The organism is Mesorhizobium sp. WSM4844 (genome assembly GCF_055811775.1).
This window is the reverse complement of the sequence record NZ_JBVVQB010000018.1, coordinates 57672-113708: the sequence shown is the minus strand read 5'-3', so window position 1 is coordinate 113708 and position 56037 is coordinate 57672. Positions and strand designations below refer to the sequence as shown.

The window sequence follows — 56037 nt, the reverse complement described above, 5'->3', positions numbered from 1 at the left end:
GCGCGACCTTTTCGTCAAGCAGCCCGTCAAGATCCTGTGCCGGCGCCTCACTGCCGCTTGACGCTGCAGCGACACGTGCGCTCGGCACCAACTCGCCGACATTCTGGAACGACCACCGGCTGAACGGACTTTCGCGCCAGTTGCCGAGCAGCACCTTGTTGCGGGCAAAGCCATGTCTGGTCTCGAACGCGGTCTTACCGGTCATAGCTTTTCCTTCCGGTTTTTAGGAACTTAGAGACTGTTTCGAAATCAGATGGCCGCCAGAGTAGAGTTTCCAAACGGTCACTTAGCCAAGCGCGGCGGCGATCGCGTGGACGGCTTTCATCGTCGCCACCGAAAAGGCGATGCTGGTGAAATCCGCGTAGCTCGAAAGCTTCACCACGACCATTCTCGTGTTCCAGTCGATATGGATCAGCTGCCCGAACACCCCCCGGCACATCAGCGCGCGCGAACGCGGGTCCTCGATCCAGAACTGGTTGCGGTAGCTGCCTTGCGGCAGGCTGGGATTGAAGTCCGGTCCATGCCTGCCGGTGCGCGTCGCCTCGATCCAGTCGGCCGGCACGACGCCGCCGCCATTGTCGAGGATCAGCTGGCCGAAACGGCCATAGTCGCGCAGCGTGGCGTTGAAGCCGCCATCGGCGATGGCGTAGCCGGCACTGTCGACGGTGAAGCAGGCGCTTTCATCCGCGCCGAGCTTTTGCCAGAGTTCTTCCGAAACCAGTTGCGCCAGCCGCTTGCCGGTCACCCGTTCCATGATGAAGGCGAGCACGTCGGTCTCTATCGAACGATATTCGAACGCAGCGCCATGCGGCCGGCTTGTCTTCTTGAGCCGCAGGATCAATTCGAACATGTGCGATGGCCACTCGAAGGCCGGGTCGCTGTCCGGCGGCACCGGTTTCCAGCCGCTGGCGACATCGACCTGACCGATATCGGAATAGCGGTCGGTGTATTCCTCGGAAAAACGCACGCCGGACGTCATGTCGAGCACATGCTGCACGCTGGCGCCGGCCCAGCCGGTAGCTTCCAGCTCCGGCAGATAGGTCGTCACCGGCATGGCGGGATCGATCAGGCCGCGCCCGGCGAGTATGCCGAACACCGAGCCCGTGACCGACTTCGCCATCGACTGCGACAAATGCAGCGTGCGCTCGGTCATGCCGTTGCAATAGCGCTCATAGGCGATCTTGCCATCCTTGAGCACGAGGAACCCATCCGTATAGGTTTCGTCCAGCAGCCCGGCCAGCGTCGAAGGCTGCCCCGTGCTGCCGCCCACCGGCAGCACGTCGAGATCGACGTCGGCGCGCTCGAACCGGCGGCGATGGCCATTGCCGCGCCAGACTTCGACGGTCGGCAGGATTTCGCGGATGTGCTGGAACGCCCACCGGTTCCAGGGTCCCCTATCCCAGTCGAGCTTCGGCGGCACCATCTTGGGCGGTGAGCCCTGCATGATCGGCGGCACCGGTTCACTGTTGCGGTAGGAGGTCATGAGATGCGTCCCGGCAATATGAAAACGGACCCGGCGGCGCGCGCCGCCGGGTCCGTCAACGATGCGATCACTTCTGCAGTTCGGTCCAGATCCTGGTGTAGAGTGCCTGCACGTCGGGCGCGCAGGTCAGCATGAACGTGCCCTTGTCGGCGAACTCGGCGGGGATGTTGACCTCCGGCGCCGTTTTCATGTCCTCAGGCATGAAGGCTTCCGATCCCTTGATGCCGTTGGCGTAGCGCGCGAAAGTCGAGATCAGCGCGGCGTTCTTTGGATCCATAACGAAGTTCTGGAACAGCTTGGCGTTCTCGACGTTCTTGGCGTCCTTTAGCACCGCAAGATTGTCCATGAAGATTGGATAGCCCTCCTTCGGATAGCCATAGACGAAGTCTTTGTTCTGCAGGCGGGTGCGAAACGACGCGCCGTTCCAGTCGACGCTGGCGGCGAAGTCGCCCTTGGCGAACTTCTCGACCGTGCCGTAGTCCATGGAGATCCATTTCGGCTTGGCCGCCACCAGCACATCGCGCACCTTCTTCAGCACCTCCTTGTCGCCGGTGCACGGCTCGCCGCCGACATATCTGATGGCGAGATGCATGACGTCGGCCATTTCGGGAACGACGTTGATCTTGCCGACCAGTTCCGGCGGCGGATCCAGGAAGATGGCCGAGGTGTTGGGATCGCCCTTGTAGACTGCGGTGTTGACCGTGACGCCAGTCGTGCCCCACTGCCACGGCACGGTGTATTTGCGGCCCGGATCGAAGGGAACATCGACCCATTTCGGATCCATGTTCTTGAAGTTCTCCATCTTGTTCGGCTCTGTCTCCAGGAGCAGCCCTTCCTGGATCCAGATCGGCACGAAGCTCGCCGAGGGCACCACGACATCGAAGCCGCTGCCGCCCTGCCTGATCTTGGCCAGCGCGGTGTCGTTGGAATCGTAGTCGGTGACTGTCACCTTGACCTTGTATGTCTCCTCGAATTTCTTGACGAGCTCGGGGCTGGTGTAGTTGCCCCAATTGTAGATGTTGAGTTCGCCGTCGGCGCGGGCGAGACCCGCCGAGGCGAACAGCGCGGCGCTGAGCGCCGTCGCAGTCAGTTTCCACTTCATCGTATCTCTCCTGTCACTCGTGATCCTTTTTCCTGCTGATGAAAAAGAAGACGGTGACGATCAAGATCGAGATCAGCAGGAACACCGTCGAAATTGCGTTGATTTCCGGCGTGATAAAGCGCCGGAACTGGCCGAGCATGTAGGTCGGCAACGTGTCCTGGCCGCCGGACTTGACGAACTCGGTGATGACGACGTCGTCCAGCGAGATGACGAAGGCCAGCATCAACCCGGCAAGGATGCCTGGCCACAGCAGCGGAAAGGTGACGCGCCTAAATGCCTTCCAGGGTGTCGCGTAGAGGTCGGCCGCCGCGGTCTCCAGCGACAGGTCCATGCTCTCGAGCCGCGCCCGGATCGGCAGATAGGCAAAGGGAATGCAAAAGGCGGTATGCGCCGCCATCAGGTAGCCCAGCCCCGAATAGCCGGTCCAGATCTTGATGCGCGAGAAGAAGATCAGCAGCGCCACCGCAGTGACGACCTCCGGCACCATCAGCGGCTGGTTGATGAAGGCGTATTTGAAGCCGAGGCCGGGATAGGGTTTGGTTCGGGTCGTGGCGAGTGCCGCCATCGTGGCAACGATGGTGGCAATGGTCGCGGCCACCAAAGCGATTTGCAGCGACCGGATGGCGGCATCGACGACCTGATCGTTGTTCCAAGCCTGGTAGAACCAGCGCAGCGACACGCCTTCCCAGACCGCGATCGAATTGCCTGAATTGAAGGCATAGACGACAAGCGTGACGATCGGCAGGTACAGCGCGAAGAAGCAGATCATTGCGATGGTGGTGAAGCCGGTCTGCCGGCGGACATCGAAGCGGCTAGCCATGCGCGCCACCCCGGCGCCCGACGGAGCGGACATAGAAGAGCAGCGCCACCATCACGATCGCCATCAGCGACAGCGACAGCGCCGAGCCGAGCGGCCAGTTGCGGCCTTGCCCGAACTGCAGCTCGATCAGATTGCCGAGCATCATATTCTTCGACCCGCCGAGCACCCGCGGGGTGACATAGGCGCCCAGCGCCGGGATGAAGACCAGGATCGAGCCAGCGATGATGCCGGGCTTGACCAGCGGGATGATGACCCGCCTCAGCACCTGCAAGCGGTTGGCATAGAGGTCGTAACCAGCCTCGACCAGCCGGAAGTCGATCTTTTCCATGCTGGCATAGAGCGGCAGCACCATCAGCGGCAGATAGACATAGGTCATGCCGACCATCAGCGCGAAATCGGTGAACATCATCTGGATCGGCTGGTTGATGATGCCGAGCTTGATCAGCACCGTGTTGACGAGGCCCTCATTGCGGATCACCTCCTGGATGGCGAAGGTGCGGATCAAGAGATTGGTCCAGAACGGGATGGTGATCAGGAACAGCCAGATGTCGCGCTGGCGCGCCGGCCGGGTAGCGATGAAATAGGCGGTCGGGAAGCCAAACAGCAGCGTCAGGATCGTTGTCATGAACGACAGCTTGGCCGAGCGCCAGAAGATCGACAAATGCGCATCGGCGAAGGCCAGAGTGTCGTCGAAGATGTCGCGCTGCATCAGCACCGACAACCAGCCGTCGGTCGAGAATTTCCACACCACGCCGCCATACGGTCCCGGCGTCAGGAAGGAATAGACCACGACGATCAGCAGCGGTCCGCTCGCGGCGAGAAAGATAATGATCAGCGCCGGCGCCGACAGCAGCCAGCGATCGCGGATCTCTCGGCGCTCGGCCTCCTCAGCAACTTGTTCCGCGCTCGCCATCAGTCCCTCAGCACTTGCGCGGCTTCGTTGCCGATCGAAATGCCGACCTTGTCGCCCCGCTCGAAACCGCAGCCGGCGCTGCGCGTGTTCTGCTGGCGCACGGTGAAGCTCTCGCTGCTGTCCAGGCGAACATGGATGTGCGTGTCGGTGCCGAAATAGACGATGTTTTCCACCGTGCCCGACAGGTCGCCCTTGCCGCTGGTCAGCTTGGCATGTTCGGGCCTGACCACCACGGTGGCATTATCCTTTGGCTGGAAGCCTTCCGCCACAGTCGCGTCTATGGTCGCGCCGGATTTGAGCGTTGCGCGTGCCTTGCCGTTGCCCATGCCTGATATGGCCGCCGTCAGGAAATTGGTTTCGCCGATGAAGTCGGCGACGAAGCGCTCCGCCGGCTTGTCGTAGATGTCCCAGGGCGTGCCGACCTGCAGGATCTTGCCCGACGACATCACCGCGATGCGGTCCGACATGGTCAGCGCTTCTTCCTGGTCGTGGGTGACGAAGATGAAGGTGATGCCGGTCTCGTGCTGCAGCCGCTTCAGCTCGATCTGCATCTCCTTGCGCAGCTTGAAGTCGAGCGCCGACAGCGGCTCGTCGAGCAGCAGCACTTTCGGCTGCGGCGCCAAGGCGCGCGCCAGCGCCACGCGCTGCTGTTGGCCGCCGGAAATCTGGCTGGTGCGGCGGTTGCTGAGCGCTTCCATCTTGACCAGCTTCAGCATCTCGGCGACCCGCGCCTTCACTTCGGCCTTGGGCTTGCCGAGCATTTCGAGGCCGAAGCCGATGTTCTCGGCCACCGTCATATGCGGGAACAGCGCATAGTTCTGGAACACGGTATTGACCGGCCGCTTGAACGGCGGCAGCGGCGCTATGTCCTGGCCGTGCAGCAAGATCTCGCCGGCGCTCGGGAAGTCGAAGCCGGCGATCAGCCTTAGAAGGGTCGTCTTCCCGCAGCCGGACGGACCAAGCAGCGTGAAGAATTCATTTTCGCGGATCGACACCGAAACCGTGTCGAGGGCGGCGACCTGTGACTCTCCGCTACCGAATACCTTGCGGACGCCACGAACTTCAATTGCACTTCTACCCGGTTGTTCCGGCACGATTACCCCATTCTTGTGTCCGCTCTTCTGGCGGATCCAGTTCCCACTCGATTGTCAGCACACGGCGCATGGCTTGGCAAGCACACATCTGAATGTCGATCATACATCTGAACGTCGATTCAGGACGCAATTCCCGTGCCACCGTCAGGCCTGGTAGGTGATCTTGCCGCCGCAGATCGTCGTCACCGGCCGCACCGTATGCAGCGCTTCCGGCGCGGTCGCCTCGATGTCGCCTGAGAGCACCACCAGATCGGCCATAAAGCCTGGCTTCAGGCGGCCCTTGCGGTGCTCCATGAACTCGGCATAGGCGCCTTCCACCGTGTAGCCCGCTAGTGATTCATGCAGCGAAAAGCTCTGGTCGGGATCGCCCTCTGCCCAAGGTTTGCGCAGCACCGCCGCCTGAATGCCCAGGATCGGATCGATCGGCGACACCGGCCAGTCGGAAGCGAAGACGACATGCGCGCCCGCCTGCTTCAGCGTCCGCCAGGCATAGCTCAGCGGCCATCTTTCGCGGCCGATGCGCGAAAGCGTCGGCTCCAGCGGGAAGTCCATGGCGCCGGGCGGGTGCGGCGGCTGCATCGAGGCGATGACGCCAAGCTCTGCGAAGCGCGGTATGTCGGCGGCAGTGACCACCTCGATATGCTCGACCCGGTGCCGGCTGTCGCGCCTGCCGTTCTTCCGCCGCGCCGCCTCATAACCATCGAGGACCGCGCGCACCGCGCCGTCGCCGATCGAATGCACGGCGACCTGCAGCCCGCGCCGGTCGGCCTCCACCGCCACCTCGGCGAGATGCTCCGGCGTAAACAGCGGCTCACCGCGCCAGCCCGGCCGGTCGGCATAGTCGTCGACCATCACCGCGGTCCAACCTTCCAGCACGCCGTCGTAAAACATCTTGACCATGCCGGACGACAGCCATTCCGATTGGTAGGAGTTGGCCATGCTCGATGCCTTTTCCAGCCTGTCGAGCGTCATGAAGTTCTTGAAATGAAAAGGTATCTTGGTGCGGCAGAGCAGTCGCCCTTCCTGTTCCAGCCCGGCTAGCAGCTCGAGCTGGTAAAGATTGCCGTCCATGTTCTGGATCGAGGTGATGCCGTGGCGGGCGCACCATTCCAACCCGCGATGCATCAGGTCACGATCGGCCGCGACTTCGGCGGCGGAAGGGTACGGCTCGGGCTCTCCGCCTGTCGCAATGCCGAGCCGCACTCGGTTCTGCCCCGAAAGCTCGAGGATTGGCCCGAACGCCTCCCCCTCGCGCAATTCGCCCGCCGCCAGGCCATCCGCTCCCATGACGATCTCGTTGCCGGGACCGAGTTGCTTGCCGTGCAGGACGCCAGCCAGCTCCAGCGCCTTGGTGTTGGCCCACATCGTGTGATGATCGGAAGCCGACATGGCGAACGGCCGGTCGGCGATGATGCGGTCGAGATGATGGCGGGTGACCGGCTCTTCCTTGGAAAGGATGGTGTAGTCGACGCCGGCCCCAAGCAGCAATTTGGCGTTAGGCCGTGCCGCCGCATAGGCGCGGATCGCGTCGCTCAGTGCATCGAAGCCATGCACGCCCTGAAGGTGCAGATTGTCGAGTTCGGCCGCGCCGCCGAAAAGATGCATATGCGCTTCGATAAAGCCCGGCACCATCGACCCGCCTTGCGCATCGATAATCTTCGTGGCCGGCCCCTTCAGCGCCTCAATCGTCCAGCGATCCCCAACCGCGAGGATGTTGCCGTCCTTTATCGCCACCGCCTCGGCCGTCGGATGGCCTTCGTCCATGATCAGCACACGAGCATTCATGACGATCAGGTCGGCATTTGAACTCATGATTACCCGCGGTTCGGTTGCGCTACCGACAGGCTAGACGAGTAGCTGCCGTGCCAGCAAGCCATGGCTGGTTGGCCCAGCGCCTTGTGAAAGGCAGTGCAAGACGGCTAGGGTCGCCGCATCTCACCACGGAACAATTTCATGAAGACTGTTTTTTCGCCCCTCCATGCCGGCCATTCCGGCAATGTCGAATTGATCGCCGGCGCCATCGTGCCGGCCTTCGAGAAGCCCTCGCGCGCCGAGTTCATCAAGGCGAGGGTGGAGAGCGAAAAACTCGGCCCCGTGTTGCCGCCCCAGAGTCATGACCTCGCAGCCGCCAAGCAGGTGCATACCAGCGACTACATCGATTTCCTGCCGACCGTATGGCCGCTCTGGGAAGCGTCGGGACGGACTGGCACGGCCCTCCCCTTCACCTGGCCGACGCGCGGCCTGCGCGGCGATGTGCGCCCCCAGACCATCGATGCGCTGCTTGGCTTTTACTCCTTCGACGGCGGCGCCGGCTTCGTCAAAGGCACCTGGGAGGCGATCAAGTCGTCCTACGATGTGGCGCTGACCGCAGCCGCCCTGGTCAAGGGCGGCGAGAGATCAGCCTTCGCGCTCTGCCGCCCGCCCGGCCATCACGCCGGCGCTGCCTTCATGGGCGGCTATTGCTACATCAACAACGCCGCGGTTGCCGCGCAATGGTCCCGCGACCAGGGCGCCAGGCGTGTCTCGATCCTCGATGTCGATTACCATCACGGCAACGGCACGCAGGAGATCTTCTACAGCCGCGGCGACGTGCAGGTGCTGAACCTGCATGGCGACCCGATGACCGAATATCCGTTCTTCCTTGGCCATGCCGACGAGCGCGGCGCCGGCGCCGGCGAAGGCTTCAATGTCAACTACCCCATGCCGTTCGGCACCACATGGGATGCCTGGAATGCTTCGCTGGAGGACGCCTGCGCAAAACTTGCAGCTTACGCCCCCGAGATCGTTGTCGTCTCGCTCGGCGTCGACACGTTCGAGAAGGACCCGATCAGCAGGTTCAAGCTGAAAAGCGCCGACTATCCCAGGATTGGCCGTCGCATCGCCAAGCTCGGCCTGCCGACGCTGTTCGTCATGGAAGGCGGCTACGCCGTCGAGGAAATCGGCATCAATGCGGTCGGCGTGCTGACCGGATTCGAAGATCGGTAATGCATGTCGCCCAAAGGGCTGCCCAGGCGTTAGACCCGAGAGAGCGCAGCGGTGATGGCAGCTACGCCACTTGGCCGCCGATCCTCTGGAACGCGTCGCTTCCCCGGGCCCTCCCAATTCGACAAGTGGTTGACGGGAAACAGCGGATCGATCGTCATTGTCTGCTCTCCGGCGCGTAATGGAGGATGACAACACCTGACTTGAGCGTCCTCGTCTCGAGATGCTTCAGGGGTATCCGGTTCGGGCCGCCCTTGAAGAGCGGCGTGCCTCTCCCGAGAATGACGGGGTTGATGCCGAGGTGATACTCGTCGATCAGGCCGTGCTCCATCAGGGTCGCCGTGAGGTCGGCGCTGCCGAACACGAAGATGTCTCCGCCGTCCCTGGTCTTCAGCTTGGAGACTTCTTCCGCGACATTGCCGCTGAAGAGCTTCGTGTTGTTCCAGTCGGCGCTTTTCAGCGTGCGCGAGAAGACCACCTTCTCGATCTTGTTCATGAAATCCGCGATCCAGCCTTGCTCGGACGGCCAATAGGCTGCCATGAGCTCGTAGGTCACCCGGCCGAAGATCAGCGTGTCGGCCTTTTCCTGGGTCTGACGAATGTAGTCCTCGAGTTCTTCTTCGAAGACGAACCAGCTGATGTCCCTGTCCGGACCTTCGAAGAAGCCGTCGACACTCACCATGTCCCATATGATCAGCTTTCTCATAGAACCCTCCTCTTCGTGTATCCCTTTGTGAATTCTCGGCCTATCCCGTGAAGCGGAAGCGCATGTTGGTGATCTGCCCCGCTTCCGAGAGCTCGGTCTTCTCCAGCCTGACCGCTCCAGCCCGACCGGCTATGCCGTTCTGACTGAAGCGGCGGATGCCGTCGCCATTGAGGACGGGCGACATGGAGGAGGACCTCGCCCACAAGCCCTGATTCGGGCCGACGGGAAATCGCAGCATTTCAGCGGGATGCGACGAAGCGTTCCAGTTTGCCGAGAGTTTGCAGTCCCAGTTCCACGGCACCGAAGCCCTTCGCCTCCTGGAACTCGGCAGCCGTGCTGAATACCATGCCCAGCGTTACCTTGGTTGCCCCGTCCTGATCCTCGAACGAGGCCCAGGCGTCGGCATGTTTCGGCCCGTTCTCGCCCCAATGCAGCGTATAGCCGATCCTCTCCTCGGGCCGGACCTCGTTATAGAGATGGTGGTTCGGGAAAACCGTGCCGTCAGACGCGATCATGTCGAATACCCACTCGCCGCCCGCTCGCAAGTCGATCCTCTTCGTTCGACAGGAGAAGCCTTCCGGCCCCCACCATTGCGGCAGCGTTACAGGGTTCATCCACGCGCCCCAGACGATGGACCGCGGCGCCTGAATCACCCGCTGCAGCACCATGGTTCGTTCGGCCGCGCCCGCGAGGTTGTCCAGGCCGGCACCGAAGCCCGCCCGGTAGCCTGCTTCCATGTCCTGGGCCAGCGAGGAAAGTTGCACGGTCACGACCAGCCGGCTGCGCTCGTGCGTGCCTGACAACTCAGCCGTCACCAGCGCCGCTGATTGCGTCACGCCACCGGAGGAGACCACCTCGTAGTTCACGCTGCGGACACCCGGCTGCAACGCCAGCCAGCCGCACTCGCAGCGGATGTCCGGCTGGCCCTCTACCTTGCAGAGCGAGACCTCGCGACCACCCACCCTGGTGTCGGCCTCCAAAAACTCCACGGTGACCGAGGGGGATGGCGCAGCCCAGATCGCCCGCGCGGCTGGGGCCGTCCAAGCCTCCCACAGCACGGCCAATGGCGCGGCCACGTCCCGTTCGAAGGTCAGCGTCGCAAAACCGCCCTTCCTATCATCGGGCACCGCACGGGTCGCACTGTTTGTAGCGAGGTTCTGTGTCATTCTGCGCGTTCCTTCTTCATCACATTCATCACAAATGCGTCCAACCGGTCGAGCCGAGCTTCCCAGATGGCCCGCTGTTCATCGAGCCATGTCCGCGCTGGATCCAGAGCCTCGGGCACGATGGCGCAGGTGCGTATCCGCCCGTCCTTGGACGTGGTGATCAACCCTGCCTCCTCCAGCACGGAAAGGTGCCGCATCACCGTGGGCAGCCGCAGTCCCGTCGGCCCAGCCAGATCCGTTACCCGCGCAGGTGTTTCGGCGAGCCGGGTCAGGATCGACCGGCGAGTCGGATCAGCGAGCGCGTGGAAGAGCAGCGAGAGATCAGGATCATGCTTAGCCATGTTGCTAACTATCGCCCAATTTGCCGGTGGCGCAAGCAAAAACTTCGTCAAGTCGCTAAGTATTTTTTGCGCAGCGCGCCGAGTTCCTGGAGCAGGCGGCCGAAGCGTTTAACGCGGCCTGCAAGCATGGCCGCTGACCTGTCCCAGCCACCGTTATCTCTTTGTTGGACCATGATCTTCTTTGAAAAGGCGTTCGCCCTTTGCGAAGTCATGCTCTACTTCTAGGGGACGGCATGAGGGCACCGATTCTGGAAGAACGCAGCATTTGAAATCGGGGAAGCATCGATGATCGACGACGAGCCGGACAGCGAACGCGTCTCGGCGCTGGCGCCGTTCCGACACGGCATTTTCCGCGCCGTATGGTCCGCCAGTCTGGTTTCGAATTTCGGTGGCTTGATCCAGGGCGTCGGCGCCGCCTGGATGATGACCACGATCGCCACCTCGTCCTATCAGGTTGCGCTGGTCCAGGCTTCGACCACCTTGCCAATCATGCTGTTTGCGCTCGTTGCCGGGGCCATCGCCGACAGCTTCAACCGCCGCAAGGTCATGCTGATTGCCCAGATCTTCATGCTGGTCGTCTCGGTGCTGCTCACCGTGTTCACCTATCTTGGCTTGATGACGCCGTGGACGCTGCTCGCCTTCGCCTTCCTGATCAACAGCGGCACGGCGCTCTACAACCCGTCATGGCAGGCTTCTGTCGGCGACATGGTGCCGCGCGCCAAGCTGCCGGCTGCCGTCGCGCTCAATTCGTTGGGCTTCAACCTGACGCGCAGCGTCGGCCCGGCGATCGGCGGCATCATCGTTGCCGCCGCAGGTACCGCAGCGGCCTTTGCCGCCAACGCATTGAGCTATGTCGGGCTGATCATCGTGCTGGCCCGCTGGAAGCCCGACCTGCCGGCCTCGACACTGCCGCGCGAGACGCTGGGCGCGGCGATGGGTGCCGGCCTCCGTTATGTCGCCATGTCGCCCAATATCGGCAAGGTGCTGGTCAGGGGTGCGGCCTTCGGCTTCAGCGCCGGCGCGGTTCTGGCGCTGCTGCCGCTGGTGGCGCGCGACGTCGTCAAGGGCGATGCCTTGACCTACGGCATCATGCTCGGTGCTTTCGGCATCGGCGCCGTCGGCGGCGCGCTGATCAGCGTCCGGCTGAGGCAGATCCTGTCGAGCGAGACGATGGTGCGCATGGCATTCGCCGGCTTTGCGCTCTGCGCCTTCAATGCCGCCGTCAGCGATCAGGCCTGGCAAACGTCGCTCGGACTGCTCATCGGCGGCGCCTGCTGGGTGGTCGCGCTGGCGCATTTCAACGTCACCGTGCAGATGTCGACGCCGCGCTGGGTGGTCGGCCGGGTGCTCTCGGTCTATCAGACGGCGACCTTCGGCGGCATCGCGCTCGGCAGCTGGATCTGGGGTGTCGTCGCCGATGCGCAAGGCGCCGAGTTCGCGCTGACCGCGGCCGCCGTCACGATGCTGGCGGGCGGCGCGATCGGCCTGTTGCTGCCTTTGCCGCAGCAGGCGGTGCTCAACCTCGATCCGCTGAACCGTTTCAAGGAGCCGCATCTTGCACTCGACCTGAAACTGCGCAGCGGGCCGATCGCCATCATGATCGAGTACATCATCCGCGAGGAGGACGTGCCGGAATTCCTGGCCACCATGGCCGAACGCGGCCGCATCCGCCGCCGTGACGGCGCCCGCAACTGGACGCTGGCGCGCGATCTCGAAAATCCGGCAATATGGATCGAGCACTATCACACGCCGACATGGCTCGAATACATCCGCCACAACAAGCGGGCCACGCATGCCGACGCCGTTGTCGGCGAGCGCGTGCGGGCGCTGCACAGCGGCGACGAGCCGCCGCGCGTGCGCCGCATGATCGAGCGTCCGACAACCGCCGGCACCGCCATCGTCATGCCGAAAGGACCAATCGAGCATTAATGCATGTCGCGCAAATGACCACAGCCTGAAGTTGCGCCCAGAGGCGGGCGTGGTTGCCTGAAGCATTGCGAAGCTATTTGAGCTTGATGACAACCTTGCCCTTGGCCCGGCCCTGCTCGATATAGGCCAAGGCGTCATTGGTCTGCTCAAACGGAAAGACCCGATCTACGACCGGGCAGATGACGCCCGTTTCGATGAGCGACGTGATTTGTGTCAACTGCCCGCCATTGGCCGCCATGAACAGGAACGAGTACCGGACACCTGCGCGTTTCGCCCGCCTCCTGATCCCTGCGCTCAGAACGCGCATGACCAGGTTCAACACCCAACTCAGCCCTTTCTCCCTGGCAAACCCAGGATCGGGCGGACCGGAGATCGAAACGGCGACGCCACCTGGCTTCAACACACGCAGGGACTTTTCGAGGGTCTTGTTGTCCTGGCTATTCAGGACGACATCGTAGCCCGAAAGGACTTTCTCGAAGTCGTCCTTCTTGTAGTCGACAATGACATCGGCGCCCAGCTTCCTGACCATATCCGTGTTCGAGGAGCTTGTTGTCGTGGCGACCGTCGCGCCGAGGTGCTTTGCCAATTGGATGGCGAATGTTCCCACTCCGCCGGAGCCGGCCTGAATAAAAACCTTCTGTCCTTTCTTCAGGCTCGCTCTTTCGACCAGCGCCTGCCAGGCGGTCAGCCCCACCAGGGGAATCGACGCAGCCTCCTCCATGCTGAGGTTCTTTGGCTTCAGCGCCACGTCCGCATCATCAATCGCGATGTACTCGGCGAAAGCCCCGATCCGACCGTCGCGCGGTCGCGCATAGACCTCGTCGCCCGGTTTGAACTGTCGGACCTTCGAGCCGACGCGAATGACCGTTCCAGCCACGTCATGGCCTGCAACGAAAGGCCGGGGATAGGGCAGGATGAGCTTGAACTCTCCATCCCTGATCTTGGAGTCCAGCAGATTGACGCTGGCAGCATGGATCTGCACCAGCACGTCCTTCTCCCCGACTTCCGGCTCCGGAACGTCTCCGAGCCGCAGGGGAGCGTTCTTTGCGTATCGATCGATGATGAAGGCCTTCATGGCAGCTTTCCCAAATTGAGGGACCCGGTGTGACGCGCCCCTATTGCATTACGCCCATTTACTGATAGTATGCTCATAATGCAATAGCTGATCGAAGGAGAAAGCAACATGCGCTACGAGAAGGGCAGGAAGGACGCATCGCGGCAGCGGATCATGGATGTGGCGACCGAACGGTTTCGCTCCGACGGCATCGCTGCATCAGGTATCGCCGGCATCATGGGCGAGGCGGGACTGACCAACGGCGCGTTCTATCCGCATTTTCCATCCAAGGCGGCGCTCGTGCGTGAGAGCGTGGCGGCGGCCCTGGAGGTTCAGGCGACCCAGATTCAGGAGGCGGTGGCTGCCGGTGGCCTGCCAATGGCCATCGACGCGTATCTGTCGGCGGAACACCGAGACAATCCAGGCCACGGTTGCGCTTCAGCCGCGCTGTTGCCCGAAATTGCGCGTGAGCCGGTCGAGACGCGCCAGGTTTACGCCGAGCACCTGCTCAAGCTCGTACGCCCGGTGGCGGCCGAACTGACACCCGACGCCCGCGACCCCGAAGATGTCGCGTTCGGCGTCTTCGCGACCCTGATCGGCACGCTTGAGCTGTCGCGCGCGGTGAACGGGACCGAACTGTCCGATCGCATCCTTGCGGCTGGCGCGGCAGCGGCGAAGGCGCTGCTCCAGCCCCGCGACAACGACAAGCCGGAAGAAAGGAAACCATCATGAACGTGCATCAGCTGTCGCGACCTGCCGCGATCATCAAGCACGAGGACGTGCCGACAAAAACGGTCGACGTCGGCGGCACGAAATTCGCCTACCGCGAGCTCGGGCCCACAACCGGGGTACCGGTGATCTTCCTTACTCATCTGAGTGCGGTACTCGACAATTGGGATCCCCGGGTCGTCGATGGCATTGCCGCAAAACGGCACGTTATCACCTTCGATAACCGTGGCGTTGGCGCATCAGGCGGGTCCACTCCCAACACGGTGGAGGCGATGGCCCGCGACGCGATCGCCTTCATCCGGGCCCTCGGCTTCGAGCAGGTCGATCTGCTCGGCCTATCTCTTGGCGGCTTCATCGCCCAGGCGATTGTTCAGCTGGAGCCTGATCTGGTTCGCAAGGTCATCCTCGCGGGAACCGGCCCAGCCGGGGGTACCGGCATCGACAGGGTGACATCAGTCACCATCTTCGACATGATCCGCGCCGCGCTGACCATCAGGGACCCAAAGAACTACCTCTTCTTCACCCAAAGCCCCAACGGCAAGAAGGCGGCGCGCGCGTTTCTGCAGCGCTTGAAGGAACGGACCAATGACCGCGACAAGCCCATCGCCCTCGGCGCTTTCAGCCAGCAGCTCAAGGCAGTCCGTGCCTTTGGCCTTGAGCGCCCTGCCGATCTATCGCGTGTCCGGCACCCGGTCCTCGTGGTGAATGGCGATCACGACAGAATGGTGCCCACCAGCAATTCCGTCGACCTGGCACGGCGCTTACCCAATGCCGAGCTGGTCCTGTACGAGGACGGCGGGCATACGGCCATTTTCCAGTATCACGGCGCCTTCGTGGAAAAGGCCCTGGACTTCCTCGAGGGCTAGTCAGGCGGTGCCGGTGTGGCCAGTTGGTGGGCAAATGACGCTTCGATCCATGCGCTAACCTGACGGGCAACACCGTACACTAGATCGGGGAAGCCCTGAGGAAGGAAGCGCACGCAAGCTAATTCGCCGAATCTGCGTTGCTTCGACAACGGACCTTCAGTCTGTTTCTGTAAAGCCAAGTGACACCCGTGCGTCAGGATGCGGCGCGCAGGCTTGTACGGACGCGCCGCCTGCTTGTGGCGCGGGACTTCTCCGCCACGACACCGGTGATCTCGACCACGCCGTTCTCATGCGGTTTGGCGTTTGTGACCTTGTGGAGACGCTCATAGGGCAACAGTTCCTTGACCCGGGCGTCGAGCACCGCGACTTCGGCTCGCAGGTCCTCGCATTCCTGCCTCTGGACATCGAGCTGTATCTGTTCGGATGCCTGCTGCAGGGAAAGCTGCGAAAAATTCGCGCTCACGGTCGAGAGGTGCATCTTGTCGTTTTCGTTCTCCTTTCTGAGAACCGACAACCTTTCCTCCGCAATTTGCTTTTCGGCGACAGCGTCGCTCCATTGAGCCTTGAGATTGGCGATCTCGCTCGCGGCTTGATTGTTCTCGTTCGAGGCGACTTCAAATCGTGATTGGAGGTTGCGAATTTCAGAACGCAGGCCGCCGATCTCAGCGAAACTACGCGCACGCTCGGCTTCCCTGTCACCTTCCATGATACGGGCCGCTTCCGTCATTTCCGACAGCTTCGCTTGCGCGATATCGAGCGATTTCTGCAGCCGCATCTCCTCTTGTTCGCTCTTGCCGAGCGCAGACAGCAGTTCCGAAAGTCGCGCCGCGTCACTGGCATGAATCGTCGAGAGCTCGTCCAGCCGGTGCCGCGCCTCAGCTTCCCGCTTCAGCGCCTTGTCGAAGTCGATCGACAGGCTGACATGCTTTTCCCGCAATATCTCGTTCTCGCGCGCGCATCGGTTGGCCTCGGCCGTTCTGGCCGAAAGCGTTTTGACGAGGTCGCCGAACTCCGCTTCGCGTTCTGCGCTCGCATTGCCTGCCACGACGAGTTCCAGCTTTGCTGCAGCAAGCGCACTGCGAAGTGCCTCCTTGTCCTCGGCCAGGCTTATCTCGCGCTGCTGCAGGGCCTCGACGGCGCTTTCGCGCTCGCGCTGCTTTCTGGTCGCATCGTGGAACTGCTCCGATAGCACTCTTTGCTGCGTGGTCAGGCTGCCATTTGCCAGTTCCAGTTCGTTGGCGCGAAGAATGTCCCCGTGAAGCAGCTTCAGGAATTCGCCTGTCAGGTGATGCGAGGTCGCGATCTCCGACAGTTTCGTGTTGATCTCCTCCAGATACTCGCGCGCATCGTCAAACAGCCCCTCAACGGCATCTAGCGCAGCCAGGCGGGTTTGTGTGTGGGAGGTCAGCCGCCGTGCGATCTCGGGAGCGTCGGCATCGTCCTCGGGCTGAGAGTTGTCATTCCTTGCCGCGAGATTCTCATCCGGAACGCTGTCCAACGGCGATTGGTCGTCCAGGTTGAGACACTCATCGAACGCATCCGCCAAATCGGCTTCGAGTTCCTTGAATGCCCTGTCCACCGTCTCGGCACGCTTGATCAGACTTCTGATTTTCATGACTGAACATCCCCTACTGTAACGCCATCTGGGGTCTCGATCCTCGCCTCCCGGACACGGGTTACCCCTTCCCCCTGATCGCGCGGTGGCGCATGAGGCGAGCCCACGCTAGGGACAGGCTTGGCCACTGTCCTCGTCTGTTTGAATGATGCAAACCTTGTAACTGCCCTGATTGCCGCCGGCTTTCGGGCAAACAACCACCGTCGGAACGTCCGCCGGAGGCCTTGCACCGACAGCAACTGACCGTACGTCAGCGATCATCGTCGTGCCGCTATCGGGAGAGGACGCGAATGCGGCTCTGAAACTCACCCCGATCGACATAGCATCCCCGCAGATGTCTCAGCCCCGTATTTGGGTTGAACGATTGGCGGCCGTGAAGCACCCGGCGATTATCGAAGACCGCCATTTCGCCGGCCTTGAGGCGGTAGGCTATTTGAAAACGCGAGCTGCGGATCATCATCATCAGCTTGCGATAAGCCGCATAGAAGGGGGTGCATATCTCGGAGGGAAGGTCGATGACATCGACAAGATGGGCGTTGAACCGCAACTCTGTCACGTCTCCATTGCGTCGAGTTACGATCACAGGAAACCGACCGCGCAGATCGTAGTTTTCGTCGTGAAAACGATAGGGGATATCGACCTCGCACAAGAGACGGTATGCTTCCGGATCTTCCGCCTGTAATGCGGCCACAACCGCAAACCCGTCGGCAAAGACCGATCCACCGCCCTCAGCTTCATTCGCGATGCAATGCAGGAATTGATAGCCGGGCGGCACCTCTTGGTTCGCGAGATCGGTGTGTAACGGCAAGGCGACAGGGGTGTAGGCCAAGTTGTTCGGGTTCGGCATCGACACGACTTCGAACATAGTGCCGAAATTTGTCTGGCGCAGGAAACCTACCCGCTCGGCCGCACGCCGCCCGGCGTCGGGATCATCGCCAAGCCCCTCGACGATGGAGAGCCCGTATGCAGCCGTCGCCCTCAGCCAGGCAAGCAGATCGGCATCGCTTTGAAAAAGGCCCCCGGCAGAGTAGCGCGGTATGGTTTCAAGATCGATCGAGCCGTCCCAGAGTTTCGGAGCGATCTCGGCCGGATCGTCCCGCTTTCTGCCTGGGCGGTAGGATTCAAAGAAATGGCCCGGGATTTCCTCCTCAGCCAGGCCGTTCGGCCAGACAATGCTCACAGCGCCGCGTCTGTCCTGGACGTTGAGGGGTCTGAGCGAGGCGTCAACGCTGGTCAGGTCGAATATTCGTTCTTGGGTCTGTGGGTGAAACGCCGATGGCGCATTATCCTTTAGCCAAAGCCAAGGATAGCAGACTGTTTCGCCTGACGAGAACGTCACGGCAAGCTCGGTCTCCCGGGCTTCCACGGAAAGCATGGTATTCATGATTGTGTCTCTCTGAACACGAAATTAAATCTTCAGATTGGATCGGGCCCGCAAGCCATCAACCCAGAGGTGGTGGCCACCACAAGCTCGGCTTCCCATAACGATGGGATCCGGGATTTCTGTTCGGTTCTTCGAGCACTCGATCTCCAGGTGAAACCTGGCTCCAGCTGAAATCTGGTGCACACAGCGATGGTAGCGGTCATTTGCCGGCGGTGTCCAGCTAAATGCAATGGGACCGCCATCCCCCTCTGGGCTGCCCTCGCCGACAACCCAGCTTCACTGCGGCGATAAAACCCATCATCATATCGGGAACCGCGTTGACGTAAACGTCAACCCGAAGCTATATGCGCCGGCGACCTTGATCGCGAAATGCGCAAGACGGCGACTTCGGGCCGGATCAAAGTGCCCCAGACCGAAGTGCCCCAGACCGAAGTGCAATGGGGTGCGACAAACGCAACGAGACGAGGAGAACGGCCATGGGCGTTCAGGAAATTGCCGACAAGATCAGCGCGCGCGTGGCGAGTGCCGGGTTCGATCGTTCCGTGAAATTCGATACCGGTGACGACGGTGTCATCGTCATCGACGGCGCTCAAGTCTCGACCACCGACGCGCCGGCCGACTGCACGATAAAGCTTTCGCTCGACGATCTGGAATCGCTGATATCGGGCGATCTCAACCCGACGATGGCGTTCATGTCCGGCAAGATAAAGGTCGAAGGCGACATGAGCGTCGCCATGGCGCTGAGCCAGTTGATCGGCTGACCCATTCCAATCCTGGATGGAAACAAGCCGCCGCCCGATGGCAGCGGCTTGTTTCCGATCCGTCAGGCAGCGAGCGACAGCCGCTGTGCCTTCAGCTTGCGCCCGGCCGCCTTCAGCGTGCCCTGTGCGCCGGCGAGCACGCCTTCCACCAGTTCCAGCGCCAGCAGGCGGTGCCGCTCATAAGGTCCCGGCATGGCCAGCGAGCCGGTTTTATCGGCCGAGAACCCGAAGCGCTCGTAATAGGGCGCATCGCCGACCAGCAGGATCGCCGCATGGCCGAGGCGCGCGGCTTCAGCGATTGCATGGCGCATCAGCGCCGAGCCGATGCCGGCATTCTTGATTGTGGGATCGACGGCGAGCGGGCCAAGCAGAAGGGCGGACCTACCGCCCTCGCCCAGCACGACATCCCACAGCCGCACGGTACCGGTGACAGCGCCCGACGCGTCACGTGCGACAAAGGCAAGGCCTTCCGAAGGCCGGCGGCCGCGCCGCAGCTTTTCCGACGATTTTCTCCGGCGCTTCGGCCCCATGGCGCGGTCGAGCAAGGCTTCGCGCGCCGGGACGTCGGCAGCGGTTTCGGCGGTGATGACGAAAGCGCCAGCAATCTCCCCCCTCGAGGGGGAGATGTCGCCAAAGGCGACAGAGGGGGTCGGCACGTCCTGACGCGACACCCTGTCGTGGGCGAAGGACGTCGGCGCTTCACGCGAGACGACCCCCTCTGGCCACTTCGTGGCCATCTCCCCCTCAAGGGGGGAGATTCCGCGCGCGGCGCCATCAACGATGAAATCCACAATTTCCATTTCCGCGATCCTTCACGAGCGGATTGTTCCACAGGCGAACCGAGGCGGGCGATCTCGTCGCCCGCGCCGGATGATCTGACCGGCTCTTGCGAGCCGTCAGATCACGTAGGATCGGAGAGGCTCGAAGCCGTTGAAGGCGACCGAGGCGTAGGTCGTCGTGTAGGCGCCGGTGCCCTCGATCAGCACCTCGTCGCCGATGGTCAGCGACAGGGGCAGCGGATACGGCGTCTTCTCGTACATCACGTCGGCCGAATCGCAGGTCGGGCCGGCGAGCACGCACGGCGCGGTCTCGGTGCCGTCATGCGCGGTGACGATCGGGTAGCGGATCGCCTCGTCCATCGTCTCGGCGAGCCCGCCGAACTTGCCGATGTCGAGGAAGACCCAACGCACATTGTCGTTGTCGGCCTTCTTCGAGATCAGCACGACTTCCGACTTGATGACGCCGGCATTGCCGACCATGCCGCGGCCCGGTTCGATGATGGTCTCGGGAATCGCGTTGCCGAAATGCTTGCGCAGCGCCGAGAAGATCGCCTGGCCATAGGCCTGTGCCACCGGCACGTCCCTGAGGTAACGGGTCGGGAAACCGCCGCCCATATTGACCATCTTGAGCACAATGCCTTCGTCAGCGAGCGTAGCGAACACCTTTTTGGCGTCGCCGAGCGCGCGGTCCCAGGCGGTCAGGTCGGTCTGCTGCGAGCCGACATGGAACGACACGCCATAGGCGTCCAGCCCGAGCGCCCTCGCATGGCGCAGCACGTCGACCGCCATCGCCGGCACGCAGCCGAACTTGCGCGACAGCGGCCATTCGGCGCCTTCGCCGTCGGTCAGCACGCGGCAGAACACACGGGCGCCGGGTGCAACGCGGGCGATCTTCTCGACCTCCTCGACGCAATCCACCGCGAACAGCCGGATGCCGAGCTGATAGGCGCGCTGGATGTCGCGCTCCTTCTTGATGGTGTTGCCGAAGGAGATGCGGTCCGCCGGCGCGCCGGCGTCCATCGCCATCTCGACTTCGGCAACGGAAGCGGTGTCGAAGGACGAGCCCATCGCAGCAAGCAGGCGCAGGATTTCCGGCGCCGGATTTGCTTTCACCGCATAGTAGATTTTCGAATCGGGAAGCGCCTTCTCGAAGGCGCGGAAATTGTCGCGCACGACATCGAGATCGACGACGAGGCAAGGGCCGTTCGGACGTCGGGTGGCGAGGAAGTCAAGGATGCGCTGGGTAGCCATCGGGGTCTCTCCATAGCGCCTTTCGGCGCGCACAAGGCTGCGGGACGCGGGTCATCGACCTCGCGAACACGCGGTGGACAAAGGCGGGACGTCAATCCATGGAACCAGCCGGTGGAGACCCCGGAACCATGAAGCGCCGTCTCGCGGCGGTGAACCTTGGCCTTGCCCGGCCTCGGTTCGCTTTGTCTGCCTTGGCTTGGATTGGGAGAACCCGTTCCGCACTGCCGGCAATGAAGGTGTGCCTCTTCAGTAACCCCGGTCTTTGGACGACCGGCAGAACACCAGAAAGGCCCGCACCGTCGTTGCTTCAAGGTGTCCTCGGTCTGGCGGTTGGCCGCTAAACCGACTGGAGGGGTTAGCTCCAGTTACCTTACCGATATCCCTCACCATTTTGAGGATCGGCGGACACCCACAGGCACGTGCGACTTTGGGCAAGCGCGATATAAGGTCGATGGATTTCACAATCAATAAAAATCGTACGCCAGGTTGTAAAATTCCTGGCGTCGAACAATGTTGCAACAACTGTATCCGGATATCGAACGCATGGCAGGCACTCGCGGCCCTCTGAACGCTTTTCTCGACCTCGATGGTATACCGGTATCCAATGCGCAGTCCGGCCCGCTTGCCGGCCTGCGACTGGCCGTAAAGGATATTTACGACGTCGCCGGCTACCGCACCGGCTGCGGCAATCCGCAGAAATACCAAGAGGCTTCACCCGCCTCGGCGACGGCGCCGGCCGTCCAGGCGCTGCTTGATTCGGGCGCGTGCTTCGTCGGCAAGACGCAGACCGACGAACTGGCCTTCTCGCTGATGGGGCTGAACGCGCATTTCCCGTCGCCGGTCAATCCGGCAGCACCTGATCGCGTCACCGGCGGCTCGTCCTCCGGTTCCGCCGCCGCGGTCGCCGGCGGGCTGGCCGACATCGCCGCCGGATCCGATACCGGCGGCTCGATTCGCGCCCCGGCAAGCTTTTGTGGGCTGATCGGCCTGAGGACCACGCATGGCCGCATCTCGCTCGAAGGCGCCATGCCGCTGGCCCCTTCACTTGATACGTTCGGCTGGTTCGCCAGGGACACGGCCACCTATGACAAGGTCGGCGCGGTGCTGCTCGGCAACGATCCGCACAACCACGAATTGCAGCGCGCCCTCGCGCTGGATGCGCTGGACGGGCTCGTGCTCGGCCCGCGGGAAGCTAATGAGTATCGCGCCATGGTCCGCGCTGTCGCATCGGTGCTGGGCGCACCGCGTACCGTTGCCCCGCTGTCGCATTCCACCGACGGTCTCTATTGGTGCTTCCGCAAGCTGCAGGGATACGAGGCGTGGCAAAATCATGGTGCCTGGATCGCCGGCGGCGATCGGATGCTCGGCCCCGGCGTCAAGGAGCGCTTCGAGCATGGCGCAACCATCGACGCGGCAACCGCACAATTTGAAACGGAACGTCGCGTTTCGTTTCGTCTCGAGCTTGCCGACATGCTTGGCGAGGACGGCGTTCTTGTGCTGCCGACCGCTCCAGGTGCCGCCCCGCTCAAGACCGCCTCATTCGACGATTTGCAGACCTATCGCGAACGCGCGCTGAGACTGTTGTGTCTTTCCGGTCTGTCCGGCTTTCCGCAGATCACCCTGCCGCTGGGTCTGGGTGACGGCGCCCCGTTCGGCCTCTCGCTGCTCGGACCGAAAAACAGCGACCGGCAGCTGATGGCGCTTGCCGCGCGCATCCTTTCAGCCCAGCAAAGGAGCGCATGACATGGATACGCTGACCCGCATGCGCGCCTTCATCGACGTCGTCGAGGCCGAAGGATTTTCGGCAGCGGCGCGCAAGATCGGCCGCTCCAAGGCGCTGCTGTCGAAATATGTGCGCGAGTTGGAGGACGAGCTCGGCGCGCTGCTGCTCAACCGCACCACCAGGCAGTTCTCGCTGACCGAGGCCGGCCACACCTATTACCGCCGCGCCTCGGAGATCGTCCGCGAGGTCGACAGCCTGGCCGATGCGGTGCGCGAATCCTCCGGCGACGTGCGCGGCAGGATCAAGCTGTCGGCGCCGCGCACCTTTGCCGACGCGCCGATCGGCCTATCGCTGATCGACTTCGCCAAGCAGCATCCCGACATCGTGCTCGACATTCATCTCGATGACCGCTTCGTCGATCTGGTCGAGGAAGGCTTCGATCTCGCCGTGCGCATTTCGCGGCTGGAAAGCTCCTCGCTGATCGCCAGGCGCCTGGCGCCGTTCTCGGTGCGGCTGTGCGCATCGCCCGAGCTGATCGCCAGGCACGGCATGCCGGCGCGGCCGCAGGACCTTGGCCGCATGCCCTGCATCATCGACACCAATGGCCGCTGGCTGACCAACTGGCCGTTCAAGGGCGACAGCGGCGACACGGTGACCGTTTCGGTCTCCGGTCCGATCGAGGTCAACAGTCCGATGGCGGCAAGGGCGGCCGCCGTGGCGGGATTGGGATTTTCCATCCTGCCGGATTTCATCGCAGCGCCCGATATCGAAAGTGGCCGGCTGGTGACCGTGCTGGATGACCGCATCCTGCCGGGTGGCGGCATTTTCGCCGTCTATCCGCACCGGCGCTATTTGCCTGCGAAAGTTCGCGTCTTTGTCGATTTCCTGGTGCAGTGGTTCAAGACGATTGACAATGCATGAGCTTTTGGCCGCCCGGGGTCCCATTTTCGCCCGCTTTCTGGTAACTCTCGACAGTCACCGAAGTCGATGGAATCACCACCCAGAATGAACCTGAAGCGGCAAGCAATCATGATGGCTTCGGCCATGGCGGCGACTTTTGCCACGGTCGGGCCAGCCGACGTGCATCCCCACGTCTTCGCCGAGGCTCGCCTCGAAGTGATCCTCAGCCCGGATCACCAAAGCGTGAAGGCCTTGCGTCATGTCTGGCGCTTCGACGATTTGTTTTCGAGCACGGTGATGATGGAGTTCGACAAGAATTCCGATCTGAAGCTTGACGACAAGGAGCTGAAGGAAGTCGCCGACACCGTCCACGCTTCGCTGGCGGAGTTCAATTACTTCCAGCTCGTCACCGTCGACGGCAAGGATGAGGCGATGAGCCCGCCGCCGCAGCTGATGGCGAATTTCGACAACGACCAGCTCATTATCCTGTTCGAATCCGAACCCAAGGCGCCAACCAGGCTGGCCGGCAAGATCGATATCGGCGTCTATGACCCGACCTTCTACACGGCGATCGATTTCACCGAGGATGCCAATATGCAGGTCGCCGACTTGCCGTCGACATGCACGAGCAAGGTCGTTCGTCCGAACCCCGACGAGGCGATCGCCGCGAACCAGAAGAACCTGACGGACGCCTTCTTCAATGATCCGACAGGCACCGATATGAGCAAGATATTTGCGACCAAGCTTGAACTGAACTGTCAGCCAAAAGGATAATCCGGTGACGAAACCGTCCCTGCGTTTGGCTTTCGGCCTTTTGGCCGCCGCCCTTGTCATGACGCACGTCCTCGGCTCAGCCCACGCCCAGAGCTCGCTCGGCATCGGCACCAATGACGGGATGGCCCCCACCACCGGCCCGTTTGCCCAGATCCTGATGTGGATCAATCTGCGTCAGCAGGAATTCTACCGCGCGCTTGCCGGTGCGATGAAGGCGATGCGTGAGGACGGCAGCAAACTGTGGCTGCTTATCGGCCTGTCCTTCGCCTACGGTATTTTCCATGCCGCCGGCCCCGGTCACGGTAAGGCGGTGATCTCGTCCTACATGGTCGCGAACGAAGTCGCGCTCAGGCGCGGCATCATGCTGTCCTTCGTCTCGGCCCTGTTGCAGGCGCTGACGGCGATCCTGGTGATGATGCTCGCCTACTTCGTCCTGCGCGGCACCACCATATCGATGACCGACGCGGCATGGTTCCTCGAAGTCACGAGTTTTGTCTTTGTCACCCTGTTCGGCGCCTGGCTTTTGTGGCGCAAGGCCGGCCCTGCCATCCTTCGCCTGTTCGGTGCGAACCCTGCCTATAGCCTTTCGGCGGCCCATGCCGGCCATTCGCAAACAGGCCATCCTGCACATGCGCATTCGGTGCATGCGCTTCACGCACATGGCCATGACGGCCACGATAACCAGGATCATGGCGCACACGACCATCACCATGACCATGGCGGACACGATGACCATGGCGGGCACCATCACCATGCGGCGGGCGAAGTCTGCGAGACATGCGGACATTCACACGCGCCCGACCCGGCGCTGCTTTCCGGCGACCGCTTCGACTGGCGCACCGCCTGGTCGGCGGTGGCTGCGGTCGGTATCCGCCCCTGCTCGGGCGCGCTGATCGTGCTGAGCTTTGCCATGCTCAACGGGCTGTGGTTCGGCGGCATCCTGTCGGTGCTGGCGATGGCACTCGGCACCGCGATCACCGTCTCGATCCTGGCGACGCTGGCGGTGACGGCCAAGAACTGGGCGGTGTATTTCGCTGGCGACGGCCGCATGGGCAACCGCATCCATTCAATCGTCGAGATCGGCGGCGCCGAGGTCGACAATTGGCGTAGTACTGGAAAGACCCGAACATCAACGCAAGTTAGATCTTCCCGTCCAACTCGTCCTCGATATGGGCGCGGATGATGTCGTCGAAGCTGGTTTCGGCGGCAAAGCCAAGCTCCCTCGACCGCCGCGCCTCGAACCGTGTCGGCCAGCCCTTGACGATCGCCCAGATCGTATCGTCGGGCTCCTCGCGGATCAGTTTCACCGCCTTGGCGCCGGCAATGCGTTCCAGGGCCTCGATCTGCTCACCGACCGTGACGGCGACACCGGGCATCGTCAGATTGCGGCGCGGCCCGACGGCGCTGCCGTCGATCCCTGCTGCGTGGATCAAAAAATTCACCGCCGAGCGCGGGCTGGCGTGGGTGTGCACGACAGAGCGCGGCACCGGCAATATCGCCTCCTGGCCGTTCAACGGCTCGCGGATGATGCCGGAGAAAAAGCCCGAAGCCGCCTTGTTGGGCTTGCCCGGCCTGACGCAGATGGTCGGCAGCCTGATGCCGATGCCATCGAAGAAGCCGCGCCGCGTATAATCGGCGAGCAGCGCTTCTCCCATCAGCTTCTGCGTGCCGTAGGAGGTCAATGGCGTCGGGTGGAATTCATCTGATATAATGTCCGGAAACGGTGCGCCGAACACGGCGATCGACGACGTGAAGACGACGCGCGGCGCAAACCCCGCCAGTCTTATGGCATCGAACAGCGCCCTTGTGCCGTCGAGATTGACGCGATAGCCGAGGTCGAAATTGGCCTCCGCCTCGCCCGACACGACGCCGGCGAGATGAAAGATCACGTCTGGGCGCGACGCGACCAGCCGTTCCATCGCGCTCGCCGCGGCGAGATCGCCTGTATGGATGGTGACGTCGACGCCATCCAGTGTCGGCGCCTGCGGCGGCACGATGTCGTGAAGGTCGAGCGCGGCGACCTTCCGGCCGCTGAGCGTTCCGTCCTTCGCCAGCCGGGCGATGAGCTTGCGGCCGACCATGCCTGCCGCGCCGGTAATCAAAACACGCATATCAATGATCCTTTTTGCGCTGGCTGCGGCCACGCAGCCAAAACACGACGAAAATGGCCACCATGAAGACAGCGGCAATAATAGCGGCAAGAATGGTCGACACGCGGCCGACCGCCAGCATCACGGTTGGCAAATAGTAGGCGGCGATGCCGAACAGCAGCAGCACCCAGAGTGCGCCGATCGCCGCATTGCGCGTGTCACGATCCATCACGCGGCCCGGACACGGCGGGGATTCGTCAACTTCGTTACCATGCCATGGAACTCCTGGGATCAGTGATAGTGGCGATGATGCGGAGCCGCATCATGCACATGGTCGTGCTCGCCATCATGCTTATCATCGGCGCAATGGCCGAATTCCGGTTCTACGGTGGCGTGGGCAATGCCATGCGCGGCAAGCCGCTTCTTGATGGCGCTGACCGCTTGGTGGGCATCGACGCCATCGTTGAGGCAAGCATGCAAGGTCGCCATGTTGCTTGACCCGTCAAGCGACCAGACATGCATGTGATGCACCTCGCGCACGCCGTTCACCGTCCCTTCTATGTCCCTGGCGATCAGGTCGCGATCGAGGCTCGCCGGCACGCCTTCGAGCAGGACATGGGCTGCTTCGCGCATCAACGACCAGGCGGTGGACAGGATCAGCAGCGAGACAAGGACGGACAGGATCGGATCGATAGGCGTCCAGCCGGTCGCCAGGATGATCAGCGCAGCGATGATCGCCGCCGCCGAGCCAAGCAGATCGCCGAGCACGTGCAGGATGGCACCGCGCATGTTCAGGCTGTCGCGGTCGCCGCCATGCAGCACGAAGAAGCAGCCGATATTGACCAGCAGACCGGCGATCGCGACGACCAGCATCGGCCCGCCGAGCACGGGCGCAGGCGTCAGCATGCGTTCCCAGGCCTCATAGATGATCCACAGCGCAATGGCGAAGATGGCGATGCCGTTGGTATAGGCGACCAGCGTCTTGACCCGGCCGAAACCGTAGGTGAGGCGAACCGTGGCCGGCCGGCCGGCCAGATGAAAAGCATACCAGGCAAGCCCGAGCGCGATACAGTCGGCGAGCATGTGGCCGGCATCCGCCAGAAGCGCCAGCGATCCCGTCAAGAGACCGCCAAGCGCCTCTACGATCATGAAGCCGGCGGTCAGGCAGGCGGCGATCAGCACGCGTTTCTTGTCGGTCGAGCCGTGCACATGACCGGCGCCGTGGCTGTGACCATCCCCTTGCGAACCATGCGCCATCTGCGAACTCCTGTCAGAGCTGATCCATCCCAGCAGAATCGGGAGGGAGGCTCTGTGTTCTTGTTTGACCATGATCTTTGCCCGAAAACTCGGCCTTCACTTTTCGGGATCGTGGTCCCGGATCATGGTCAGGCGCCGAACTCGGCGCGGAAATTCTCGAGCCGTCGCTTCTGCCGGCCGTCGCCATCGAAATTGCCCGGATCGAGCCATGCCTCATAGGCTCTGCGCAGTGCCGGCCACTCCTTGTCGATGATCGAGTACCACGCGGTATCGCGGTTTTCGCCCTTGACCACAAGATGCTGGCGGAAAATGCCCTCGAACTTGAAGCCGAAACGCTCCGCCGCGCGCTTCGACGGCTCGTTGCGGTTGTTGCATTTCCATTCGTAGCGGCGATAGCCAAGCTCGTCGAAGATGTATTTCATGAACAGGAATTGCGCTTCCGTCGCCGCCGGCTTGCGCGAGATCAGCGGACCCCAATAGATGTTGCCGATCTCGATGACGCCATAGGCAGGGTCGATGCGCATCAGCGTCTGGCGTCCGGCGACCTTGCCGCTGGCCTTGTCGATGACGGTGAAGAACAGTGGGTCCTCGCTGGCTTCGGCCTTGTCCAGCCACGGCTGGAAGGCGGCGCGGGTCTGCGGCGGATAATCGGGCAGCCAAGCGAAGCGGCCGTCGACATCAGGCACCGACGACGCGTCAAACAGGCCGTCGCCATGATTTTCGGAACTCAGCGGCTCAAGCCTGACAGTGCGCCCCTCCAGCACCTTGCGCTCCGGCCGCGGGCGCGGTTGCCAATTCTTGAGATTTTCCGACACCCAAAGCTCCAATCCGTTTGACTTTTGCGAAAGGACGCTCACAAAAACGCTCGCTCGGTGAAAGAACCACAGGGACGGGAAAAATGCTCCACACGATTTCGGCCTTCGATCGTCTCGGCGAGGAAAACGCCTTTGCGGTGCTGGCTCGTGCCACCGCGCTCGCCCATCAGGGCCGCGATATCGTCAATCTCGGCATCGGCCAGCCCGACTTCAAGACGCCGCAGCACATCGTCGAGGCCGCGATCAAGGCGCTGCGTGACGGCCATCACGGCTATACGCCGGCCAACGGCCTGCTGGCGACACGCGAGGCGGTGGTGCGCCGCACGCTGACCACAACCGGTGTGGAGGTGTCGCCCGAGGCGGTGATGATCCTGCCCGGCGGCAAGCCGACCATGTTCGCCGCTATCCTGATGTTCGGCGAACCGGGCGCCGAGATCCTCTATCCCGATCCCGGCTTTCCCATCTATCGCTCGATGATCGAGTTCACCGGTGCTGCTCCGATACCGGTGCCGATGCGCGAGGAGAACGGCTTTGCCTTCTCGGCGCAGGAGACGCTGGCGCTCATCACGCCGAAGACCAGGCTGCTCATCCTCAACTCGCCGGCCAACCCGACCGGCGGGGTCACCCCGCGCGCCGAGATCGAGAAGCTGGTCAAGGGGCTGGAAGCGCACCCGGACGTCGCCATCCTCTCCGACGAGATCTACGACGTGATGACCTATGACGGCGAGACGCACTTCTCGCTGCTCAATTTCCCCGAAATCCGCGACCGACTGATCGTGCTCAACGGCTGGTCGAAGACCTGGGCGATGACCGGCTGGCGCATGGGCTGGTCGATCTGGCCGAACGGCGACAAGGGCGCCCACCTCTACGACAAGGTGCGCAAGCTGGCGGTCAATTGCTGGTCCTGCGTCAATGCGCCGAGCCAGTATGCCGGCATCGCGGCCATCGACGGTCCGCAGGACGACGTCGACAAGATGATGCGCGCCTTCGACCGCCGCAGGAATGTCGTGGTCGAAGGGCTGAACGCTTTGCCGGGCGTTTCCTGCATCACGCCGAAAGGCGCGTTCTATGCCTTCCCCAATGTCTCAAAAACCGGCTGGAAGGCCAAGAAGCTCGCCTCGGCTTTGCTTGAGGATGCCGGCGTGGCGCTGATCGGCGGACCTGATTTCGGCGTTCTCGGTGAAGGCTATATCAGGCTGTCCTACGCCAATTCCGAAGAGAACATCCTGCGCGCGCTGGAACGGATCAAGGCGTTTCTGGGCAAGTGAGGGCGGGTACGCGACCGACGAAAGGAGATGTCAGATGTTCTATGCCATCCTTGCCTATCACGTGGAAGAAGTGGTCACGGCGCTGACGCCGGAGGAGGACGCGGCGCTGATGGCCGACCTGCTCAATATCCACGAACGGCTTTACCGGGATGGCAGCCTCGGCCCGGCCGCGCGGCTCGGGGCGACCCAAGACGCGTGCACCTTGCGCGGGCCGGGCGCCGGAATTGTCATTGACGGACCCTTCGCCGAGACCAAGGAGCAATTGTTGGGACTATACGTCGTCGACTGCGCCACGCGCGACGCCGCGATCGCGATTGCGCGCGACTTTCGCCGTGTCAATCCGACCGCCGTCTACGAAATCCGCCCTATTTCGCTATATCTTCCAGGCGTGCCGCTTTCGGTGACGCAGTCCTAAAGCGCATCGCGTTTGAAGGATGCGACGCGCTTTAGTTCTTGTTTTATGCATGTCGTTATCGCAAAACCGCTGCGCCCTTTTGCGCGACATGCATTAGCCAAAATTGAACGCCGTCCGCCCGGGTCCTCCCGGCGTTCGCCGGCCTTTCATCGTGCCAGTGGCACGATGAATTCGCTGACGCGAACCGGCCGCTCACCCTCGCCCGACATACGGCATCTTCGTCGCCATCACGGTCATGAACAGCACGTTGGCGTCGAGCGGCAGGCTGGCCATATGGAGGACGGCATTGGCGACCTGCTGGACATCCATCACCGCTTCGGCGGCGATGGAGCCATTGGCTTGCGGTACTCCGACCGTCATCGCCTGCGCCATGTCGGTCAAGGCGTTGCCGATGTCGATCTGGCCGCAGGCGATGTCATAAGGCCGGCCGTCCAGGGCCAGCGTCTTGGTCAGCCCGGTAATGGCGTGCTTGGTCGCGGTGTAGGGCACTGAACCCGGACGCGGTGCGTAGGCAGACACCGAGCCGTTGTTGATGATGCGGCCGCCCATCGGCTGTTGCCTGCGCATGGCGCCGAAGGCGGCGCGGGCGCACAGGAACGAGCCGGTGAGATTGACCCCGACAATTTCGTTCCACACCTCGACGGGGATCTCGTCGATCAATGTCGACTTGTAGCCCGTGCCGGCATTGTTGAAGAGCAGGTCGACACGACCGAAAGCCGCCGCCACCGTCTCGAACAGATCGTCGACCTGGTCGGCCTTGCTGATGTCGCAGGCGACCGCCAGCGCCTTGGCTTGTGTCGATCCGGCCTCAGCGATTGCCTTGTTCAGCACCGGCTTGCGGCGTCCGCAGAGCACCGTATTCCAGCCGGCCCTGAGCAGCGCCGTTGCGACGGCTTTGCCGATGCCCGTGCCGGCGCCAGTGACGATGGCCGTTTTGTAGTCTGTCATAACTGTCCTCCTATAGCGCCGCATGCCCGCGAGGACGCTATAGCACCATGATTTTGAGCAATTTTGAATTTGCGCATGATCGCCTGCAAAAATCGATTCCGATTTCGGCTCATGCGCTAACCGGCTCTGACGAAAAGGGCGGCCATTGGCGGCCGCCCTGATCTGAACCGGCTGGGAGGAGGAAAGCCGATCCGACTGCTTAAAATCATGCGCTTCCTGGGTAAACGAGAGATTAACGCGAAAGCACGCCGGATTGCCGCTCTCCGCGGCCCTGAAGCCTACCAGCGCGAATTGACGGTTGCCTTGCCCGATCCCGGCACCTCTGGCGCCGGCACTTTTGCCGCCGACACCGTCGCCTCGACATGGTCGAGCAGTGCATCGGGCAAGCTGAGGCGGCCGGCGAGCAGATCGAGATAGCCGCGTTCGGCACGTGTATTCGGATCGATGGCGAGGCGCGAGGCGGTGTAGAGCTCGAGCTTCTGGGCGTCGGTTTGGGCGCCGGCGACCAGCGTATCCAGGTCGAGCGGCCTTTCCAGTTCCGACAACAGGAATTTCTCCGCGTCGGCGTCGATGCCCGCGAGGCTGAGCTTGCCGGCGATCTTTTGCCGTTCGTCGTCGTCGATATGGCCGTCGGCCTTCGCCGCCGAAATCATCGCGCGCACCAGCGTCAGCGTGAATTCGTCCTCGCCTTGCGGGGCCTGCGAGGGATGAAAGCTGGTGTCGGCGGGCGGCGGCAGCAATTCCGGTTCACCGGCAACTTGCGTTTCAGCCGGCGCCTTGCCGTTCTTGTAGTTCTGGTAGGCCTTGTAGGCGAGGCCGCCGACCACGGCCAGGCCGCCGAGCTTCACCGCAGTGCCGGCGACCTGACGGCCAGCGCCGGTTCCGAGCAGCACCGCGGCCAGCGCGCCAGCGGCCAGCGGATTGTCCTTGGCCATCTGCACCGCCTGACCCCCTTTGTCGCGCACGGTCGACCCGGTTCCGGGAATTTGCGAGCCGAGCAGATCGTTGAGGAGCTTCTTGGGATCGAACATCAATGCCTCCAGAATTGGCCGGCCGAAAGCGCCGGGCAGGTTTTCGGACGTTGAACAGGTAGGCCCCGCATATGGACATTACAATGACGGATGGGCGCTTTGCCGGTGATGGCACAAACGAGATGATGTCAGGATCTGCCTTGTCCAACGCGTTGGGCCGAAAATCGGAATCGATTTTCGGAAGGCACGATTTATGGATTCAAAATGTTAGAGCGTACTTTGTGCGTCCAAGCGGACGCACGTCGCTTTAACGTCCGATGTGCGGAGCCCTGCCTTGCGCTTGCGCCAGCTCGACCTGGCGTTGACGCTCGGCGTAGCGGGCGCGATCCTCGTCGGAACGGGCATCGTAGCAATGCGGGCATGAGATACCGGCGGCGTATGTCGACGACAGCAGGTCCTGCCCGGTCAGCGGATGCCGGCAGGCGCGGCAAAGTTCGGCCTCACCCTCCATCAAGCCGTGCGACACCGAGACGCGTTCGTCGAAGACGAAGCACTCGCCCTGCCAGAGGCTTTGCTCGGCAGGCACCTCTTCGAGATATTTCAGGATACCGCCCTTGAGATGGAACACATCCTCGAAGCCGAGCGACTTCACATAGGCCGTTGCCTTCTCGCAGCGTATGCCGCCGGTGCAGAACATGGCCACCTTGCGGCCGACGAGCTCGGCCCGATGCTGCTCGACCCAGGCCGGGAATTCGCGAAAGCTCGTTGTCGCGGGGTCGACCGCTCCCTTGAACGTACCGATCGATACTTCGTAGGCGTTGCGCGTGTCGATGACGATCGTGTCCACATCCGATATCAGCGCGTTCCAGTCGGCCGGTGCGACATAGGTGCCGGCGCTTGCCGCCGGATCGAGATCCCCAACACCCATGGTGACGATCTCGCGCTTCAGCCGCACCTTCATGCGGTGAAACGGCATCTGCGCGGCGCTGCTGTACTTGACCTCGAGACCGGCGAGACCTTCGATGGATTCGAGATGATCGATGAGCGCGGCTATGTCAGCTTCGCTGCCGGCGACCGTGCCGTTGATGCCCTCATGCGCCAGCAGCAGCGTGCCCTTGATACCGCGTCCGCAGCAAAAGGCGGCGAGCGGCGCGCGCAACGCCTCGAAGTCGTCGAGCCGGGCAAACCTGTAGAGCGCGGCAACGCGCAGGGGTTGATTGGGCAGTGTCATCGCCGAAGCCACTAATCGCTCATGAAAGCCGATACAAGGCCGGCGCGCGGAGCAGCTTCTCCTTTGGTGGCCTTTGACGGCCGGTCTGACGGACTTGCCGGCAGCGCGTGACATCGCGACACGCCTCGCTTCGTGGACAGAAAACCGGCCTTCTGCTAACCGATTGAACGGATCAATACCGGAGAGACGACAAATGCCCAGCAAGACCGAAAAGCTCCTGTCGCTCCTCAACGGCCAACCGGTTATCCCGGTGCTGAAGATCGCCAATCTCGCCGATGCCGTGCCGCTGGCGCGCGCGCTGGCGCGCGGCGGCCTGCCGGCGATCGAGATCACGCTGCGGACCGCTGATGCGCTCAAGGCGATCCGGCTCGTGGCAAGCGAGGTCGAGGACGCCATCGTCGGCGCCGGCACCATTCTGGACATCAGCCAGTTCGACGCGGCGGCGGCAGCCGGATCGAAGTTCATCGTCAGCCCCGGCATCACCCGCGAGCTTCTGGCGGCGGCGAAGGACAGCGATGTTCCGTTGCTGCCCGGCGCCATCACGCCCGGTGAGATCATGGCCGCCCGCGAGGCAGGCCTGCGCTTCCTGAAATTCTTCCCGGCAGAACAGTCGGGCGGCATCGCCTCGCTCAAGGCATTCGCCTCGCCGCTCGCCGATGTCCAATTCTGCCCGACCGGCGGCATCACCGACAAGAACGCCAGCGACTATCTGAGCTTGCCCAACGTCATCTGCGTCGGCGGCTCCTGGGTGGCGCCGGACGATTTGGTCAAGGCCGGCAAATGGGACGAAATCGAAGCCCTGGCGCGCGCCGCGAGCAAGCTAGGGCGATAGAGACAACTCTCACCCCAAGCAGACCAATGCATGCCCGCGCACAAGGATGCCGCGGTTCTGGCATAACGACATGCATAAAAAAAAGCCGCGCGGGTTACCGGCGCGGCTTTTTTTATTGGTTGGTCGATCCGCTACTCGGTCCTGAAGCGGGCGACCGACAGGAACTTGACGGCTTTGCCGGTGAACCGGTTGGCATCGGCCAACTGATCGTCCGCCTGGAAGCCCACGGTATAGACTTCGGTTGGGGGCGTGTGCACGATATTGTAGGCGTAGCGCTGCGCCGTCGTCGCGCTGGAGACGGTGGCGACATTCTCGCCGCTGTTCAACGCCCAGCGCGCCGCCGTCGGCTCGGCGGCGACTACCACGGACTTGGGACCAGGCTTCAGGTCACGGGCGGTTGCCCTGGCTGCCTTGCGGGTGGTCTTCACACCCGTGCCGATCGCCGCAGCCGGATCGGAGCCAGCCGGGCGGGCAAAGACAGCCTCACGCGGCGATGCGGCATTGCCCTTCGCCAGCTCACCGAGGACTGCGCTTGGCTGGGAGAGCGAAGCGACCTGGTATTCGTCGGTTGCGCTGACCCGTTCGAGGACGGCTTTGACCGCGTCAGACTGGACTGCGGCAGACTGGACCTGGTCAGGCTGGGCCAATTCGGGCTGGGCCAGATCGGGCCGAGCCGACGGCAGCACCGAGAACACATCGGTAGCGGTCTTGCCGTGCCCGGCGGTATCCGCCAGCGCCAGAAGCACAGCCTTGTCCTGCGGCGCAAGGTCGGCCGCTGCAAGGTCGGCCGGCAACGAGTGATTGGGGCGCCAGGTCGGCAACGGAATGTTGTTGGCGGCAACCTGCGCCGCATCGGCGACAACGGACGGTTCGGTCATGCCGAAGGGAGCGTTCGCCGGCGCTTGCGCGGTCGTCACCGCCTGTTCGGTGGTGGCGGTGGCATCCGCCACGTCGAACGGAACGTTTTCGGGCGGCTGAGCGACATCGGCCTTCGGCCGCGGGGCGAAATCGGGCAGCGGCACGCTGCGCGCCGGCAGCGCCGCGATGATCGTTTCCGGCGTGTCCTCCTCCGGTTCCGGAGCAGGCGCATCGGCGATTTGCGGTATCTCGGCGCGCTTCGCATCCTCAGGCGACACGATGGCAATGCCCGGAAGCTTGCTGTTCCTGGCGGCCGGCGCCGGCTTGGCATTCGCCAGCTTCACGCTCGCCGCCTTCACATTGGTTGACTTCGGCGTTGGCGCGGCCACCACATCGGCGCTGTCATCGGCCTCGTCTTCACCGCCGCCGAAGAAAGCCGCCAGCAGACCGCCGGATCTTTTGGCACCGCCACCTGCGCTGGCCATTTCGATGGCGGGAGCGCCGGCGCCCTTGCGCGCCTTGTACGAGGCGAGCGCCTGTGAATAGCCGGGCAACGGCTTGCCGTCGCTCGGCACATGCAGCGTCTTGCCGTTGGGGAACACGCGCGCCAGTTCCTGGCGGCTGATGCCAGGCCAGTGCCGCACATTGCCGACATCCATGTGGACAAAGGGCGAGCCGGACCTCGGATAATAACCGACGCCGCCACCCTGCATCCGCAGACCGATGTCGCGCAGTTTCTTCAGCGGCACGCCGGGAATGTAGAAGTCCATGGCCTTGCCGAGCGTATGCTGGCTTTTCTTGGCAACGCCCCTGCTGCGGCTGCGCAGCATCGAGTTCGTCGACGACGAGCGATAACCGCACACGACCTGGATATAGTCGCGGGCGCCGCTCTGCCGGTAAGCCTCCCAGACCAGGTCGAGCAGGCGCGGATCCATCTTGGTCGGCTCGTTGCGGCGCCAGTCGCGCAGGATGACGTTGATCTTTTTCAGACCCGCCTGATCGTAACGGCCGCCGCGCTTGAAGACGATCTCCGCCTTCTCTTTGGTGTGCAGGTTGTAGAGTTTCAGCGAACGTGTCTGGGCGCTGGCGCCGGTCGCAGCCGCTGCAAGGAAGCCAAAGGCGAGAATCACCGCTGCCAGCCATCTCGGCCAGGCGCTCATGTGATAGTGCCGCCCGTTTGTGTGTCGTTCGACTTTGTTCAAATCAAAAGGCCTTGCAGGCTGCCGTTTGTCCCCGGATTTGACCAACGGATGCGGTGGTGTTCACATCCGAATATCGATCCTAATGGTTAATCATCGCTTATTGAAGCCGAAATGCGGTAACACCGTGGCGATATCCCGTCAAAAATATTGCACGGGGTTTCTTGGTAAACTGCTGGTTTAGATCATGTTTCTGGCTTTGCCTGAACACGATCTGTTACCAGACGCCTCAATGCGTGAATACTGCCGGCAAGCGCGTCGCCCGACCGCGTCACGCCCGATTCGCGACTGTCGATTGTCCTGATGCCAGGTTGGCAAGCTGGTCCGGGCTTGCCTGTCAGGACGCAAGCCGGTCGATACGGCCCGTTTCCGGATCGATGCCATATTCCTTGAGCTTCCTGTAGAGCGTCGAGCGGCCGATGCCGAGGCGGCGGGCAACTTCGCTCATCTGGCCGCTATAATGGTCGATGGCGAGCTTGATCATTTCGAGTTCGACATCGGCCAGCGCCCGCACATTGCCGCGTTCGTCCAGCGCCCGCAGCGTGCCGAAGCGGGGCTGCTGCCAGGCAGGCGGATCGAGCTCGGTCACAGCGATGCCATTATTGGCGCCCTCGCCCAGCGGCTCGGTGACCAAAGGCAACGCGGGCAACCAGTCATGCGCATCGAGGTTGACGGTGCCCTCGACCTGCGCCCGGATCTGCGGAAACTCCTCCTCGGTCAGCACATCGCCTTCACAAAGCACCGAGGCCCGGAAGACGGCGTTTTCCAGCTGGCGGATGTTTCCCGGCCAGTCATAGGCCTGCAGCATGGCGAGCGCCGCAGCCGAAATGCCGTGCAGGCGATGACGTGGACCGCTGGGCGCGACCTTCTCCAGAAAATGCTCGACCAAATACGGAATGTCGTCGCGACGATCGCGCAGCGGCGGCACGAAGATCGGATAGACGTTCAGGCGGTAGAACAGATCCTCGCGGAACTTGCCGTCCTTGACCTGCTGCAGAAGATTGCGGTGTGTCGCCGAGATCAGCCTGATGTCGACCCTGACGGTCGAACGCCCGCCGACCGGATCGACCTCACCGTCCTGCACGGCGCGCAGCAGCTTGACCTGCACGTCGAGCGGCAGGTCGCCGATCTCGTCGAGGAAGAGCGTGCCCGAATGCGCCTCGACGAACTTGCCGGTGTGTTTTTCGGTGGCGCCGGTGAACGAGCCCTTCTCGTGGCCGAACAGGATCGATTCGACCAGATTGTCGGGGATGGCGCCGCAATTGACGGTGACGAACGGTTTTGAGCGGCGATCGCCGCTGCCCTGGATGGCGCGCGCCACCAACTCCTTGCCGACACCGGATTCGCCCTCGATAAGGATCGGGATGTTTGACGCGGCCGCCTTCTGGCCGAGACGGATCACCCGGTCCATTGCCGGGCTGTGCGTGATCATGTCCTTGAAGGTCAGATGGCCGCCGCGCCGCCGCGACGTGCGCTTCACTTCCCCCTCGACCGCCTCGACTTTGAGCGCGTTGCCGATCGATGCCTGCAGCCTGTCGGGAGATGCCGGCTTGACGACGAAATCGAAAGCACCGTGACGCATGGCCGAAACGACGGTTTCGATGCCGCCCTGGGCGGTTTGTACGATGACCGGGACCTGGATGCCGCGCTCACGCATCGCCTTCAGCACGCCGATGCCGTCGAGGCCCGGCATGACGAGGTCGAGGATGACCACCGACACGTCGCGCGCCTTGGGCCCGTCGAGCGCATCGAGACCGGCCTCGCCGCCATCCGTGATGATCGCGCTGTGGCCGAATTTCGTCACCGCCGCCTCGAGCAGCCTGCGCTGCACGGGATCGTCATCGACTATGAGTATGGAACCTGTCATGACTGGTTCAACGATGCTCGCCCAATATGCCCACCCCACTGTGCCCACCCAATGGGGAACCCTATGGATCATCCTGGCACAGGGTTCTAAATAAGATTTCAAAAAACCCGGTGAACGAATTGCTTAGGATTTGACCGGCTTTCTCATCCCCTTGATTCTTTGGCCCTTTGACAAACTGGAAAGTGTCGGCAATGAGCATGGTTTTTAGTCGGCAGCTTGCGGCGGCGGCGTCCGGTCAGGGCGCGGCGGAGCTCGGTGATCTGCCGGAATGGGATCTCGCCGATCTCTATTCGGGCATGGGCGCTCCCGAGCTGAAACGCGACATTTCAAAGGCGATCGCCGATGCCATCAGCTTCGAGAGCCGCTGGAAAGGCACGCTCGCCGCCGAGGCGGAGCGTGCCGACAGCGGCAGGCTGGGCGAGGCGCTTGCCGCCTATGAGGCGCTGGAGGAACTGATTGGCCGGATCGTCTCCTATGCCGGACTGATCTACGCCGGCAACACCGCGGATCCGCAGCGCGCCAAGCTCTATGGCGACATTCAGGAGAAGATGACCGACGCCAGCGCGCATCTTCTGTTTTTCGCGCTCGAACTGAATCTTGTCGACGATGCCGCGATCGAAACCGCGCTTGCTGCCGATCCCGCCTTCGCTCACTACCGGCCGTGGGTGCTTGATCTGCGCATGGACAAACCCTACCAGCTCGAAGACCGGGTCGAGCAGCTTCTCCACGAGAAGTCGATTACCGGACGCGGCGCCTGGAACCGCTTGTTCGACGAGACGATGACCGACCTGCGCTTCGACATCGATGGCGAAGAGCTGACCCTGGAGCCGGCGCTGAACCGCCTCCAGCACGCCGATGGCGAGGTGCGCCGCCGGGCTTCTGAAGCGCTGGCCGCAACCTTCCGCAAGAATCTGCGCATTTTCACGCTGATCACCAACACGCTGGCCAAGGACAAGGAGATTTCCGACCGCTGGCGCGGCTTCGCCGACATTGCCGATTCGCGTCATCTCGCCAACCGCGTCGAGCGCAGCGTGGTGGATGCGCTGGCCTCAGCCGTTCGTGACGCTTACCCGCGCCTGTCACACCGCTACTACGCGATGAAGGCGCGCTGGCTCGGCATGGAAGTGATGAACCACTGGGACCGCAACGCGCCGTTGCCGGAGACCCCGCAAGCGATCATCGGCTGGGACGAGGCGAAGAACACGGTGCTTTCCGCCTATCAGCGCTTTTCACCTGACATGGCCGAGATTGCCCGGGTTTTCTTCGACCGCAACTGGATCGACGCGCCGGTAAGGCCTGGCAAGTCGCCGGGCGCCTTCGCGCATCCGACCGTGCCGTCGGCGCATCCCTATGTCCTGCTCAACTACATGGGCAAGCCGCGCGACGTGATGACGCTGGCGCATGAGCTTGGCCACGGCGTGCATCAGGTGCTCGCCGCAAGCCAGGGCGCGCTGATGGCCTCGACGCCGCTGACACTGGCCGAGACGGCGTCCGTCTTCGGCGAGATGCTGACGTTCCGCTCGCTGCTGGACCAGACCACCGACAAGCGCGAGCGCAAGGCCATGCTTGCCCAGAAGGTCGAGGACATGATCAACACGGTCGTGCGCCAGATCGCTTTCTACGAGTTCGAGCGCAAGGTGCATGCCGAGCGCAAAAACGGCGAGTTGACATCGGACAGGCTCGGCCAGTTCTGGCTGGAGGTGCAGGCGGAAAGCCTCGGGCCGGCGATCAAGCTGCGCGAGGGTTACGAGGTCTTCTGGAGCTATATTCCACACTTCATCCATTCGCCTTTCTACGTCTACGCCTATGCGTTCGGCGACTGCCTGGTGAATTCGCTCTATGCGGTCTATCAGAATGCAGAGCGTGGCTTTCAGGACAAATATTTTGCCATGCTGCGCGCCGGCGGCACCAAGCATCATTCCGAGCTCCTGGCTCCCTTCGGTCTTGATGCCACCGATCCTGCTTTCTGGCAGATCGGACTTGGCGTGATCGGCGGGCTGATCGACGAGCTCGAAGCTTTGGACAATTGACGCACAGCGCTGAACAGCCGGGTTCGACAGAACAGTTTAGCCGCAGTGCATATTGAGGGCCGTTCTATTCTTGCGCTAAATACCTGTTCTTAAATAACTCTCCGTGGAATTTTTCCGTTAGCTTTCCGGAAGCTGTATGATAGCGTCCCGCCTCAAGCTCAGTCGGCGCGGCCAAATCTTCGGCCGGTCACGGCGCTTCGACGATTGCGACAGCGCCGTTGGCCATGGCAGGAAAACCGGTCGCCGACAGCGCGATTTAAGCCGGCTGTTCCACGAGCAGCGGAGCCACCATTGAATGGTCCTTGTGCCAAGGTCCCAGGCCACGGCAGATGGATCGGACTGGAGAGAGACAATGGGCACTTTTTTCTACATGCTCCTGGCGTTCCTGGTAGGTGTGTTGGCTGGCTGGTTCATCTGGGGACGCCCGCGTGGCGATCTCGACAGCCTGCGCGGTGACATGGACCGCACCCGCAGCGAGCGCGACAGGCTGCGCGCCGACTCCGACCGCCTGACCCGTGAGCTGGAAGTATGCCGCGGCGCCCGCGCCGACCTGGAGCGCCAGTTGGGCGAGGCGCAAGGCACCAAGACCGGTGCGACAAAGGCAGCAATCCCGGCGCCGCCGGCGTTGATGGCGACATCCGCGCCGGCCAACACGACGCCCGCCAAGACGACGCCCGCTAAGGCGACGCCGGCCAAGACCGGGCCGGCAACGTCCGGGCCAGCAAAGACCACGTCCAAGAAACCGGCGGCCGGGAAGGCGGCAGCCGCGCCGAAGGCCAGTGCATCGAAAGCGAGTCCGTCGCAGGCAAGTGCGCCAAAACCTCCCGCATCGAAAACCAGTGCTGCACCAAAGAGCGCTGCGCCAGCGGCAAAGAAAGCCGCGACAACAAAGGCGGCGGTGGGCAAAGCCAGCAATCTGCGCCGCCTGATCGGCATCGGTCCGGCCAACGAGCGATTGCTCCACGGGCTCGGAGTGACGACCTATGCGCAAATCGCCGCCTGGACGGCCGCCGACGTCAAGCGGATCGAGGAGACGTTGAACTTCGACGGCCGCATCGAGCGTGAGCGCTGGATCGAGCAGGCGAAACTGCTTGCCGCCGGCGATGAGGAGGAATTCGCGCGCCGCTTCCCGACCGCGGGGACCGGGAGCAACACCTGAATTGCCTGCCGGCATCGAGCACATAAGGGACCGGCGACGCCCGCGAGGTGCCGCCGGTTTGCTTTTGCATCAAGCTGCGTTTGCGTCTTGAGACGCCGGTCTCTCGATTGCGCGCGATCGAGCCGCCATATAGAGCGATAGCTGGCGTCATCGATCGCAGCATCCGAGTCCCATGCCCCTGCCCTCTGCAATTTTTCGAAATGACGAGCGCGCACATCAGCTCGTCTTCGACCAGCCGGCCGACATCATCGTGGCGCATGAGGCAGAGGATTTCCTGCCGGCGCTGGACATTGCGCAGGCCGCGCATGACGCCGGCAAATGGCTGGCCGGCTATTTCTCCTACGAGGCCGGCTACCTGCTCGAGCCGAAGCTCGTTCCGCTGCTGCCGGGCGGACGCCGCGCCCCGCTTGTCTGCCTGGGGATCTTCGACGCGCCTGTCGAACAGCCGGTCGTGCCCGGCAACGCGCCGTCGACCAACGGCCCGATCTTCAACGCCAGGGCCGCCTGGACTTCGGAAGACTACGCAAAACGCTTTGCGCGGCTCCACAATCACATTCGCAAGGGTGATTGCTATCAGGGCAATCTGACCTTTCCGGTTCATGCACAGTGGTCGGGCGATCCGCTGGCCGCCTTCGATGCGCTAACGGAGCGCCAGCCGGTGAAATACGGCGCGCTGATCGCGCTCGGCGATCCGGTCGTCTTGTCGCGTTCGCCGGAACTGTTCTTCGAGATCGACGCCGCAGGCATGATCGAGACGCATCCGATGAAGGGCACCGCCCCGCGCGGCGCGACCAAGGCGGAGGACAAGCGGCTGAAGACGTTCTTGCTCAATGACGAGAAGAACCAGGCTGAGAACCGGATGATCGTCGATCTCCTGCGCAACGACATTTCGCTGATCAGCGAAGTCGGCACGCTGGAGGTGCCGGAGCTTTTCCGCATCGAGAGCTACCCGACCGTCCACCAGATGGTGAGCCGCGTGCGGGCCAAGCTGTTGCCCGACCTCAGCATCCGTCGGATATTCGCTGCGCTGTTTCCATGCGGATCGATCACCGGCGCCCCGAAAATCCGCGCCATGGAAATCCTGCACGATCTGGAAGCCACGCCTCGCGACGTCTATTGCGGCGCCATCGGCTGGATCGCGCCCGGCGGCACGATGCGCTTTTCGGTGGCGATCCGCACCATATCGCTCTTTTCCGGCGGCGAGGCCGTCTACAATGTCGGCGGCGGCGTCGTCTTCGATTCGACGGCCGAGGAGGAGTATCAGGAGTGCCTGCTGAAAGCGCGCTACGCGACGGGAACACCCCCGATTTCGAGCTGATCGAAACCATGCGCTGGCAGCCGGGCCAGGGCTTCCTCCGTTTCGACCGCCATTTGGCACGCCTTTATGGCTCGGCGGCAGAACTGGGTTTTGCCTGCGATCCGCAGAAGGTCGGCGAGATGCTCAAGAACGCCGTCGACCGGCCGGACATAGCCTTGCGCACACGCCTGGTCCTGTCGCGCAGCGGCAAGGTGACGGTCTCGGCGCTGCCTTATGAGCCGCACGCAGCCGACAAGATCTGGAGGCTGCAACTGGCGCGGGTGCGGCTTCAATCAAGCGACACGCTGCTGCGCCACAAGACGAGCCGCCGGGACATCTATCAGCGGGCGCGCGCCGAATTTTTGATCAGCCGGGCCGACGAGGTTCTGCTGGCCAACGAGCGTGGCGAAATCTGCGAGGGCACGATCACCAATCTGTTTGCCGATTTCGGCGATGGCGTGCTGGCAACGCCGCGGCTCGATTGCGGCCTGCTGCCTGGCGTCCTGCGCGGCGAATTGCTGGATGAAGGCCGCGCCCGCGAAGCAATCTACAGCCTGGATGATCTGAAGTCGGCCAAAGCGCTGTTCGTCGGCAATTCACTGCGCGGACTGATCCCGGCACGGCTTGGCTGAAATTCAACCGAAAAGGCACCGGCATGGTTCCCCTGCGAGTTGGAGAAGATGCGTCCGGCCCGAGACGGAATGGGCCGGACGCGCGGCAGCCGCTTGGGAGGAGCGACTATTCGCCTTCGTGGGTCTGACCGGAGCCGCCGACGGAAACGATGTTGAAGGGCTTGCCTTCGACGGCAATGTCGCCGGTTTTCTCGAACGACGTCGCGTCAACGACATGCAGCACGCCTTGCAGTGGGTCAGTGACCACGATCTTGTCGCCGGCGACCGCGACACGCGGCCTCGGATCGCTCCAGTGACCGTCCATCGAATAGGGGTCGGTCAGCTTGAGCGAGTTTGCGATCTCTCCCTTCACCACGTCGAGCCGGTGAAGCTGCCCGTCCTCGGTGAAGACATAGGCGAACTTCGGACGAACGGGGTCGACCGCGAAATGCACGCGGCGGGTCGGAAGGCTGATCAGCCGGAATGCGTCGCTCTCGATCGTCGGATCGATCAGCACCACCTTGTCGTCGCCGTAGTTGCCGAGGAAATATTGCAGGCCTCTGCCGCCGATCAGCGTCGTCGTTTTGCCATCCGGCAGGTTTTCGGCATAGGGCAGATGACGGATCGCCGGGCTGCCGTCGCCATGGCTGACGACAAGCAGGCCGGTCGCACAGGCGAAAGCCAGGACGTTGCCGGAAGACGCCTCGCCGTGGAGGTCCGGGCAGGCGTGGATGCGGTCGATCGGCGCGCCGGCTTTGTCAGCGACCCTGATGCCGACCGGGAGTTCGTCCGGCTTCTCCCGGTTCGGCTCCGACAGCAGGACATGGGAGCCATAGGCGACTGCGACGCCATGCTGCGGCGCGTCGGTCTTCACTTCCCTGAAATCCGGCTTGCCTTCCAGGACCGACTTCTCGGAGATGATGCGCACGACACCCTCGCCGTCGAAAAAACGGCGAAGTCTCCGTCATGCTCGACGAAATGCGACGGCTTCTTGCCCGTGATCTCGACGCCGGCAAGCTTTGGCGCTTCGACGTCGATGTCGCCGTGCTCGCCGTGGTCCTCGAAGGAAATGCCGCTCGCGATCCCGGCAACGACGCCGGCCGAGCCCTGCACGGCAAACACGGTCCTGCCGCTTTCGCTGCGATGGAGCGACGCCGGCCCTTTGATCTCGAACGTGTCGAGCTTTTCGCCATCGATCGCATCGATTACGGTCACCTTCGGGTCCGCGTGATCCGAGATGAAGAGGCGCCATGCGGTCACCTCCTCGGCATGGGCAGCACTTGTTGATAGGGACACAAGCAGCGCGATGGCCGTGGCTGACGCCCAATTTGTCTTCACGGTATCCTCCTTGAATGTTATTACATAACTCGTTGTGATCGACGAAGAGGCGGATTGCTCCGCCTTTCCATCACAGGGCTGGCGGTCAGCTCCCGAGGATCGCGCCTTTGATCGTCGTGATGTTGTGCCGCATCATCTCGAGATAGGTCGCAGCCGGACCGTTCTTATCCGACAGGGCGTCGGAGTAGAGCTCACCGCCGACTTTCAGGCCCGTCTCGCTGGCGATCTGCTCGATCAGGCGCGGATTGGTGACGTTCTCCACGAAGATTGCCGAAGCCTTGTCTTGCCTGATCTGTTTGATCAGGGCAGCGACGTCGGAGGCTGACGCCTCGGATTCGGTGGAGACGCCCTCCGGTGCCAGGAATTTTATGCCGTATTCGTGTTCGAAATAGCCATAGGCGTCGTGGGAGGTGATGATCGTGCGCTTGTCCTCGGGGATCTCAGCTACGGTAGCCTTGATCTCCGCTTCCAGTGCCTCGAGCTGCTGGCCGTATGATTCGGCATTGGCCCGATAAGTGTCACAGCCGGCTGCATCGGCGGCACAGAAGGCGTCGGCGATGTTCTTCACATAGAGTTCGGCATTGTGCACCGACTGCCATGCATGGGGATCGGACTCGCCGTGATGATGGTGCCCTTCCTCATGGCCCTCTTCCGCCGCGGCGTGTTTTTCCCCGCCCTCGGCGGCTTGATCCTGATCGTGGTGACCTTCTTCCTCGGCGTTGCGCAACACCTCGCCGCCTTTGGTCAATTCCACGATCGGCGCCTTGGTGGCGCTCGCCTCGACGAGACGCTGGAGGAAACCCTCGAACTGGAGGCCGTTGACCAGCACCACGTCGGCCGAACCGACGGTTGCCGCGTCGGCCGGTTTCGGTTCGTAGACATGGGCGTCGCCATTCGGCCCGACCAGCGTGATGATGTCGACACGATCGCCGCCGACATTCTTGGCGAAATCGGCGATGATCGAGAAACTGGCGACAACCCTGAGGTTCTCGGCAGCGGCCACCGACGGAGCGATTGGCATCGATGTTAAAGCGCCTATCACGGCGGCGAGTTTTAGCGTCCTGGACATTCGATCGACTCCTTTGTTCAAGCGGTTCTGTGGCAGATGCGCCGGGACGCGTGAGCAGCCGCGCGTCCCGGCAGAGATAGAAGGGAATGTGGATCGTGACCCGCTGACAATGATCGCCGGGCCGTGCGATCCCATCGCGGCGCGCTGTTGTGGCCCAGCGTCAGGCCTTGAAGCATCAGGTCTTGAAAGATCACACAGGCAGCCTTTCGTTCGATCTCCGCGGGAGCCTTCAAAGTCGGCCCCGCTCTTGACGATCCGTTATGTTATGTTATCACGCTCGTCAATCCAAAATGTTATACTATAACTGACGCCCGCCATTGTGCTCAAAACTGCCTGGAATACGAGGGAACAGCGGATGCCTGGACGCAACCAGCAGCTGGTACTCGACGCGCTGACGCGCTCCGAGAGGCCGATGGGGGCCTATGAACTGCTTGGACTTCTTCGCCAGGAAGGGCTCCGCTCACCGCTACAGATCTATCGCGCTCTGGATCGGCTCGTCGAGCAGGGCCTGGTTCACCGGATCGAGAGCCTGAGCGCGTTTGCGCTCTGCGTCCACAGCGAATGCGGCACCCATGGCCGCGCCGCCTTTGCAATCTGCGCGAATTGCGGGCGGGCAAGTGAGGTTCATGACCCGGCATTGGAGCGGGTGCTGCGCCGGATTGCCCGACGGCAGGGCTTCCAAACCAACTCGGCCACGGTGGAGCTTTCGGGTCTATGCGAGGCTTGCGCGCATTGAACAGACGCCGGCCTTCCGTCTACGGGCGATCCAATCGGCTCGCGCCTGACCCAGCTTAAATCCGCAACAATCCAACATCCGGAGACGACTATGCCGCTTGAAGCCTCCCAGAAAATGCCCGTCACGGTTCTTACCGGCTACCTCGGCGCCGGCAAGACGACGCTGCTCAACCGCATCCTGTCCGAACAGCACGGCAAGCGTTACGCCGTAATCGTCAACGAGTTCGGCGAGATTGGCATCGACAACGACCTCATCGTCGATACCGACGAAGAAGTCTTCGAGATGAACAACGGCTGCATCTGCTGCACGGTGCGCGGCGACCTGATCCGGATCATTGAGAGCTTGATGCGGCGCAGGGACCGTTTCGACGCCATCCTGATCGAGACGACCGGCCTTGCCGATCCCGCCCTCGTCGCCCAGACCTTCTTCGTCGACGACGATGTCAGGCAGAAGACGACACTCGACGCGATCATCACCGTCGCCGATGCCAAGCATCTCCTCGGCGAACTGGATCATGCGCATGAGGCGCAGGAGCAACTCGCCTTCGCCGATATCGTCATACTGAACAAGACCGACCCGGTGGCGCCGGCCGAACTCAAGGCAGTGGAGGCGCGCATCCGCAGGATCAACCCGACGGCTGCGATCAAGCATTCCATACGTTGCAACGTTCCACTCGACGAGGTTCTGGATCGCGGCGCGTTCGATTTGAACCGTGTCCTCGAAGTCGAGCCGGACTTTCTCGACGCGGGCCACGACCATGTGCATGACGATCACGTCACCAGCTTCTCTCTCGTCACCGAAGCTTCGATCGATCCGCGCAAGTTCTTGCCGTGGATCCAGATGATCACACAGAAATTCGGCATCGACATGTTGCGCATGAAAGGCATCCTGGCGTTCAAGGGCGATGAGCACCGCTTTGTCGTTCAGGCCGTCCACATGCTGCTCGAAGGCGACCACCAGCGCCCCTGGAAAGCGGGGGAGAAGCGCGTCAGCCGCCTGGTATTTATCGGCCGCAACCTGCCCAAAGGCCTGATTGAAGACGGCTTCCTCAAATGCCGCGCCGAAATGGACACGCTCGTGGCGCTGAATGCATAGGGGCAAGGCCGACGGCAGCGCGCCTTTTTCGCATTTGTCTGGCCGAGCGCTTTCGTCTTCGGGACGGGATTGTATATGAACCGTCTCGCGAACCCACTCGCCCCCCGCGGGTTTGCCGTTCCGGAGAAGACCAGCCAGATCAAGCTCTGGGTTCGCAGGGCTTGCGGGCTCGATGACGATGTCGTCGTGTCCGTCACGGAGCTGGCATGCCGCAAAAATGGCTGTCCCGACATCGAAACGGTGATCGGCATAATGCGTCCCGGCGAGAAAATCGAAATGATCCGGGTCAACAAGGCAATCGCCGATGTGACCTCGCACGATCTGCCGCGAGGGTGAATGGATCGGGATATGCGCAGGGTGTTCGGCCTCTCGGCCGAACCTGCGGCGCTTACCGAGTGTCACCGGGCTGTGGCCGGATCCGGAACCATCGACGAGCCAATGCTCGCCGCATCTTCGGCCGCGCAACTGCTGGCGCTCGACTTTGCCCAACGCGACTACAAGGGCCAACTCGACAACAGGGGAATGACGGCCGGCGTCAGCGGCTGGTCGTCTCCTTAACCACATGACGAATGCGGCGTAGCTCGCGGCTTTTCGCTGGTTTATGACAATGATCTGTGGTTGTAGCGCGTGGCGGTCGGGCAAAAAAATGCTCCGCTTTGCGTCTGTTTGCCCGGCTTTTCAGCCTATCTGAGGGAGTAATCGATAAAATGGCGAATGAAAACTGGCCCGTTTACGGTGAGATCACCGGCCCTGTCGTGATGATCGGCTTCGGCTCGATCGGACGGGGAACGTTGCCGCTGATCGAGCGCCATTTCAAGTTCGACAAGTCGCGCATGACAGTCATCGACCCACGCGATACCGATCGCAAGCTGCTCGACGAGCGCGATATCACCTTCATGCAGGATGCGGTGACCAGCAAGAACTACAAGAAGCTTTTGACGCCGCTGCTGACCAAAGGCGGTGGCCAGGGCTTTTGCGTCAACCTGTCGGTCGACACCGGCTCCGTGGATTTGATGCGGCTCTGTCGCAAGCTGGGTGTGCTTTACATCGACACCGTCGTCGAGCCATGGCTCGGCTTCTATTTCGACACCAAGGCCGACACTGGCAGCCGCACCAATTATGCGCTGCGCGAATCCATGATCGAAGAAAAGCGCGCGCACCCCGGCGGGGCGACCGCAATCTCCACCTGCGGCGCCAACCCAGGCATGGTCTCGTGGTTCGTCAAGCAGGCGCTGGTCAACCTCGCCACCGATCTTGGCCTCCAATTCTCCGAGCCCGCGCAGCACGATCGCGATGCTTGGGCCAGGCTGATGAAGAAGGCCGGCGTCAAGGGTATCCACATCGCCGAGCGCGACACACAGCGCACCAAGAAGCCGAAGCCGATGAACGTGTTCTGGAATACCTGGTCGGTCGAAGGCTTCATCTCGGAAGGGCTTCAACCGGCCGAGCTCGGCTGGGGCACGCATGAGACGTGGATCCCGAAGAACGGCAAGAAGCACAAGCATGGCTCGAAGGCCGCAATCTATCTGGAGCAGCCGGGCGCCAACACGCGTGTGCGCAGCTGGTGCCCGACGCCGGGCCCGCAATATGGCTTCCTGGTGACGCACAACGAGTCGATCTCGATCGCCGACTTCTTCACCCTGCGCGGCAAGAAGGGCAAGGTCCAATATCGTCCGACCTGCCACTACGCCTACCATCCCTGCAATGACGCCGTGCTGTCGCTGCACGAAATGTTCGGCGCTGCCGGCAAGGCACAACCGGTGCATCACGTGCTCGATGAAAACGAACTGGTCGACGGTGTCGACGAACTCGGCGTGCTGCTCTACGGCCACGACAAGAACGCCTATTGGTACGGCTCGCAGCTGTCGCTGGCGGAGGCGCGCAAGCTGGCGCCTTATCAAAACGCCACGGGCATGCAGGTCACGTCGGCAGTGCTGGCGGGCATGGTCTGGGCGCTGGAAAATCCCGAGGCCGGCATCGTCGAGGCGGACGAGATGGACTACAGGCGCTGCCTGGAAGTGCAGTCGCCCTATCTCGGGCCGATCAAGGGCTATTACACCGACTGGACGCCGCTCGACAACCGCCCTGGGCTGTTCCCGGAAGACCTCGACAAAAACGACCCATGGCAATTCCGCAACATCCTCGTTCGATAGTTCAACATCCTCGTTCGAAAGCAATGTCTCACTGCCTTGCAATCGTCTGGAAATCGGGCGATTGAAAGAAGGCGGCCTGGAGCGACGTGCATCCATTTGGACGCACAAAGTACGCTCTGGCGGTTCGAGTGTACGCATCGTGCTTTCCGAAAAATCGCATCGATTTTCGGGCCAATGCGAGAGGAGAGGATCTTGATGATGACGATTGCGCGCAAATTGCTTTCGGCCGGCGTTGTCGCGGCCGCTGCCGCCTTGGCGGCGTGCACCACCGCCGGCCCGGGCGGGCCGCCATCGGCCACGCGGAGTCCGGTCGAAGGCTCATGGATCGACGCGCAGGGCACGGGCCTGTCGACCTTCGCCGGCGGCAGCTTCAAGACCGTCGCCACCGACACCGGCCAGAAGCTTGCCGACGGCAGCTACGCCATGACCGGCGGCACCTCGGTCCAAATCCAGGGCACTTCGCTGATCCGCCAGACGCCGATCAGCTTCAACTGCTTGTTGATCTCCACCTCGCAGCTTAACTGCACCAGCGTGAGCGGGCAGAACTTTGTGCTGACGCGACGCACCTGAGCCCATACTGAACTGCTTTCGCAAAGGACGGCGGCTTGAGGCCGCCGTCTTTTTGTGCCGGCAAAGCTGGGCCCGATTCCGCTTGCATCGGCTAAAACGCGATGTGAACATGGGCGAAAAGCCGGCTGTTATGTTCCAGTCGAGCGAGGGCGTTAAACAGGTCATCCGGGAGACGAAGATGAAGAAGATCGCCGCCATTGCCGCCCTGTCGGCGTCTACGCTTGTCCTGTCGACCGGCATGTCCTTTGCCGACTACACTCTGAACATCCTGCACATCAACGACTGGCACAGCCGCATCGAAAGCAACAACAAATATGAATCGACCTGCTCGGCCGAAGAGGAGACCAAGGGCGAGTGCACTGGCGGCGCGGCGCGGCTGATCACGGCGATCGCCCAGCAGCGCAAGAAGCTGGAAGGCCAGAACGTGCTGCTGCTCAGCGCTGGCGATAATTTCCAGGGTTCGCTGTTCTACACGACCTACAAGGGCAAGACCGAAGGCGAATTCCTCAACCAGATGAAATTCGACGCCTTGGCGGTCGGCAATCACGAGTTCGACGACGGCGAGGCGGCGCTGGCGCCGTTCCTGGATATGATCAAGTTTCCGGTGCTCGGCGCCAATGTGAAGGCCAACGCGCAATCCAAGCTCGGTGACCGCGTGAAACCGTCTGTTGTGATCGAGGTCGGCGGCCAGAAGATCGGCGTCGTCGGCGCGGTCACCAACGACACGCCGGAACTCGCTTCGCCAGGCCCCAACGTCACGATCGAGGACGACGTCAAGTTGATCACGTCAGAGATCGAGAGGCTGAAGGGAGAAGGCGTCAACAAGATCATCGCGGTCACCCATATTGGTTACAAGCGCGAGCGTGACGTCATCGCCAAGATCCCGGGTGTCGACGTGGTGGTTGGCGGCCACAGCCATTCGCTGCTGTCCAACACCGACCCCAAGGCTGAAGGCCCCTACCCGACGATGGTCGACAATCCGGACGGCTACAAGGTGCCGGTCGTCCAGGCGGCGTCCTATTCGAAATATCTCGGCGAGTTCAAGGTCGTGTTCGACGACAACGGTGTCGTCAAGCAGGCCAGCGGCGACCCGATCTACCTCGACAAATCGATCACGCCAGACCCCGCCGTGCTTGCCCGCATCAAGGAACTCGGCGCGCCGATCGAGGCGTTGAAGAACCAGGAGGTCGCCGAGACCACCAAGGCGATCGACGGCAGCCGTGAGAACTGCCGCACCCGCGAGTGCGAGATGGGCAATCTCGTCTCCGATGCCGTCCTCGACCGCGTCAAGGACCAGGGTGTCGAGATCGTCATCACGAATGGCGGCGGTCTGCGCGCTTCGATCGACCAGGGCACCGTCACCATGGGCGAGGTGCTGAACGTGCTGCCGTTCCAGAACACAGTGGCGACCTTCCAGATTTCCGGCAAGGATCTGGTTGCCGGGCTGGAGAACGGTCTCAGCCAGATCGAGGACGGCGCCGGCCGCTTCCCCCAGGTTGCCGGCCTGAAGTATTCATTCGACAAATCGGCCGCCGCGAATGCCGGGCGCGTCAAGTCGGTCGAGGTCATGCAAGGCGGCGGGTGGACGCCGATCAATCCGGACAAGGATTACCTGGTCGCCACCAACAACTATGTGCGCCAGGGTGGCGACGGCTACAAGGTGTTCGCCGACAAGGCCAGGAACGCCTACGATTACGGTCCGGGCCTCGAACAGGTGGTCGCCGATTATCTCGGCGCGCATCGGCCCTATACGCCGAAGCTCGAGGGCCGCATCACCGAAATCACGGCCGCCGCCGCGGCGGAACCGGCCCAGCAGCCGGCCCAGGAATCGGCCCAGGAATCGGCCCAGGAATCGGCGAAGCCGGCCGAGGCTCCCGCTCCGGCCGAGCCCGCAAAACCGGCAGAAACGGCTCCAGACGCAACTGCGGAGCCGGCAATGCCCGAACCGCCGGCCGGTTCGGACGATATTGCCACGACACCGCCAGCCGTGCCGACGGAACCCGCCCCGGCAGCGCCGGCACCTGCCGAGGCTGCGCCTGCCGAGCCGGCAAAGCCGGCCGAAAGCAGCCATGTGATCGTTGCCGGCGACACCTATTGGGATTTGGCGGAAAAGGCCTATGGCGATGGCGCCAGGTGGAAAACGATCTCCGACGCCAACCAGGACTACGAGCCGCGCCGGCTTCCCGTCGGCGCAACCTTGACCATCCCGGCCGCGAACTGAATTCTTCTGTCATTGTTGGAAAACCCGTCCGGCAAACCGGGCGGGTTTTTCTGCTTTCGCCTCTAATGCATGTCGCGCAAAAGTGTGCAGCGGTTTTGCGATAACGATATGCATAAAACAACAACCTAAAGCGCGTCGCGTGAGGCCGGTCAAATGCGACGCGCTTTAGGTTTAGATAAGGTGCGGCCAGACGCTGCATTGAAAACCGGCGCGGCATCGCTAGTTTCGCGCGGTGTCCGGAGATCCCTTATGACGCCTTCCAACCCTGCCGATCCCAAGGCCGCGACGGTCCTCGACCCGCTGCCGGCAGGACAGCCGCCGGTCGGGGCGGGCAGGATCGGCGTCATGCTGGTTAATCTCGGCACGCCCGACGGCACGGAATTCAAGCCGATGTGGCGCTATCTCAGGGAATTCCTGTCCGATCCGCGCGTCATCGAACTCAACAAGGCGATCTGGTACCCGATCCTCTACGGGCTGGTTCTCACCACACGGCCGAAGAAGTCGGGCGCCAACTATGCCAGGATCTGGAACCGGCAGCGTGACGAGTCGCCGCTGCGCACCTACACCCGCGCTCAGAGCGAAAAGCTGACCGAGGCGCTGCGCGACCTGCCCGGCGTCAGCGTCGACTGGGCAATGCGTTACGGCAATCCTTCGACCGAGAGCGTCGCCAACGGGCTGGTCGCGCAAGGCTGCGACCGCATTCTGACATTTCCGCTTTATCCGCAATATTCCGCGACCACGACCGCCACCGCCAACGACCAGTTGTTTCGCGCGCTGATGAAGATGCGCCGCGCCCCGGCGATCCGCAGCGTGCCGCCCTACTATGCCGAACCGGTCTATATCGAAGCGCTCGCCCGTTCGATTGAGCGCCATCTGGCGAGCCTCGATTTCGAGCCGGAAATGGTCATCGCCTCCTACCACGGCATTCCGAAACCCTATTCCGACAAGGGTGACCCCTATCAGGCCCATTGCCTGGAGACGACCCGGCTGCTGCGGGAAAAGCTCGGCTGGAATGAGAAGAAGCTGATCACCACGTTCCAGTCGCGCTTCGGCGCGCAGGAGTGGCTGCAGCCTTACACCGACAAGACGGTCGAGAAATTGCCCGGAGAAGGCGTGAGATCGATCGCCATCGTCAATCCGGGCTTTTCTGTCGACTGCATCGAGACGCTGGACGAGATCGGCAGGGAGGCGGCCGAGACCTTCCATCATGCCGGCGGCGAAAAGTTCGCGCATATTCCCTGCCTCAACGACAGTGCCGAGGGCATGGCGGTGATCGAGGCGATGGTGCGGCGCGAACTGTCGGGTTGGGTGTGAAGCCGATACAATCGAGCGCCGCTAACCGGCTTTCTATGCACCGGTTATCCACTATCACCTGATTGTAACGTTCCTGAAACACACTTAAGTGTTTGGTGAAGTCGGTCGCGTTGAAACATTTCCGTGACCGGCATCTGAGGGAGAGCCAAATGGATTTCAGTGGTTTCGATATCGCGCTTCTTGTTCTTGTCGCTCTTGTCGTGCTCGTGCTTTTCAAAGGCATCCGGACAATCCCGCAAGGCTACAATTACACCGTCGAACGCTTTGGCCGTTATACCAGGACATTGAGCCCCGGCCTCAACCTCATCGTGCCGTTCGTTGACCGCATCGGCTCCAAATTGAACATGATGGAGCAGGTGCTCGACGTCCCGACGCAGGAGATCATCACCCGCGACAACGCCACCGTCGCCGTCGACGGCGTCGCCTTCTACCAGGTGCTCAACGCGGCGCAGGCCGCCTACCAGGTCGCCGGTCTGGAGAACGCCATCCTCAACCTGACGATGACCAACATCCGTACCGTGATGGGGTCGATGGACCTCGACGAGCTTTTGTCGAACCGCGACGCCATCAACGAACGCCTGCTGCGCGTCGTCGACGAGGCGGCACATCCCTGGGGCATCAAGATTACCCGCGTCGAGATCAAGGACATCAATCCACCGGCCAATCTCGTCGAATCGATGGGTCGCCAGATGATGGCCGAGCGCAACAAGCGCGCGCAGATCCTCGACGCCGAAGGCCTCAAGCAGTCGCAGATCCTGGAAGCCGAGGGCCGCAAGGAAGCCGCCTTCCGCGACGCCGAGGCGCGCGAACGCTCGGCCGAGGCCGAGGCCCGCGCCACGCAGGTGGTGTCGGAAGCGATCGCCAAGGGCGACGTGCAGGCGCTCAACTACTTCGTTGCGCTGAAATACACCGAAGCACTGACCAGGATCGGCTCCGCCACAAACAGCAAGGTCGTGCTGATGCCTATGGAAGCTTCGTCATTGATCGGCACGCTCGGCGGCATCGGCGCGATCGCCAAGGAAGTTTTCGGCGCAGAGGGCACTGCCGGCACCACGCGGCAGGCTGCACGCCCGCCCGTGGTTCGTCCCAGCGAGACCTGAGGCCATGTTCGAACGCATCATTTCCGAACTCGGCCCCTGGGTTTGGATGGTTCTCGGCTTCGTCCTCCTGGTGATGGAGGTCATCGCACCGGGCATATTCATGCTGTGGATCGGCATCGCCGCTCTGCTGATCGGCGTGGTGTCCCTGCTCATCTGGGACGCGGACTTCTGGACCTGGCAGATCCAGGTTCTCGCCTTCCTGGCGATGTCGCTGGTTTCAACCTATGTCGGCAAGAGACTGGTGGGTGGGCGCGATGATGGCACCGATCAGCCACTGCTCAACCGCCGCGGCGCACAGATGATCGGCAGGATGGCCACCCTGGACGAGCCGATCAGGGACGGCCGCGGCCGCATAAAGCTGGGCGACACGCTATGGCGCATCTCCGGCCCGGACCTGCCGGCCGGCACGCAGGTGCGCGTGACGGGCGCGGCCGACGCCGATCTGGAACTGACGGTCGAGGCGGTCCTGGACTGATCCGACCATCTCGGCGGGCGACTTTTCAAACAGGCCTGAGGTCTGTCAGAGACTGTTTCGAAATTCGCTCTGGCGAGCTCAGGCAGCGCCTATGCGCAGCAGATCGTGCAGATGGACAAGTCCGACCGGCCGTCTGCCTTCGACAACCATCAGGCTGGAGATGGTCGAACTGTTGATCGTCTGCAGCGCGGTCGCCACCAGCGTATCCGGTCCGGCCGTCTTCGGCTCCTTGGTCATGACCTGATCGACGCTCATCGCCAGAAGATTGCTGCCGATGTGGCGCCTGATGTCGCCGTCGGTGATGATGCCGATCAGCGCACCATCCGCAGCGGTTATCGCCACACAGCCAAACCCCTTGCGCGACAATTCGAGGATCGCTTCTTGCATTCCAGTGCCGGAAGGCACCAGCGGCAGCCTGTCGCCGACATGCATGATCTCGCGGATCTGCGTCAGATTGGCGCCAAGTTGCCCACCGGGATGGAAGGTGCGGAAATGATCCGGCGTGAAGCCGCGCGCTTCGAGCAGCGCGATGGCCAGTGCATCGCCGATCACCAGTTGCAGCAGCGTCGATGTCGTCGGCGCTAGGCCGTGCGGGCAGGCTTCCGACGCACGCGGCAGCAAAAGCACCACATCGGCCGCCCGCGCCAGCGCCGATCGCTCTCCGGCAGTGACTGCGATCAGCGGAATCGAGAAGCGCCTGGAATAGGCGATGATGCCCTTGAGCTCGCGGCTCTCGCCCGACCACG

Annotated in this window: 56 protein-coding genes (2 of these 56 running past the window's edge); 26 read left to right on the top strand and 30 right to left on the bottom strand. The window is 62.6% G+C overall.

The window, feature by feature from the left end:
- The 7 genes from AC0L2A_RS16790 to AC0L2A_RS16760 all read right to left on the bottom strand — a co-directional run.
- Positions 1-205: the start of a serine hydrolase domain-containing protein gene (locus AC0L2A_RS16790; RefSeq protein ID WP_473609720.1), read on the bottom strand. It extends 977 nt beyond the left edge of the window; 205 of the gene's 1182 nt are visible here — the first part of the coding sequence; it begins with the start codon at positions 203-205; the stop codon falls past the left edge of the window.
- An 81-nt stretch (positions 206-286) separates the two neighbouring features.
- The gene (locus AC0L2A_RS16785) at positions 287-1483 is read right to left on the bottom strand and encodes a serine hydrolase domain-containing protein (RefSeq protein ID WP_473609719.1); all 1197 of its coding nucleotides are present in this window, start codon (positions 1481-1483) and stop codon (positions 287-289) included.
- 67 nt (positions 1484-1550) lie between these two features.
- Positions 1551-2585: an ABC transporter substrate-binding protein gene (locus AC0L2A_RS16780; RefSeq protein WP_287173374.1), complete on the bottom strand. Its 1035-nt coding sequence runs from the start codon at positions 2583-2585 to the stop codon at positions 1551-1553.
- A gap of 13 nt (positions 2586-2598) precedes the next feature.
- Entirely contained in the window at positions 2599-3405 is an 807-nt protein-coding gene (locus tag AC0L2A_RS16775) for an ABC transporter permease (RefSeq protein ID WP_473609718.1), read from the bottom strand.
- The gene (locus tag AC0L2A_RS16770) at positions 3398-4318 is read right to left on the bottom strand and encodes an ABC transporter permease (protein WP_473609717.1); all 921 of its coding nucleotides are present in this window, start codon (positions 4316-4318) and stop codon (positions 3398-3400) included. Before AC0L2A_RS16770 ends, AC0L2A_RS16775 begins: the two co-directional genes overlap by 8 nt.
- Positions 4318-5412 carry an ABC transporter ATP-binding protein gene (locus AC0L2A_RS16765; protein WP_473609716.1) on the bottom strand — a complete coding sequence of 365 codons (1095 nt, stop codon included), beginning with the start codon at positions 5410-5412 and terminating at the stop codon, positions 4318-4320. The genes AC0L2A_RS16770 and AC0L2A_RS16765 overlap by 1 nt, the downstream gene beginning before the upstream one ends.
- Positions 5413-5556: 144 nt before the next feature.
- Positions 5557-7224: an amidohydrolase gene (locus AC0L2A_RS16760; protein ID WP_473609714.1), complete on the bottom strand. Its 1668-nt coding sequence runs from the start codon at positions 7222-7224 to the stop codon at positions 5557-5559.
- A 141-nt stretch (positions 7225-7365) separates the two neighbouring features.
- On the opposite strand from AC0L2A_RS16760, the gene AC0L2A_RS16755 reads away from it, so the two are divergent.
- Positions 7366-8397 carry a histone deacetylase family protein gene (locus tag AC0L2A_RS16755; protein WP_473609713.1) on the top strand — a complete coding sequence of 344 codons (1032 nt, stop codon included), beginning with the start codon at positions 7366-7368 and terminating at the stop codon, positions 8395-8397.
- A gap of 154 nt (positions 8398-8551) precedes the next feature.
- On the opposite strand, the gene AC0L2A_RS16750 is transcribed toward AC0L2A_RS16755, so the two are convergent.
- The 5 genes from AC0L2A_RS16750 to AC0L2A_RS16730 are packed head-to-tail and all read right to left on the bottom strand — an operon-like array spanning position 8552 to position 10819.
- Positions 8552-9100 (bottom strand): dihydrofolate reductase family protein, encoded by a 549-nt coding sequence (locus AC0L2A_RS16750; RefSeq protein WP_473609712.1) that lies wholly within the window; start codon positions 9098-9100, stop codon positions 8552-8554.
- Between the two features lie 40 nt (positions 9101-9140).
- Complete coding sequence (locus tag AC0L2A_RS16745; RefSeq protein WP_473609710.1) at positions 9141-9284, bottom strand: hypothetical protein; 144 nt, start codon at positions 9282-9284, stop codon at positions 9141-9143.
- Between the two features lie 55 nt (positions 9285-9339).
- A complete protein-coding gene (locus tag AC0L2A_RS16740) occupies positions 9340-10266 on the bottom strand; it encodes an SRPBCC family protein (RefSeq protein WP_473609709.1) in 927 nt (308 codons plus the stop codon).
- Complete coding sequence (locus AC0L2A_RS16735; protein ID WP_128183512.1) at positions 10263-10607, bottom strand: ArsR/SmtB family transcription factor; 345 nt, start codon at positions 10605-10607, stop codon at positions 10263-10265. The genes AC0L2A_RS16740 and AC0L2A_RS16735 overlap by 4 nt, the downstream gene beginning before the upstream one ends.
- Before the next feature lie 47 nt (positions 10608-10654).
- A complete protein-coding gene (locus AC0L2A_RS16730; RefSeq protein WP_473609708.1) occupies positions 10655-10819 on the bottom strand; it encodes a hypothetical protein in 165 nt (54 codons plus the stop codon).
- A gap of 73 nt (positions 10820-10892) precedes the next feature.
- Between AC0L2A_RS16730 and AC0L2A_RS16725 the strand changes: the two genes are divergently transcribed.
- On the top strand, positions 10893-12536 hold the full coding sequence (locus tag AC0L2A_RS16725; protein ID WP_128247094.1) for an MFS transporter: 1644 nt from the start codon (positions 10893-10895) through the stop codon (positions 12534-12536).
- A gap of 73 nt (positions 12537-12609) precedes the next feature.
- Here AC0L2A_RS16725 and AC0L2A_RS16720 read toward each other — a convergent pair whose 3' ends face one another.
- Positions 12610-13611 carry an NADP-dependent oxidoreductase gene (locus AC0L2A_RS16720; protein ID WP_473609706.1) on the bottom strand — a complete coding sequence of 334 codons (1002 nt, stop codon included), beginning with the start codon at positions 13609-13611 and terminating at the stop codon, positions 12610-12612.
- A gap of 108 nt (positions 13612-13719) precedes the next feature.
- Here AC0L2A_RS16720 and AC0L2A_RS16715 point away from each other — a divergent pair, with 108 nt between their 5' ends.
- The gene (locus AC0L2A_RS16715; protein ID WP_091594828.1) at positions 13720-14322 is read left to right on the top strand and encodes a TetR/AcrR family transcriptional regulator; all 603 of its coding nucleotides are present in this window, start codon (positions 13720-13722) and stop codon (positions 14320-14322) included.
- The gene (locus tag AC0L2A_RS16710) at positions 14319-15185 is read left to right on the top strand and encodes an alpha/beta fold hydrolase (RefSeq protein WP_473609705.1); all 867 of its coding nucleotides are present in this window, start codon (positions 14319-14321) and stop codon (positions 15183-15185) included. Before AC0L2A_RS16715 ends, AC0L2A_RS16710 begins: the two co-directional genes overlap by 4 nt.
- 193 nt (positions 15186-15378) lie before the next feature.
- Here AC0L2A_RS16710 and AC0L2A_RS16705 read toward each other — a convergent pair whose 3' ends face one another.
- Both AC0L2A_RS16705 and AC0L2A_RS16700 read right to left on the bottom strand, forming a co-directional pair.
- Positions 15379-16800, bottom strand: a complete 1422-nt coding sequence (locus AC0L2A_RS16705) for a coiled-coil domain-containing protein (RefSeq protein WP_473609704.1) — start codon at positions 16798-16800, stop codon at positions 15379-15381.
- 271 nt (positions 16801-17071) lie between these two features.
- Complete coding sequence (locus AC0L2A_RS16700) at positions 17072-18184, bottom strand: TauD/TfdA family dioxygenase (RefSeq protein WP_473609702.1); 1113 nt, start codon at positions 18182-18184, stop codon at positions 17072-17074.
- Positions 18185-18660: 476 nt separating this feature from the next.
- Between AC0L2A_RS16700 and AC0L2A_RS16695 the strand changes: the two genes are divergently transcribed.
- On the top strand, positions 18661-18945 hold the full coding sequence (locus AC0L2A_RS16695; protein ID WP_473609701.1) for an SCP2 sterol-binding domain-containing protein: 285 nt from the start codon (positions 18661-18663) through the stop codon (positions 18943-18945).
- A 62-nt stretch (positions 18946-19007) separates the two neighbouring features.
- On the opposite strand, the gene AC0L2A_RS16690 is transcribed toward AC0L2A_RS16695, so the two are convergent.
- On the bottom strand, positions 19008-19682 hold the full coding sequence (locus AC0L2A_RS16690; RefSeq protein ID WP_473609700.1) for a GNAT family N-acetyltransferase: 675 nt from the start codon (positions 19680-19682) through the stop codon (positions 19008-19010).
- 159 nt (positions 19683-19841) lie between these two features.
- Positions 19842-20975, bottom strand: coding sequence for an ornithine/lysine decarboxylase (odc2, locus tag AC0L2A_RS16685; protein ID WP_091594841.1), 1134 nt, complete (start codon positions 20973-20975; stop codon positions 19842-19844).
- A gap of 543 nt (positions 20976-21518) precedes the next feature.
- Between odc2 and AC0L2A_RS16680 the strand changes: the two genes are divergently transcribed.
- From AC0L2A_RS16680 to AC0L2A_RS16665, 4 genes are all read left to right on the top strand, one after another.
- Complete coding sequence (locus AC0L2A_RS16680) at positions 21519-22718, top strand: amidase (protein WP_473609698.1); 1200 nt, start codon at positions 21519-21521, stop codon at positions 22716-22718.
- A 1-nt stretch (position 22719) separates the two neighbouring features.
- Positions 22720-23619, top strand: a complete 900-nt coding sequence (locus AC0L2A_RS16675; protein WP_473508144.1) for a LysR family transcriptional regulator — start codon at positions 22720-22722, stop codon at positions 23617-23619.
- Positions 23620-23703: 84 nt separating this feature from the next.
- Positions 23704-24372 carry a DUF1007 family protein gene (locus AC0L2A_RS16670; RefSeq protein ID WP_023798037.1) on the top strand — a complete coding sequence of 223 codons (669 nt, stop codon included), beginning with the start codon at positions 23704-23706 and terminating at the stop codon, positions 24370-24372.
- Between the two features lie 4 nt (positions 24373-24376).
- Positions 24377-25555, top strand: coding sequence for a nickel/cobalt transporter (locus AC0L2A_RS16665; protein ID WP_473609696.1), 1179 nt, complete (start codon positions 24377-24379; stop codon positions 25553-25555).
- On the opposite strand, the gene denD is transcribed toward AC0L2A_RS16665, so the two are convergent.
- The 4 genes from denD to AC0L2A_RS16645 all read right to left on the bottom strand — a co-directional run bounded on the left by denD (position 25512) and on the right by AC0L2A_RS16645 (position 28534).
- Positions 25512-26483, bottom strand: a complete 972-nt coding sequence (gene denD / locus AC0L2A_RS16660) for a D-erythronate dehydrogenase (protein WP_473609695.1) — start codon at positions 26481-26483, stop codon at positions 25512-25514. The two genes, AC0L2A_RS16665 and denD, sit on opposite strands and share 44 nt — an antisense overlap.
- Before the next feature lies 1 nt (position 26484).
- Positions 26485-26691 (bottom strand): hypothetical protein, encoded by a 207-nt coding sequence (locus tag AC0L2A_RS16655; RefSeq protein WP_027153224.1) that lies wholly within the window; start codon positions 26689-26691, stop codon positions 26485-26487.
- A 62-nt stretch (positions 26692-26753) separates the two neighbouring features.
- Positions 26754-27719, bottom strand: coding sequence for a cation diffusion facilitator family transporter (locus AC0L2A_RS16650; protein WP_473609694.1), 966 nt, complete (start codon positions 27717-27719; stop codon positions 26754-26756).
- A gap of 128 nt (positions 27720-27847) precedes the next feature.
- Positions 27848-28534, bottom strand: coding sequence for a GNAT family N-acetyltransferase (locus tag AC0L2A_RS16645; protein ID WP_473609692.1), 687 nt, complete (start codon positions 28532-28534; stop codon positions 27848-27850).
- An 83-nt stretch (positions 28535-28617) separates the two neighbouring features.
- On the opposite strand from AC0L2A_RS16645, the gene AC0L2A_RS16640 reads away from it, so the two are divergent.
- Both AC0L2A_RS16640 and AC0L2A_RS16635 read left to right on the top strand, forming a co-directional pair.
- Complete coding sequence (locus AC0L2A_RS16640; protein ID WP_287074593.1) at positions 28618-29802, top strand: pyridoxal phosphate-dependent aminotransferase; 1185 nt, start codon at positions 28618-28620, stop codon at positions 29800-29802.
- Between the two features lie 34 nt (positions 29803-29836).
- Positions 29837-30217 carry a YciI family protein gene (locus tag AC0L2A_RS16635; protein WP_091594853.1) on the top strand — a complete coding sequence of 127 codons (381 nt, stop codon included), beginning with the start codon at positions 29837-29839 and terminating at the stop codon, positions 30215-30217.
- A gap of 192 nt (positions 30218-30409) precedes the next feature.
- Here the strand turns inward: AC0L2A_RS16635 and AC0L2A_RS16630 are convergent, their stop codons facing one another.
- The 3 genes from AC0L2A_RS16630 to trhO form a co-directional block, all read right to left on the bottom strand.
- Positions 30410-31165 (bottom strand): SDR family oxidoreductase, encoded by a 756-nt coding sequence (locus tag AC0L2A_RS16630; protein WP_473609691.1) that lies wholly within the window; start codon positions 31163-31165, stop codon positions 30410-30412.
- Positions 31166-31443: 278 nt separating this feature from the next.
- Positions 31444-32196 carry a tellurite resistance TerB family protein gene (locus AC0L2A_RS16625; protein ID WP_473508137.1) on the bottom strand — a complete coding sequence of 251 codons (753 nt, stop codon included), beginning with the start codon at positions 32194-32196 and terminating at the stop codon, positions 31444-31446.
- 247 nt (positions 32197-32443) lie between these two features.
- Positions 32444-33367: an oxygen-dependent tRNA uridine(34) hydroxylase TrhO gene (gene trhO, locus AC0L2A_RS16620; RefSeq protein ID WP_473609690.1), complete on the bottom strand. Its 924-nt coding sequence runs from the start codon at positions 33365-33367 to the stop codon at positions 32444-32446.
- 193 nt (positions 33368-33560) lie between these two features.
- Between trhO and AC0L2A_RS16615 the strand changes: the two genes are divergently transcribed.
- Positions 33561-34199 carry a 2-dehydro-3-deoxy-phosphogluconate aldolase gene (locus AC0L2A_RS16615; RefSeq protein ID WP_473491086.1) on the top strand — a complete coding sequence of 213 codons (639 nt, stop codon included), beginning with the start codon at positions 33561-33563 and terminating at the stop codon, positions 34197-34199.
- Positions 34200-34330: 131 nt separating this feature from the next.
- Here AC0L2A_RS16615 and mepK read toward each other — a convergent pair whose 3' ends face one another.
- Together mepK and AC0L2A_RS16605 are read right to left on the bottom strand one after the other, a co-directional pair.
- Positions 34331-36217 carry a peptidoglycan L,D-endopeptidase MepK gene (gene mepK / locus AC0L2A_RS16610; RefSeq protein ID WP_473609689.1) on the bottom strand — a complete coding sequence of 629 codons (1887 nt, stop codon included), beginning with the start codon at positions 36215-36217 and terminating at the stop codon, positions 34331-34333.
- 376 nt (positions 36218-36593) lie between these two features.
- On the bottom strand, positions 36594-38123 hold the full coding sequence (locus AC0L2A_RS16605) for a sigma-54-dependent transcriptional regulator (protein ID WP_473609687.1): 1530 nt from the start codon (positions 38121-38123) through the stop codon (positions 36594-36596).
- A gap of 191 nt (positions 38124-38314) precedes the next feature.
- Here AC0L2A_RS16605 and AC0L2A_RS16600 point away from each other — a divergent pair, with 191 nt between their 5' ends.
- The 4 genes from AC0L2A_RS16600 (at position 38315) to AC0L2A_RS16585 (ending at position 43241) form a co-directional block, all read left to right on the top strand.
- Positions 38315-40153: a M3 family oligoendopeptidase gene (locus AC0L2A_RS16600; RefSeq protein ID WP_473609686.1), complete on the top strand. Its 1839-nt coding sequence runs from the start codon at positions 38315-38317 to the stop codon at positions 40151-40153.
- Between the two features lie 352 nt (positions 40154-40505).
- Positions 40506-41312, top strand: coding sequence for a proton-conducting membrane transporter (locus AC0L2A_RS16595; RefSeq protein ID WP_473609685.1), 807 nt, complete (start codon positions 40506-40508; stop codon positions 41310-41312).
- A gap of 172 nt (positions 41313-41484) precedes the next feature.
- The gene (locus AC0L2A_RS16590; protein WP_473531580.1) at positions 41485-42630 is read left to right on the top strand and encodes an aminodeoxychorismate synthase component I; all 1146 of its coding nucleotides are present in this window, start codon (positions 41485-41487) and stop codon (positions 42628-42630) included.
- Complete coding sequence (locus tag AC0L2A_RS16585) at positions 42579-43241, top strand: aminotransferase class IV family protein (protein ID WP_473609683.1); 663 nt, start codon at positions 42579-42581, stop codon at positions 43239-43241. The genes AC0L2A_RS16590 and AC0L2A_RS16585 overlap by 52 nt, the downstream gene beginning before the upstream one ends.
- Before the next feature lie 106 nt (positions 43242-43347).
- Here AC0L2A_RS16585 and AC0L2A_RS16580 read toward each other — a convergent pair whose 3' ends face one another.
- From AC0L2A_RS16580 to aztC, 3 genes are all read right to left on the bottom strand, one after another.
- Complete coding sequence (locus AC0L2A_RS16580; protein ID WP_473609682.1) at positions 43348-44148, bottom strand: hypothetical protein; 801 nt, start codon at positions 44146-44148, stop codon at positions 43348-43350.
- On the bottom strand, positions 44091-44558 hold the full coding sequence (locus tag AC0L2A_RS16575) for a hypothetical protein (protein WP_473609680.1): 468 nt from the start codon (positions 44556-44558) through the stop codon (positions 44091-44093). The genes AC0L2A_RS16580 and AC0L2A_RS16575 overlap by 58 nt, the downstream gene beginning before the upstream one ends.
- Before the next feature lie 85 nt (positions 44559-44643).
- Positions 44644-45627: a zinc ABC transporter substrate-binding protein AztC gene (gene aztC, locus AC0L2A_RS16570; RefSeq protein WP_473609679.1), complete on the bottom strand. Its 984-nt coding sequence runs from the start codon at positions 45625-45627 to the stop codon at positions 44644-44646.
- Between the two features lie 355 nt (positions 45628-45982).
- Here aztC and AC0L2A_RS16565 point away from each other — a divergent pair, with 355 nt between their 5' ends.
- The 10 genes from AC0L2A_RS16565 (at position 45983) to AC0L2A_RS16520 (ending at position 55291) form a co-directional block, all read left to right on the top strand.
- Positions 45983-46363 (top strand): Fur family transcriptional regulator, encoded by a 381-nt coding sequence (locus tag AC0L2A_RS16565; RefSeq protein WP_128183636.1) that lies wholly within the window; start codon positions 45983-45985, stop codon positions 46361-46363.
- 90 nt (positions 46364-46453) lie between these two features.
- Positions 46454-47458, top strand: a complete 1005-nt coding sequence (locus AC0L2A_RS16560; protein ID WP_473609678.1) for a CobW family GTP-binding protein — start codon at positions 46454-46456, stop codon at positions 47456-47458.
- A 75-nt stretch (positions 47459-47533) separates the two neighbouring features.
- Positions 47534-47794, top strand: coding sequence for a nitrate reductase (locus AC0L2A_RS16555; RefSeq protein ID WP_473609676.1), 261 nt, complete (start codon positions 47534-47536; stop codon positions 47792-47794).
- Between the two features lie 12 nt (positions 47795-47806).
- Entirely contained in the window at positions 47807-48016 is a 210-nt protein-coding gene (locus tag AC0L2A_RS16550; protein ID WP_473609675.1) for a hypothetical protein, read from the top strand.
- Positions 48017-48165: 149 nt separating this feature from the next.
- A complete protein-coding gene (locus AC0L2A_RS16545) occupies positions 48166-49611 on the top strand; it encodes a homospermidine synthase (protein WP_473609674.1) in 1446 nt (481 codons plus the stop codon).
- 198 nt (positions 49612-49809) lie between these two features.
- Positions 49810-50181: an outer membrane lipoprotein Omp10 gene (omp10, locus tag AC0L2A_RS16540; RefSeq protein ID WP_023798063.1), complete on the top strand. Its 372-nt coding sequence runs from the start codon at positions 49810-49812 to the stop codon at positions 50179-50181.
- A gap of 178 nt (positions 50182-50359) precedes the next feature.
- Complete coding sequence (locus AC0L2A_RS16535; protein ID WP_473609672.1) at positions 50360-52402, top strand: 5'-nucleotidase C-terminal domain-containing protein; 2043 nt, start codon at positions 50360-50362, stop codon at positions 52400-52402.
- Between the two features lie 249 nt (positions 52403-52651).
- Positions 52652-53716 (top strand): ferrochelatase, encoded by a 1065-nt coding sequence (gene hemH / locus AC0L2A_RS16530; protein WP_473609671.1) that lies wholly within the window; start codon positions 52652-52654, stop codon positions 53714-53716.
- 149 nt (positions 53717-53865) lie between these two features.
- Positions 53866-54816 carry an SPFH domain-containing protein gene (locus AC0L2A_RS16525; RefSeq protein WP_473491101.1) on the top strand — a complete coding sequence of 317 codons (951 nt, stop codon included), beginning with the start codon at positions 53866-53868 and terminating at the stop codon, positions 54814-54816.
- A 4-nt stretch (positions 54817-54820) separates the two neighbouring features.
- Positions 54821-55291: an NfeD family protein gene (locus tag AC0L2A_RS16520; protein WP_023798067.1), complete on the top strand. Its 471-nt coding sequence runs from the start codon at positions 54821-54823 to the stop codon at positions 55289-55291.
- 78 nt (positions 55292-55369) lie between these two features.
- On the opposite strand, the gene AC0L2A_RS16515 is transcribed toward AC0L2A_RS16520, so the two are convergent.
- Positions 55370-56037: the 3' portion of a KpsF/GutQ family sugar-phosphate isomerase gene (locus AC0L2A_RS16515; protein ID WP_473609670.1), read on the bottom strand. 334 nt of this gene lie beyond the right edge of the window; only the last 668 of its 1002 coding nucleotides appear in the window; its start codon lies off the right edge, out of view; the stop codon is at positions 55370-55372.

Bases quoted from the DNA above. Each gene is read 5' to 3' on its own strand.
- AC0L2A_RS16785 (WP_473609719.1), bottom strand. From the start codon at position 1,483: ATGACCTCCTACCGCAACAGTGAACCGGTGCCGCCGATCATGCAGGGC.
- AC0L2A_RS16780 (WP_287173374.1), bottom strand. From the start codon at position 2,585: ATGAAGTGGAAACTGACTGCGACGGCGCTCAGCGCCGCGCTGTTCGCC.
- AC0L2A_RS16775 (WP_473609718.1), bottom strand. From the start codon at position 3,405: ATGGCTAGCCGCTTCGATGTCCGCCGGCAGACCGGCTTCACCACCATC.
- AC0L2A_RS16770 (WP_473609717.1), bottom strand. From the start codon at position 4,318: ATGGCGAGCGCGGAACAAGTTGCTGAGGAGGCCGAGCGCCGAGAGATC.
- AC0L2A_RS16760 (WP_473609714.1), bottom strand. From the start codon at position 7,224: ATGAGTTCAAATGCCGACCTGATCGTCATGAATGCTCGTGTGCTGATC.
- AC0L2A_RS16755 (WP_473609713.1), top strand. From the start codon at position 7,366: ATGAAGACTGTTTTTTCGCCCCTCCATGCCGGCCATTCCGGCAATGTC.
- AC0L2A_RS16750 (WP_473609712.1), bottom strand. From the start codon at position 9,100: ATGAGAAAGCTGATCATATGGGACATGGTGAGTGTCGACGGCTTCTTC.
- AC0L2A_RS16745 (WP_473609710.1), bottom strand. From the start codon at position 9,284: ATGTCGCCCGTCCTCAATGGCGACGGCATCCGCCGCTTCAGTCAGAAC.
- AC0L2A_RS16740 (WP_473609709.1), bottom strand. From the start codon at position 10,266: ATGACACAGAACCTCGCTACAAACAGTGCGACCCGTGCGGTGCCCGAT.
- AC0L2A_RS16735 (WP_128183512.1), bottom strand. From the start codon at position 10,607: ATGGCTAAGCATGATCCTGATCTCTCGCTGCTCTTCCACGCGCTCGCT.
- AC0L2A_RS16730 (WP_473609708.1), bottom strand. From the start codon at position 10,819: ATGACTTCGCAAAGGGCGAACGCCTTTTCAAAGAAGATCATGGTCCAA.
- AC0L2A_RS16725 (WP_128247094.1), top strand. From the start codon at position 10,893: ATGATCGACGACGAGCCGGACAGCGAACGCGTCTCGGCGCTGGCGCCG.
- AC0L2A_RS16720 (WP_473609706.1), bottom strand. From the start codon at position 13,611: ATGAAGGCCTTCATCATCGATCGATACGCAAAGAACGCTCCCCTGCGG.
- AC0L2A_RS16715 (WP_091594828.1), top strand. From the start codon at position 13,720: ATGCGCTACGAGAAGGGCAGGAAGGACGCATCGCGGCAGCGGATCATG.
- AC0L2A_RS16710 (WP_473609705.1), top strand. From the start codon at position 14,319: ATGAACGTGCATCAGCTGTCGCGACCTGCCGCGATCATCAAGCACGAG.
- AC0L2A_RS16705 (WP_473609704.1), bottom strand. From the start codon at position 16,800: ATGAAAATCAGAAGTCTGATCAAGCGTGCCGAGACGGTGGACAGGGCA.
- AC0L2A_RS16700 (WP_473609702.1), bottom strand. From the start codon at position 18,184: ATGAATACCATGCTTTCCGTGGAAGCCCGGGAGACCGAGCTTGCCGTG.
- AC0L2A_RS16695 (WP_473609701.1), top strand. From the start codon at position 18,661: ATGGGCGTTCAGGAAATTGCCGACAAGATCAGCGCGCGCGTGGCGAGT.
- AC0L2A_RS16690 (WP_473609700.1), bottom strand. From the start codon at position 19,682: ATGGCCACGAAGTGGCCAGAGGGGGTCGTCTCGCGTGAAGCGCCGACG.
- odc2 (WP_091594841.1), bottom strand. From the start codon at position 20,975: ATGGCTACCCAGCGCATCCTTGACTTCCTCGCCACCCGACGTCCGAAC.
- AC0L2A_RS16680 (WP_473609698.1), top strand. From the start codon at position 21,519: ATGGCAGGCACTCGCGGCCCTCTGAACGCTTTTCTCGACCTCGATGGT.
- AC0L2A_RS16675 (WP_473508144.1), top strand. From the start codon at position 22,720: ATGGATACGCTGACCCGCATGCGCGCCTTCATCGACGTCGTCGAGGCC.
- AC0L2A_RS16670 (WP_023798037.1), top strand. From the start codon at position 23,704: ATGAACCTGAAGCGGCAAGCAATCATGATGGCTTCGGCCATGGCGGCG.
- denD (WP_473609695.1), bottom strand. From the start codon at position 26,483: ATGCGTGTTTTGATTACCGGCGCGGCAGGCATGGTCGGCCGCAAGCTC.
- AC0L2A_RS16655 (WP_027153224.1), bottom strand. From the start codon at position 26,691: ATGGATCGTGACACGCGCAATGCGGCGATCGGCGCACTCTGGGTGCTG.
- AC0L2A_RS16650 (WP_473609694.1), bottom strand. From the start codon at position 27,719: ATGGCGCATGGTTCGCAAGGGGATGGTCACAGCCACGGCGCCGGTCAT.
- AC0L2A_RS16640 (WP_287074593.1), top strand. From the start codon at position 28,618: ATGCTCCACACGATTTCGGCCTTCGATCGTCTCGGCGAGGAAAACGCC.
- AC0L2A_RS16635 (WP_091594853.1), top strand. From the start codon at position 29,837: ATGTTCTATGCCATCCTTGCCTATCACGTGGAAGAAGTGGTCACGGCG.
- AC0L2A_RS16630 (WP_473609691.1), bottom strand. From the start codon at position 31,165: ATGACAGACTACAAAACGGCCATCGTCACTGGCGCCGGCACGGGCATC.
- AC0L2A_RS16625 (WP_473508137.1), bottom strand. From the start codon at position 32,196: ATGTTCGATCCCAAGAAGCTCCTCAACGATCTGCTCGGCTCGCAAATT.
- trhO (WP_473609690.1), bottom strand. From the start codon at position 33,367: ATGACACTGCCCAATCAACCCCTGCGCGTTGCCGCGCTCTACAGGTTT.
- AC0L2A_RS16615 (WP_473491086.1), top strand. From the start codon at position 33,561: ATGCCCAGCAAGACCGAAAAGCTCCTGTCGCTCCTCAACGGCCAACCG.
- mepK (WP_473609689.1), bottom strand. From the start codon at position 36,217: ATGAGCGCCTGGCCGAGATGGCTGGCAGCGGTGATTCTCGCCTTTGGC.
- AC0L2A_RS16605 (WP_473609687.1), bottom strand. From the start codon at position 38,123: ATGACAGGTTCCATACTCATAGTCGATGACGATCCCGTGCAGCGCAGG.
- AC0L2A_RS16600 (WP_473609686.1), top strand. From the start codon at position 38,315: ATGAGCATGGTTTTTAGTCGGCAGCTTGCGGCGGCGGCGTCCGGTCAG.
- AC0L2A_RS16595 (WP_473609685.1), top strand. From the start codon at position 40,506: ATGGGCACTTTTTTCTACATGCTCCTGGCGTTCCTGGTAGGTGTGTTG.
- AC0L2A_RS16590 (WP_473531580.1), top strand. From the start codon at position 41,485: ATGCCCCTGCCCTCTGCAATTTTTCGAAATGACGAGCGCGCACATCAG.
- aztC (WP_473609679.1), bottom strand. From the start codon at position 45,627: ATGTCCAGGACGCTAAAACTCGCCGCCGTGATAGGCGCTTTAACATCG.
- AC0L2A_RS16565 (WP_128183636.1), top strand. From the start codon at position 45,983: ATGCCTGGACGCAACCAGCAGCTGGTACTCGACGCGCTGACGCGCTCC.
- AC0L2A_RS16560 (WP_473609678.1), top strand. From the start codon at position 46,454: ATGCCGCTTGAAGCCTCCCAGAAAATGCCCGTCACGGTTCTTACCGGC.
- AC0L2A_RS16555 (WP_473609676.1), top strand. From the start codon at position 47,534: ATGAACCGTCTCGCGAACCCACTCGCCCCCCGCGGGTTTGCCGTTCCG.
- AC0L2A_RS16550 (WP_473609675.1), top strand. From the start codon at position 47,807: ATGCGCAGGGTGTTCGGCCTCTCGGCCGAACCTGCGGCGCTTACCGAG.
- AC0L2A_RS16545 (WP_473609674.1), top strand. From the start codon at position 48,166: ATGGCGAATGAAAACTGGCCCGTTTACGGTGAGATCACCGGCCCTGTC.
- omp10 (WP_023798063.1), top strand. From the start codon at position 49,810: ATGACGATTGCGCGCAAATTGCTTTCGGCCGGCGTTGTCGCGGCCGCT.
- AC0L2A_RS16535 (WP_473609672.1), top strand. From the start codon at position 50,360: ATGAAGAAGATCGCCGCCATTGCCGCCCTGTCGGCGTCTACGCTTGTC.
- hemH (WP_473609671.1), top strand. From the start codon at position 52,652: ATGACGCCTTCCAACCCTGCCGATCCCAAGGCCGCGACGGTCCTCGAC.
- AC0L2A_RS16525 (WP_473491101.1), top strand. From the start codon at position 53,866: ATGGATTTCAGTGGTTTCGATATCGCGCTTCTTGTTCTTGTCGCTCTT.
- AC0L2A_RS16520 (WP_023798067.1), top strand. From the start codon at position 54,821: ATGTTCGAACGCATCATTTCCGAACTCGGCCCCTGGGTTTGGATGGTT.